Raw genomic sequence first — 57094 nt, forward strand, 5'->3', positions numbered from 1 at the left:
TGCTGGACGAGGCCGGCTTCGACCGCAAGCGGTATCACGAGGAAAGCTTCTCGTTCGAGACGCTGCTGGACGAGGCCGCGCCCGAGGTGGTCGAGACGCTCGTCGAGGAAGGCGTGCCGGTGCCAGACACCACGCACTACAGCGTCACGTTCGCCAGGAGCCACCGCGAGATCAGCTGCGGCACCGACCAGCACGTGCTCGACGCGGCGCGCCAGGCCGGCGTGCGGCTGCCCTCGTCGTGCTCGCAGGGGATGTGCGGCACCTGCAAGGTCAAGCTCGTGTCGGGGCAGGTGGAGATGAAGCACAACGGCGGCATCCGCCAGCGCGAGATCGACCAGGGCATGGTGCTGCTCTGCTGCAGCAAGCCGCTGTCGGACCTGGTGGTCGACAAGTGAAACAATCCGTGCCGGCGCGTCGTTTATGAGCAAGGACGTGTCGGAAAACGACGATACCGGGGAATTGTGGCTGTGGAACCTAGAGAGACCCCAAATGAGACATGCCTCGGCATGCCCACGACCACCCCAAGGAGATCGACCATGAAGTTCATCGGAAAGCTGGCCTGGTGCGGCGCGTTCGCCGCGCTGCTGACGGTCTGTGCCCCCGCTTCCGCCGACACCAAGCCGACGCTGAAGATCGGCTACGTGGAAGGCTGGGACGACAGCGTCGCGACCACCAACGTCGCCGCGCAGATCATCGAGAAGAAGTTCGGCTATCCGGTGCAGCTGGTGCCGGTGGCCGCAGGCGTGATGTGGCAGGGCGTGGCGCGCGGCGACCTCGACGCGACGCTGTCGGCCTGGCTGCCCGTCACGCACGGCGCGTACTGGGATCAGTTCAAGACCAAGGTGGTCGACCTCGGCGCGAACTACCCGGGCGCGAAGATCGGCCTGATCGTGCCGAGCTACGTGAAGGCCAGGAGCATCGCCGACCTGGAGGGCGAGAAGGCCGACTTCGCCGGGCGCATCGTCGGGATCGACGCGGGCGCGGGCGTGATGCGCAAGACCGACGACGCGATCAAGGCCTACGGCCTCAGCTACACGCTGCTGGCCAGCTCGGGCAGCGCGATGACGGCCGAGCTGTCGCGTGCCGAGAATGCCAAGAAGCCGATCATCGTGACCGGCTGGGTGCCGCACTGGATGTTCGCGAAGTGGGACCTGCGCTTCCTCGATGATCCGAAGAAGATCTACGGCGAGGCCGAGCACGTGGACAGCGTCGCGAACCCGGCGCTGGAAACCAAGGCCAAGCCGGTGGTGGCGTTCCTGAAGAAGTTCCAGTGGAAGCCGGGCGAGCTTGATTCGGTGATGCTCGCGATCCAGGGCGGCGCGAAGCCGGACGTGGCTGCTGGGCAGTGGATCGCGGCCCACGGCGACCGTGTGAAGGCCTGGACCGACGGCGCGCAGTAACCGCGAAACCGGTACGATTGCATTATTGCTGAGGAAGGCGAAGTAAAAAATGCCCGTCCGGTCATGGGTCGGACGGGCTTCTTTTTTTCCGAAAACCGCATTGTTGGCGGGCTTTTCCGTGAAAGCGTTGCTACACTACGCCCCTTGTGCGGACTCTTGCTGGGAGGTTCTGGATGAGTCAAGCCGGACTGCGCGCGCGCAGCACCCGCGAGGTCGATAAGACCATCTCACATGAAGAAAACGGCCGCACGCTGCACCGCGGCCTCAGCTGGAAGGATGCCTTCTGGGTGACGAGCGGCGTGCCGGCCGGCGTGCTGTTCACGATCGGCGGCGTGTGCGCCACCATCGGCCAGCCGGCGTGGGCCGTCTGGATCGGCGCGATCACGATGGGCCTGATCCAGAGCGCGACTTATGCGGAAATCTCGGGGCTGTTTCCGCATAAGTCGGGCGGCGCGTCGGTGTACGGCGCGATCGGCTGGGTGCGCTACGGCAAGCTGATCGCGCCGGTGTCGGTCTGGTGCAACTGGCTCGCCTGGTCTCCGATGCTCGCGCTCGGCTGCGGGCTCGCCGCGAGCTACGCGCTCACCTCGTTGTTCCCCGCCGACGCGGCGATCCAGCACTGGCAATGGACCCTCGCCAATCTCGGCTTCATCAAGCCCGGCCTCACGCTGCGCATCAACGCAACCTTCGTGATCGCCGCGGCACTGCTGCTGATCACGTTCCGGCTGCAGCACAGCGGCGCCTCGAAGGCGGCCCGCACGCAGCGCATCCTCGGCATCGCCTCGCTCACGCCGCTGCTGATCGTCGGCATCGTGCCGTTCGTGACCGGCGACGTGCCGATGTCCCATCTGCTGCCGCTGCTGCCGCTCGGCCACGATGCGCACGGCAACCTCACCGCCGAGCGCTTCGGCGCCTGGAACGGGCAGGGCGTGGTGATGGCGCTCGGCGCGATGTTCATGGCCGGCTGGGCCTCCTACGGCTTCGAGACGGCGGTCTGCTACACGCGTGAATTCCGCGATCCGCGCCGCGACACGGCCCGCGCGATCTTCTGGTCCGGCGCGCTGTGCCTGGTGGTGATGACGCTCGTGCCGATGGCGTTCCAGGGCGCGCTCGGCACCGGCGCGATGCTCGACCCGAGGATCGGCGACGGCACCGGCGTGGCCGCCGCGATGGCGCGCATGGTGGGCGGCGGCGCCTGGGTGGCCAACGCGATCGTGGTGATGCTGATGCTGTCGATCCTGCTGATCGTGATGACCTCGATGATGGGGTCGTCGCGCACGCTCTACCAGGCCTCGGTGGACGGCTGGCTGCCGAAGTACCTCTCGCACGTGAACGACCACGGCTCGCCGACGCGCGCGATGTGGACCGACCTCGGCTTCAACCTCGTGCTGCTGATGATGTCGGACTACATGACGGTGCTGTCGATCTCGAACGTCTGCTACATGATCTTCGTGTTCCTGAACCTGCAGTCGGGCTGGATCCACCGCATGGATCGCGGCGGCTGGGAGCGGCCGTTCCGCTGCCCGACCTGGCTGCTGGTGGCGGGCTCGGTGTGCGGCTACCTGAACCTCGTCTACGTCGGCGCGGGCGCGAACCTGCAGGGCGACGGCACGCTGCGCAACGGGCTGATCGCGATGCTGCTGATCGTGCCGGTGTTCCTCTACCGCCACTACTGGCAGGATCGCGGCCGGTTCCCGGAGCCGATGAGGCGCGACATGGCGCTGGACGTGCCGCGCCGGCACCGGCTCTACGACGCGGCGCCTTACGTGGCGCTGATCGCGGCGGCGCTGACGATCGCGGTTTCGTACCGCCTGGCCTGGGGTTGAGCCGGCCCCGGCGCGCGGCGCGTCGCGTCGGGTCAGGCCAGCGCGTGCCGCGTCGTGAGCACCTCGTCGATCAGGCCGTAGCGCCTCGCGTCCTCGGCCGACATGAAGTGGTCGCGGTCGGTGTCGCGCTCGATCCGCGCGATGCTCTGCCCGGTGCAGTCGGCCATCACGGCATTGAGCCGTTCGCGCAGGTACAGCACCTCGCGCGCCTGGATGCCGATGTCGGCGGCCGTGCCCTGGCTGCCGCCCGAGGGCTGGTGGATCATGATCCGTGCGTTCGGCAGCGCGTAGCGCTTGCCCTTGCGGCCGGCGGCCAGCAGCGAGGTGCCCATGCTGGCGGCCAGGCCGGTGCAGAGCGTCGAGACGGCCGGCTTGATGAACTGCATGGTGTCGTAGATCGCGAGCCCGTCGTAGACCGAGCCGCCCGGCGAATTGATGTAGAGCGAGATGTCCTTGTCGGGGTTCTCCGATTCGAGGAACAGCAGCTGGGCGACCACGAGGCTCGCCGACTGCTCGTTGACGGGGCCGACCAGGAACACGATCCGCTCGCGCAGCAGCCGGGAATAGATGTCGTAGGCGCGTTCGCCGCGCCCCGATTGTTCGATGACGGTCGGCACGAGCCCGAGACTCGACGACCACGGTTGAAGCGAGAGCGGCATGGCGCATCCTTTGGCGAAGAAATGACGGGGGGAGCGCACGATCGCCAGGGCCGGCGGCAGCGTCGTGCTCCATGCCCATGACGGGCCGGCCCGCGCGCGCGTGACGACAATTTTTTTCGCGCGGCCTGTCACGCCGGGCGGCCCTCGTCCGTCATACGCGCAACCCCCGGCGTTCCGGCAGACCGGAACCGCCGGCCCACCCCGGAAGGAGCCCCCGCATGACCGACTCTCGGCCCGATCTCCAGCTTGGTTCTCAGCCCGCCCCGCGCGCGGGCGCGTTCCCCGATTTCTTCGTGCTCCAGCGTCGGCGCCTGCTGTCGATCGCGTACCGGATGCTCGGCAGCCACGCGGAAGCCGAGGACGTCGTGCAGGACGCGTGGCTGCGCTGGCAGGCCAGCGCCACGGCCGAGCTGCGCGAACCGGCGGCATGGCTGACCACGGTGGTCTCGCGGCTGTCGATCGACCGGCTGCGGGCGCTGCGCACCGAACGCGAGGCGCGGCGGGACGGCTGGCTGCCCGAGCCGTGGCTCGAGCCGGCCGCGCCGTCCGTCGAGGATCTCGTGCTGGACGGCGCCCAGCTGTCCCATGGCCTGATGCTGCTGCTCGAACGGCTCTCGCCCGACGAGCGCGCGGCGTTCCTGCTGCGCGAGGCGTTCGACTGCGATTACGCCGCGATCGGCGCCGCGCTCGAACGCTCCGAGGCGCACTGCCGGCAACTCGTGCATCGCGCGCGCGGCCGGCTGGCTCGTGCCGGGCAGGCGCTGCAGCCGGCCGATCTCGCGCGGCGGCAGGAGGTCGAACGGCTGCGCGCCGCGATCGAGGCGCAGGATCAGGCGGCCGTGCTCGACGCGCTGGCCGGCGTGCGGCGCGTGGGCGACGCGAGCGAGCCGGTACACGCGAGCGCGCGCGGCGAGCCGGTGGCGCTGGGCGCCGACGCCGGTTTCGCCTGGATGGAGGACGGCGAGATCACGGCGCTGTGGGTGCCGTGCCTCGACGCGGACGGCCGCCCGACGCTGCGCGTCGTCACGCAGGCCGCCGCGCTGGCGGCCGCGAACCGGGCCGTCGGGCGGAAGGCGGTGGCCGCGCTGCTGGCCCGCCTGTTCCGTGGCGCGGCGCTTGCGAGTCCGGCCGTATCCGGCTGAGGCGGCGGCCGGGCGCCCGGCGCGCGCCGTTCACAAAAAGAAACCCGCTCGCATCGCCGCGCGCGGGCCTTCCAGGTTGGAGACGAGGAAACCACGTGAATCGCGTGCCGGCCGCCGGCACGCGATGCAAACGGAACGTGAGGAAGCGCGGGCCTTACTGCCCGAACACCACGGTGCGGTCGCCGTTCAGGAACACGCGGCGCTCGATGAACGCCTTCACGGCGCGCGCGAGCGTGATGGATTCGACGTCGCGGCCCACCGTCAGCAACTGCTCGGGCCGGTACGCGTGGTCGACGCGCTCCACCACCTGCTCGATGATCGGACCTTCGTCGAGATCGTCGGTCACGAAATGCGCGGTGGCGCCGATCAGCTTCACGCCGCGCGTATGCGCCTGGTGGTACGGCTTCGCGCCCTTGAAGCCGGGCAGGAACGAGTGGTGGATGTTGATCGCGCGGTTGGCGAGCCGCGCGCTGGTGCCGGGCGAGAGCACCTGCATGTAGCGCGCGAGGATCACCAGCTCGGCGCCGCTCGATTCGAACAGGTCGAGCCACTGTGCTTCCTGCTGCGCCTTGGTCTCGGGCGTGATCGGGAAATGGCGGAACGGCAGCCCGTGCTGGGCCGCGAGCGGTTCGAGATCGGGGTGGTTCGAGGCGATCGCGACGACGTCCATCTTCAGCTCGCCCATCTTCCAGCGGAACAGCAGGTCGGCGAGGCAATGCTCGAGCTTCGAGACGAGGATCATCACCTTCGGACGCACGCCGGCGTCGTGGATCGCCCACTGCATGTCGAAGCGCGCCGCGATCGGCGCGAACTCGGCGCGCAGCGCGTCGATGTCGGGCGCATCGCCCTCGGCGGACGGATGGAACGCGCAGCGCACGAAGAAGCGCCCGCTCAGGTCGTCGTCGAACACGGTCAGTTCGTCGACGTAGCACTGGTGGCGGTCGAGCACGCCGACCACGGCGGCCACCTGGCCGGCGGCGCTCGGGCACGACAGCGTCAGCAGGAATCGGGAGTTGCGTTCGGAGCCGGACATGCTTTCCTCGGATCACGGCGGCGCGGCGCGCCGCACGCGGCCGCACCGAAGCGGCCGGTGCCCAGTAGACCAGCTACGCCTCCCGGTGGATAGAATCGAAACGCCGAGATGCTGGTATCTGTGCGCCAGACCGCGGGCGCCGGATCCGGAAACCGGATCGACAGATGCAGACCCGGACATCGGCCCCGGGGAATGCCGTCGATAAATTCAGACCGCCCGCCGGAACCGGCGCGGCCCGGCCCGGCTCGCCGATTCAGGCCGCGAGCGGCGCGCGGCAGGTGTCGAACAGCCAGCGGCGAAAGCGGGCGACGGCGGGCGCCTCGGGGCGCGAGGGCGGGCGCACCACGAAGTAGCCGCGCTCGGTGACCACGGTGGAGTCGACGCAGCGCACCAGTTGCCCCGAGGCCACCAGTTCGTCGACGAGCGGCGCCCAGCCGAGCGCCACGCCCTGGTTCATCAGCGCCGCGTGGACCACCAGCGCGTAGCTGTTGAAGGTGAGCCCGTGCGGCTCGGGCGGCGCGATCAGGCCGTGCGCGCCGAACCAGCCGTGCCAGGCCAGCCAGCGCTCGGGCCGGGTGGCCTGCACGTGCAGCAGCGGCAGCGAAAGCAGGTCGGCCGGCCCGGCGATGCCCGGATGCGCCGCGAGGAAGGCCGGCGAGCAGACCGGCGTGACCGCTTCCTCGAACAGCCGCGTGGAGGTGCAGGACGGCCAGTCGCCGTCGCCGAACAGGATCGCGATGTCGGCGGGGTCGCGCAGCAGGTCGGCCTGCTGGGCCGTGACGACGCGCACGTCCACGTCGGGCATTTCCTGCTTCAGCTGCGCGAGGCGCGGCATCAGCCAGTAGGTGGCGAAGCCGACGTCGGTGACGAGCGTGAGCGCGCCGCGCGCGCGGCGCTCGCGGATGTCGGCCGTGGCGCAGCGCAGCGTGTCGAGGCTCCGGCGCACCGCCTCGAAGAGCCGCGCGCCGTCCTCGGTCAGCGTCACGCCGCGATGGCCGCGCTCGAACAGCGGCGCGCCGAGCGCTTCCTCCAGCTGCACCACGCGCTGGCTGACGGCCGGCTGCGTCGAGCCCAGCTCTCGCGCGGCGGCCGTGAAGCTCGCGTGGCGCGCCGCCGATTCGAACGCGGAGAGCGCCTGCATCGGCGGCAATCGGTCGGGTCTGTCCATAAGCACCTCTGATGGCTCATAAGCAATCGACGTCTTCCCCGCGCCGTTGCGGCCGGCGACAGTGACGACAGCCGCGACGCGCCCCGGGGGGCAGCCCGGGTTCCCCGGCGTTGCCGCGATCCCGTCGATTCTAATTCAGTCAATTCGCGATGCTTAACACGAAGCCGAATATCCTTATCTTGATGGCGGATCAACTGACGCCGTTCGCGCTCGCCTGCTACGGGCACCGCGGCGCGATCACGCCCACCATCGACCGCCTCGCCGCCGGCGGCGTGGTGTTCGAGTCCGCCTACTGCGCGAGCCCGCTGTGCGCGCCGTCGCGCTTCTCGTTCATGGCCGGCAAGCTGCCGGCCGCGATCGGCGCCTACGACAACGCCGCCGAGCTGCCCGCGCAGACGCTGACCTTCGCGCACTACCTGCGCGCGGCCGGCTATCGCACGGCGCTGGCCGGCAAGATGCATTTCTGCGGACCGGACCAGCTGCACGGCTTCGAGGAGCGGCTGACCACCGACATCTATCCGGCCGATTTCGGCTGGGTGCCCGACTGGACCCGCCCGGCCGAGCGGCCGAGCTGGTATCACAACATGGGCTCGGTACTCGACGCCGGCCCGTGCGTGCGTACCAACCAGCTCGATTTCGACGACGAGGTGACGTTCGCCACGCGCCAGAAACTCTACGATCTCGCGCGCGAGAAGGCGGCCGGCCGCGACACGCGGCCGTTCTGTCTCGTGATGTCGCTCACGCACCCGCACGATCCGTATGCGATCACGCGCGAGTACTGGGATCGCTATCGCGACGAGGACATCCCGATGCCGGCCGTCACGCTCGGCCTCGACGAGAGCGATCCGCATTCGCGGCGGCTGCGCGCCGTCAGCGAGACCGACCGCACGCCGCCGGGCGAGGCGCAGGTGCGTGCCGCGCGGCGCGCCTACTACGGCTCGACCTCGTATGCGGACGCGCAGTTCGGCGCCGTGATGAACGCGCTGGAGGCCTGCGGGTTCGCCGACGACACGATCGTGATCGTCACCGCCGACCATGGCGACATGCTCGGCGAGCGCGGGCTCTGGTACAAGATGACGTTCTTCGAGGGCGGCTGCCGCGTGCCGCTGATCGTCCACGCGCCGGGGCGCTTCGCGGCTTCGCGGGTGGCCGCCTCGGTCTCCCATGTGGACCTGCTGCCCACGCTGGTCGAGTTCGCCACCGGCGGCGCGCCCGACGAATGGCCGGACCCGGTGGACGGCCGCAGCCTGGTGCCGCATCTGCGCGGCGCGGGCGGCCACGACGAGGCGCTCGGCGAGTATCTGGCCGAAGGCGCGATCGCGCCGATCGTGATGATCCGGCGCGGCGACTGGAAGTTCATTCATTCGCCGGCCGACCCGGACCAGCTGTTCAACCTGCGCGACGACCCGCGCGAACTCGTCAATCTGGCCGCCGATCCGGCGTTCGGCACGTTGGTCGCCGAGTTTCGCGCCGAGGTGGCCGGGCGCTGGCGGCTCGACGCGATCCATGCCGACGTGCTCGCGAGCCAGCGGCGGCGGCGCTTCCATTTCGCGGCCACCACGCAGGGCCGCGTCGCCTCGTGGGACTGGCAGCCGTTCCAGGACGCGAGCCAGCGCTACATGCGCAATCATCTCGAACTCGACGCGCTCGAGGCGATGGCGCGCTACCCGCGCCCGCGGTGAATCCGGCCTTCTCCCCACCACAGGAATCCTCGATGAAACGACTCTTCCGAACCGCACGGCCGGCGCATCGCGAGCGCCGCGGCATGGTTTGCGCCGCTTTCGCATCGGCCGCGATGGCCGCGATGGCCGTATCGACCACGATGGGCTTGACGTTGACCGCGCCGGCCGCGTTGGCCGCCGGGCCGGCCGCCTGCAGCGAGGTGCGGATGGCCGCGCCGGGCTGGACCGACATCGACGCGACCAACGCGATGACCGGCGTGGTGCTCGGCGCGCTCGGCTACCGGCAGCACGTCTCGAACCTGTCGGTGCCGATCACGTTCCAGGGGCTCAGGAAAGGGCAGATCGACGTGTTCCTCGGCAACTGGATGCCGGCGCAGGGGCCGCTCGTGAAGCCGTTCGTCGACGACGGATCGGTCGAGGTGCTGCACGCGAACCTGAGCCACGCGAAGTTCACGCTGGCGGTGCCCGACTACGTGGCCGCCGCCGGCGTGCATTCGTTCGCCGATCTCGGCAAGGTCGCGGACCGCTTCGAAGGCCGCATCTACGGCATCGAGCCCGGCGCGCCGGCCAACCAGAACATCCGGCGCATGATCGCCGACAAGGCGCTCGGCAACGGCAGCTGGACGCTGGTGGAGTCGAGCGAGACCGGCATGCTCACGCAGGTCGAGCGCGCCGAGCGCGACCACAAGTGGATCGTGTTCCTGGCCTGGGAGCCGCACCTGATGAACACGAAGTTCCACCCGGTCTACCTGTCGGGCGGCGACGCGTGGTTCGGCCCGGACTACGGCGGCGCAACCGTCAACACCGTCGCGCGCAGCGGCTACGCGAGCCAGTGCCCGAACCTCGGGCGGCTGTTCCGGCAGGTCACGTTCAGCGTCGGTCTGGAAAACGCGATGATCGCCTCGATGCTGCTCGACAGGCAGTCCCCCGCCGACGCCGCGAAACGCGCGCTGCACGACCACCCGGAACTGCTGTCCGGCTGGCTCGACGGCGTGACCACCTCCAGCGGCGCGCCCGCGCTGCCGGCCGCGAAGGCCGCGCTCGGGCTGCACTGAGCGCCGCGTCGCTACGGATTGCAGAACGTCGCGTGCCGCCCGCGCGGTGGCGCGCATGACGCTGCCCGGTGTTTTCCAGGGCAGTCGCGCACAGACCATTTGAGGTCGTTCGCAGACGGGTGGGCGAAAAATTGGGTTTGTATTTTTGCTCGACGGGTGCCGATCGTGAACCGGATCGAAACGGCCCTGCCGGCGGTACCCGTTTCATGCAAGGCGTCGGGCTCGCGCGTCGCGTGGGTCATTCTTCCAACAACGATGCAGGTTTGGGGTTGCCACGATGAAAAAGAAAATCAGGCTCGCCGCGGCGGGCGCCGCGGCGCTGACGATGGCCGGCGCGGCGCCGGCCGCTCACGCGCAAGGCGGCGTGACGCTGTACGGCATCATCGATGCCGGTATCACCTACGCGAGCAATTCGGGCGGCGCGCACGTCTTCAAGTTCGACGACGGCGTGTCCTACGGCAACCGGATCGGCTTCAAGGGCACCGAGGAGCTCGGCGGCGGCCTGAAGGCCGTGTTCGCGCTGGAGACGGGTTTCCGGCTCGGCAACGGGCAGCTCGGGTTCGGCGGCGCGCTGTTCGGGCGCCAGGCTTATGTCGGACTGCAGAACGATTGGGGCACGCTGTCGTTCGGCGACCAGCTCGACATGACCGACGAGATGGTCTACCTGACCAACGTGTCGGCCTGGGCGAGCGGCTACGCGATCCACCAGGGCGACTTCGACCGCTTCAACGGCGACCGCCTGCCGAACTCGGTGAAGTTCCTCTCGAACACGTTCGGCGGCTTCAAGTTCGGCGGCATGTATTCGTTCGGCAACGTGGCCGGCAACTTCCATCGCAACAGCGCCTACAGCCTCGGCGCGAGCTACGCGCACGGCGATTTCTCGGCCGGCGCCGCCTACACGCAGCTGAACAACCCGAGCGGCATCTACGCGTTCGACCCCTACGCGATGATCGGCACCAGGACCTTCCTCGGCCAGCCCACCGTCAGCGTCGATCCGGCCACCGGCGCGCGCACCGACCTGTTCGCGAGCACGCCGATGGCCATCGACAAGCAGGGCACGTTCGGCGCCGGCGCGAGCTACGCGATCGGCAAGGTCACGCTGATCGGCAACTTCACCTACACCACCATCAAGGGCTTCGGGCAGTCCTCGCACATGCAGGTCTACGAAGGCGGCGCGACCTACCAGTTCACGCCGGCGCTGAGCCTGGTGGGCGGCTACCAGCACACGCGCTTCGAGGGCCATCACTGGAACCAGGGTTCGGCGGGCCTGCACTACCTGCTGTCCAAGCGCACCGACATCTACCTCTCGGGCGATTACCTGCGTGCCTCGAACGGCGTGGACGCCGTGATCGGCTACAGCTTCACGCCGTCCACCACGCCGACCCAGGCGGACGTGCGGATCGGCATGCGGCATTCGTTCTGATTCACGGGCAGGGGGCGGGGCGCGGCGCGTTTCGTCCGGCTCGACGGCATGGGCCTCGCGCCGGCCCGTGTCGTTTTTTCGACGGACCGCCGCCGCGCACCCTCCCACGCCGCCCGCTTCAGCGCACCGCGTGGCGATCGTTGCGTGGGCTTGCGCCGAAGCGCGCGCGGTAGCTGCGCGAGAAGTGCGACGGCGATTCGAAGCCGCAGGCCACGCAGATCGCGGTGATCGTCATGTCGGTCTGCTGCAGCAACTCGCGCGCGCGGTCGAGCCGCAGGTTCATGTAGAAGCGCGTGGGCGTGTCGTCGAGCGTCGCGCTGAACAGGCGCTCGAGCTGGCGCCGCGTGATGCCCACGTCCTGCGCGAGCGCGTCGGACGACAGCGGCGTTTCCGTATGGCGCTCCATCGCGCCGATCACCTGGATCAGCTTGCGGTTGTGGACGCCGTAGCGCGCGGCGATCTCGAGCCGCTGGCGGTCCGAATGCTGGCGGATGCGGCCCACCACGAACTGCTCGGAGATGCTCGCCGCCAGATCGGCGCCGTGGCGCCGGCCGATCAGGTCCAGCATCATGTCGATCGAGGCGGTGCCACCCGCGCAGGTGATGCGCCGCTCGCCGGTCTCGAACAGCTCCTGCGTGGCGGTGAGGCGCGGATAGCGCTCGCGGAACGCGGCCAGCGCTTCCCAGTGCAGCGTCAGCGTGTGGCCCGGATCGAACAGGCCCGCCTCGGCCAGCACGAAGCTGCCGGTGTCGATCGCGCCGATCGTGGCGCCGCCGTGATGCTGGCGGCGCAGCCAGTCGCCGAGCGTGCGCGTGTAGCAGGCGAGCGGCTCGAAGCCGGCGATCACGAACACCGTGCCGGTCGGCCCGACCTCGCCGAACGCGGCGTCGGCGTTCAGCGCGACGCCGTTGCTGGCCGTCACCGGCGCGCCGTCGATGCTGAGCAGCTGCCAGCGATAGAGTTCGGGGCGGAAGCGGTTGGCCACGCGCAGTGGCTCGATCGCCGACATGCAGCCGAGCGCGGAGAAGCCGGGGAGCAGCAGGAAGTGGAAGGTTTCCGGCATGGGCGGGCGAATCGAAGGGGGATGGGGCGCGCTCGATTATAGAGGCTGGCCGCCGTGGCGACGGCGGCGTCGATGCGGGGGCGAAGCGGCCGCGCGGCCGCGTGACGTCGGTCCCGCATGCGTCGGCCCCGTGTGCGCCGGGGCCGGTCCCGCCCGGGCGTCAGACGCCCTCGACCACGCGGAAGTCGCGGTCCGCGCCGTTGTCGAGCACTCTCAGTGCTTCCTGATAGGCCGGGCTCTGGCGCGCGGCGAGCGCCGCCTCGAGGCTGTCGAACTCGATGATGACGGCGCGCTCGCGCAGGCCGTTCTCGAACACTTCGGCCGGCGTGTTGCGGACCAGATAGCGGCCGCCCGCTTCGGCCACGGCCGGCGCGGCCAGCCTGGCGTAGGCCGCCATCTTGTCGGTGTCGGAGATGTTGCGGTAGATGCTGAGCCAGTATGCTTTTGCCATGGTGTTCGTCTCGCGAATTGAAAGGTAAGGGGAACGCGTCGTCGTCGCGGCGTTCCGCCATGGCGATGTTACGGGAAATCGGGGCGCGGGCACCGGGCGCGGGCACCGGGCGTGCCATTTCGATGCGATTTCCACGTCAATCCCCTCGCCAATCCCCACGTCGATCCCCACCTCGATCCCGACGCCATGCCCACGCCGCAGCGGGACAATCGCGCGGCGCCCGCGATCCGGCGCGGATCGCCGCCCCGCCTGCCGCGGCGCCGCCCCTCATGGTTTCCCCGCGGGGTCGCTGACAGTCAATAACACGTCGCGGCCGGTCGCCTCGCGGCGAATATGGCCCGTTATTTTGCTTGCACGGTGCAGGCCACGCCATCCCTCCTCACAACCGCCTGCCCGGAACCGCCGAACAGGGAGCCACCATGAAGTCGTGCAAGACCCTAGCGCTGGTCGCGGCGCTGGCCGCGGCCGCCGCGCTGCCGTCGCCGTCGTTTGCCCAGGATGCCGCCGCGTGCCGCGCGGTGCGGTTCGCCGATATCGGCTGGACCGACATCACGTCCACCACGGCGCTCGCGTCGATGCTGTTCGACGCGCTCGGCTACAAGCCCACCACGACCATCGCCTCGGTGCCGATTTCGTTCGCGGGCCTGAAGTCCAGGCAGATCGACGTCTCGCTCGGCTACTGGTGGCCGGTGCAGCAGAAGCAGATCCAGCCGTTTCTCGATTCGAAGTCGATCACGGTGCTGGAGCCGCCCAACCTGTCCGGCGCGAAGGCCACGCTCGCGGTGCCGGCCTATGCCTATCAGGCCGGACTCAAGAGCTTCGACGACATCGCCAGGCATCGCGCCGAACTTGACGGCAGGATCTACGGGATCGAGGCGGGCAGCAGCGCGAACGCGACGATCCAGAAGATGATCGACACCAACCAGTACGGCCTGGCCGGCTTCAAGCTCGTCGAGTCGAGCGAGGCGGGCATGCTGGTGACGGTGGAGCGCGCCGTGCGCGAGAAGAAATGGGTGGTGTTCCTCGGCTGGGAGCCGCACCCGATGAACATCCAGCTGCAGATGAACTACCTGTCGGGCGGCGACGCGTCGTTCGGCCCGAACTACGGCGAGGCGCGCGTCTACACGCTGACCGCGAACGGTTTCGCCGAGCGCTGCCCGAACGCGGGCCGGCTGGTGTCGAACCTGCGCTTCACGACCGACATGGAAAACCAGCTGATGCTCGCCGTGGTGAACAAGACGCGGCCCGCCGAGGCGGCGAAGGACTACGTCCGCAAGCATCCGCAGGTGCTCGACGGCTGGCTGGCCGGCGTGAAGAGCTACGACGGCAGGGACGGCCTCGCCACCGTGAAGGCCTCGCTCGGCCTGTGACGCGGGCCGGCGCTTTCCCTATCGAATCATCGAACCATCGAACGGACGCCGCGGCGTCCAGGTAATCCACGAGGCGAACACCATGAACCATGAAGTGATAGTGACCTGCGCGGTGACGGGTGCCGGCGACACGGTCGGCCGGCATCCGGCGATTCCGGTCACGCCGAGGCAGATCGCCGAGGCGGCGATCGAGGCGGCCAGGGCCGGCGCGACGGTCGCGCACTGCCACGTGCGCGATCCGCGAACCGGGCGCGGCAGCCGCGATCCGAACCTGTACCGCGAGGTGGTGGACCGGATCCGCTCGGCCGAGGTCGACGTGATCATCAACCTGACGGCCGGCATGGGCGGCGATCTCGAGATCGGCGCGGGCGAGGCGCCGATGCAGTTCGGGCAGGGCACCGATCTGGTGGGCGGCCTCACGCGGCTGGTCCACGTGGAGGAACTGCTGCCCGAGATCTGCACGCTCGACTGCGGCACGCTCAACTTCGGCGACGGCGACACGATCTACGTCTCGACGCCCGCACAGTTGCGCGCCGGCGCGAAGCGCATCCAGCAGCTCGGCGTGAAGCCGGAACTCGAGATCTTCGATACCGGCCATCTGTGGTTCGCCTCGCAGATGCTGAAGGAAGGGCTGCTCGACGCGCCGCCGCTGTTCCAGCTCTGCCTCGGCATTCCGTGGGGCGCGCCCGCCGACACCGGCACCATGAAGGCGATGGTCGACAACATGCCGCCCGGCGCGCACTGGGCCGGCTTCGGCATCGGCCGCATGCAGATGCCGATGGTGGCGCAGGCGATGCTGCTCGGCGGCCACGTGCGCGTGGGCCTGGAGGACAACCTCTGGCTCGACCGCGGCGTGCCGGCCTCGAACGGCTCGCTGGTGCAGCGCGCGCGAGAGATCGTCGAGCGGCTCGGCGGCCGCGTGCTGACGCCGGCCGAGGGGCGCGTGAAGCTGGGCCTGCCGCCGCGCGGCGAGCGCGCGCTCGAACGGCGCGCGATTGCCGACTACGCATGAGGTTCACGATCATCATCAGGATACCGAAGGACAAACCATGACCTTGATTACCGACATCAGGACCTTCGCCGCGATCGGCACCGGCGTGATCGGCAGCGGCTGGGTGGCGCGCGCGCTCGCGAACGGGCTCGACGTGGTGGTGTGGGACCCGGCCCCGGGCGCCGAGCAGCAACTGCGCGCCAACGTGGCGAACGCGTGGCCCGCGCTCGAGCGCGTCGGTCTGAAGCCCGGCGCCTCGCGCGAGCGGCTGCGCTTCGTGGCGACCATCGAAGCCTGCGTGGCCGACGCCGATTTCATCCAGGAGAGCGCGCCCGAGCGCGAGGCGCTCAAGCTGGAGCTGCACGAGCAGATCAGCCGCGCCGCGAAGCCGGGGGCGATCATCGCGTCGTCCACCTCGGGCCTGCTGCCCAGCGATTTCTATGCGCGCGCGACGCATCCCGAGCGCTGCGTGGTGGGCCATCCGTTCAATCCGGTCTATCTGCTGCCGCTCGTCGAGGTGCTCGGCGGCGAACGCACCTCGGCCGAGACGGTGGACGCGGCGATCGCGATCTACGCCGCGCTCGGCATGCGGCCGCTGAAGGTGCGCAAGGAAGTGCCGGGCTTCATCGCCGACCGCCTGCTCGAGGCGCTGTGGCGCGAGGCGCTGCATCTGGTCAACGAGGGCGTGGCGACCACCGGCGAGATCGACGACGCGATCCGCTTCGGCGCCGGCATCCGCTGGTCGTTCATGGGCACGTTCCTGACCTACACGCTCGCGGGCGGCGAGGCCGGCATGCGCCACTTCATGAAGCAGTTCGGGCCGGCGCTGGAGCTGCCGTGGACCAGGCTGGTCGCGCCGACGCTGACCGACGCGCTGATCGACCGCGTGGTGGACGGCACCGCCGAGCAGCAGGGCGAGCGCAGCATCAAGGCGCTCGAACGCTATCGCGACGACTGCATCACCGAGGTGATCGCCGCGATCGCGCGCGTGAAGGCGCGCCACGGCATGCGCTACGAGGACTGACGATGGCCACCGGCACCCCCGACACGCCCGATATCCCTGGTATCGGCCTGACGATCCATCGCGACGCCGTGCGCGACGAATGGGTCGACTACAACGGGCACCTGCGCGACGCGTTCTATCTGCTGATCTTCAGCTTCGCGACCGATGCGCTGATCGAGCGGATCGGCCTGGACGAGGCGGCGCGGCTCGCGCGGCGGCGCTCCGTCTACACGCTGGAGGCACACGTGAACTACCTGCGCGAGATCCGGCTCGGCACGGCCGTGCGCGTCGACGCGAGGGTGCTGGCGGTGGATGCGAAGCGCGTGCATCTGTATCTGGAGATGTTCGCGGACGGCGTCGACGGCGCCGTCGCCGCGAGCGAGCAGATGCTGATGCACATCGACACGAGCGTGTCGCGCGGCGCGCCGTTCGATGCCGACGTGGCCGCGCGTCTGGCCGACCTCGTCGCCGCGCAGCGGGATGCGCCGGCGCCCGCCCATGCGGGCCGCGTGATCGGCCTGCCGCCGCCGCGCGCGGCGCGCTGAGCGCGGCGATGGCGCTCGAGGCGCAGATCGCCGGCTTCGTGGCGCGCGTGGCCGCCGAGGGCGGCGACGGGGGCGATCCGCGCGCGCTGTCGATCGCGGCGCTGCGCGACGGCTACGAGCGCTTCGCCGCGCGTTGGACGCCGCCCGACCTGCCGGCGGGCGTGGGCGTGGCGAGCGAGGACGCCGCGTTCGTCGCGCCGGCCGGCCACCGCATCGCGCTGCGCCGCTATCGGCTCGCGCGGGCCGGCGCCGCGCCGCGCGGCACGGTGCTGTTCCTGCACGGCGGCGGCTTCGCGCTCGGCTCGCTCGCGAGCCATGCCTCGATCGCGGCGCGGCTCGCGGCCGACACCGGCCTCGACGTGATCGCCGTCGATTACCGGCTGGCCCCCGAACATCGCGCGCCGGCCGCGCATGACGACGCGCGCGACGTGACGCGCGCCGCGCTCGACGGCACGCTGCCGTTCGGCGCCGTCGCGCTGCCGCTCGCGCTGGCCGGCGACAGCGCCGGCGGCACGCTGGCCGCGAGTACCGCGGCCGCGTTCGGCACGCGGCTCGCGGCCGTCGCGCTGGTCTATCCGATGCTCGGCCTCGAACCGCAGGCGCCGGCGGCCGTGACCGAGGCACGGGCGCCGATGCTGACGCTCGACGAGGTGCGCGTCTATCGCCGCCTCTATTGGGGCGATCGCGACGACGCGCCGCCGCCCGGCACGGTCCCGCTGGCCGCCGCGCGGTTCGACGGCCTGCCGCCGCTGCTGGCCGTGGGCGCCGAGCACGATCCGCTGCGCGACGACGCGCGCGTCTACGTCGAGCGGATCCGCGCGGCCGGCGGCGACGCGCGCTTCCTGCTGGCGGCGGGCCTCGTGCATGGCTGCTGGCGCGCGCTCGACGTCAGCCCCGGCGCCGCGCGCCTGCACGCCGAGGTGTGCCGGTTCCTGCGCGAGCGGCTGGCGCGATGACGCGCGGGGCAAGGGGACGAGGCTGGCAGGCGAGGGCCCGTCAGTCGGCCTCGGCGCGCCGATCGTAGGCCTCGCGCGCGCGCTCCACGTCGGGCAGGTGTTCGAGCGTCCAGGCATAGAGTGCCTGGAACGGCTTGTCGAGCGTGCGGCCGAGCCGCGTGACTTCATACTCGACCGAGATCGGCGACGCGGTGATGACGCGCCGCGCGAGGATGCCGTTGCGTTCGAGCCGGCGCAGGCTCTGCGTCAGCGCCTTCTGCGTGATGCCTTCGAGCCGCCGCTTGATCGCGTTGAAGCGCAGCGGCCCGTCGTGCAGCGCCGCGATGATCAGCACCGACCACTTGTCGGCGATCTGGTCCAGCAGGAGCCGGCTCGGACAATCGGCGGCGGACAGCACGTCCTCGGCAGGGCGACATGACTTCATGGTGGTTTCCTTGATGCTACCTGGTTGCTTCGTGGTGCCTGATTGACATCAAGTATAAAAGATATACCATCGGCTTGCCCTAAAAACGAAGAGGATTGCGCCGATGATGTCGTCTCGTACCGACGTGCTGTTCCAGCCGTTCCAACTGAAGCAACTGAGCCTGAAAAACCGGATCGTGATGGCGCCGATGACGCGCTCGTTCTCGCCGGAAGGCATTCCTGGCGAGGCCGTGGCCAGCTATTACGCGCGCCGCGCGCAGGCCGGCGTCGGCCTGATCATTTCCGAGGGCACGGCGATCGACCGCCCGGCCTCGCGCAACGATCCCGGCATTCCGTTCTTCCATGGCGACGCCGCGCTGCAGGGCTGGCAGCGCGTGATCGACAGCGTCCACGCGGCGGGCGGCCGGATGGCGCCGCAGCTCTGGCACGTCGGCTCGGTGAAGAGCTTCCTGACCGAGTGGACCCCGGGCGACGGCATCGAGAGCCCGTCGGGTCTCGCCGCGCCCGGCACGCCGCGCGGCAGGACGATGAGCGACGCGGACATCGCCGACACCATCGCCGCGTTCGGCAAGGCCGCGGCCGATGCGAAGCGGCTCGGCTTCGACACCGTGGAGATCCACGGCGCCCACGGCTATCTGCTCGACCAGTTCTTCTGGAGCGGCACCAACACGCGCACCGATGCGTTCGGCGGCGCGTCGATCCGCGAGCGCTCGCGCTTCGCGGTGGAAGTGGTGAAGGCGGTACGCGCGGCGGTGGGCGCCGATACGCCGGTGATCCTGCGGCTCAGCCAGTGGAAGCAGCAGGACTACGCGGCGCGGCTCGCCACCACGCCCGACGAGATGACGGCATGGCTCGCGCCGCTCGTCGAGGCGGGCGCGGACGTGCTGCATTGCTCGCAGCGGCGCTTCTGGGAAGCCGAGTTTCCCGAGATCGACGGCGAGCACGGCCTCAATTTCGCGGGCTGGGCGAAGAAGCTCACGGGCGCGACCACCATCAGCGTGGGCTCGGTGGGCCTGTCGGGCGACGTGCTCAGCACCTTCAACGGCGAAAGTTCGGCGCCCGCGAGCCTCGCGAACCTGGTCGAGCGCATGGAGCGCGACGAGTTCGACCTGATCGCGGTGGGCCGCGCGATCCTCAGCGACGCGCTGTGGGTCGAGAAGATCCGCTCGGGCGACACGGCCGGCCTGCGCGACTTCGATCCGGCCACGCTGAAGCAGCTGGCCTGACGCGGCTTCCCTTTCGAATCACACACGGGGCCGCGCGGGCAGGCGGCTCCGGGCCGCGCTCATTCGCATGAAAATCCGAATAATCGAGTCCGATATCGCCAATTGGAGCAAATGCGTCCGGTATTGAATATCACAAAGAAGTTTGCGTGCCGGCGCGGCAATGGCCGATTACGCATTGTCCGAATTGCCGTTACCGGCATGCCAATAAAAAAACGGCGCAGCCTGACGAGAGGCTGCGCCGTTTTTTTGCAATCCCGTGGCTGGATTCATATCCACGGCATTAGCGCGTTGCGTGAAACACTGCGTTGCAACGCTCGCGATTCATCGGCCCGTTTCGATCGTGACATCCACTGTTCCGGCTTGCGCCTGGATCGAAAAAGGCCCGGGCGCCAGGCGCCCGGGCTAAGCCGTCCCTGACGGGGCGGCGGAGGTTTGGGGCCTGCAAACGGCGCGCGAGCCCGCGAGGGCCCGGCGCCTGACGGGGCTGCCGCCGGGGCAGCCTCGCCGATCAATGACCGTAGTAGATCGAATCGTGGGCGACCGGCGCCGGGGCGCCCGGGCTGCCCGAACGGACCGTCGGGGCTGCCTGCGGACCGTAGCCGCTGGTGTCGCGGCCGGCCACGCGGGCTTCGGCTGCCTGGATGTCGTCCGGATAGTACGGGCTGGCGACGCCCGGGTGGTAACCGGCCTTCTCGAGCTGGACCAGTTCCGCGCGAACCTGGGCGCGGGTCACCGGCTGGTTCGTTTGCGCGAATGCGGCGAACGAAGCGGTCAGGGCGGTTGCGGCAACGACTGCGGTAATGAGTGACTTCATGATGACCTCCGTATCTTGTCTGGTTTGTCGCTGCGACTCTTTGTCGTCAGCGGTTGATATGAATCGTAGGCGCCTGATGACCTAGGGTAAATACTAGTTTTGATCATAGATCGTTGCTTAAATCGATAAAATCGCGGCGCAGCAATGATCGGAAGAATGCGCTTTGCGCAACACTGAGATTCGAAACGCGGAAGGAGCGGAAACAACCGACGCGGTGCGCCAGTGGCATGGCGCCGCTTGGGCGGGGCGGTCGAAGGAAACGGGCGGGGCGGGATATCCGCCGGCGCGCACGCGATGGCGAGGCCGTAATGGCTGACGATGCGCCAGGCCAGCGTGTCCGGCAGTCCGATGTCCGGACTGCCCACGGCACGCCCCGGCCGGGCTCGAACGGCCGGGGGCAAGGCATTCGCGGCGGCACCGCCGCGCTCGCGCGCGGGCGCCGCGCGGGCGGCGCGTGCAACGAAAAACGCCGCGAATCCTCGCGGCGTTGTCGTGGGGCCTACTTGCCGACCTGCAGGCCGAGCACCTGCGCGGCGGAGATCATCGCGCTGGCGTTGGCCGGGGCCGGGCGCTCGGCGGGGCGAAACACCTCCTCGCCGCGCTGGATCACCTGGCGCGACAGCGCACAGGTGCCGGTGCGTTGCGCGAAGCGCCGGCGCCAGCGTTGCTCGCCGTAGTGGCAGCGGCCGGGTTCGACCCAGCGGACAACGAGCAACGTGTCGGAGCGCTCGAGGATTTCGACGTGAACATCGTCGGAGTCGAGCGCAGGCATTGATTTGGAGGACTTCATTTGCCGTTTCCCAAAGCTCGTGCGGTATCGGCCTAGGCAGTATTTGCAACTGCGTTTTGTCGATTCCGTAGCGGTTTCCAATAAGAATCTGGGGCTAAATGTAAGCGCCCACGGCAAGAAAAAACATCCTGTCTGGATCGAATTACATTTTGTCGATTCAGAAACAATCGAGGCGTTTCGCGCGGCCGCGCAAAGAAAAAACCCCGGAGGGGATCCGGGGTTGAAAAGGAGCGAGCCGCACGGCAGACGCCTTACTCGCATAGGCATCTGGGGTGAGGACCGTGTTTGAAGTCGCTCGCCCTTGGAGACGGTCGGTGCAGGTCTTGCCTCGCGTGGCCGACGGGCGGGAGCGGATTCGGTCGACTCCGCTCGCCTGCCTCGGCCGCCCGGCGAGGTCATGCACCTGTCCGGCATGCAGCGCGCCGTGACGGATCCGCTCGTCATGGCCGGCAGCTGCAACGGTGGCCCGCGGGCGGCGGACGTGAGGCCCGCTTCGCACCGCCGGCCGAACTGCTCCGGACAGGCGCCATGATGCAATGCGCAAGCCGATAGGAGCGTGACGCGCAGATGGCAGTTTCGTCAGGAAGCGGCGCCGGCGCGAGCGGATGCCTGGCTGCCGATTCCGCGGCGCGTGTTGTCGGGGGAGGGGGCCGGCTTCGCCTTGGGCGAGCGCGGCATGTTCCTCGTGAAGCGAGCCTGCCCGAATCAAACGACAGGAAAGCTGAAGACCGGGTTGCCGGCCGCGCCAATATCGGCACGACCGGAAAACGTCATGAGAGCGACGCGCTCAGCGCTCGAAGCGGCGCGCGTCGAACGGCGCGAGATCGATGTCGGGACGTTCGCCGCAGATCGCCTGCGCGAGCAGCCGGCCCGTGATCGGGCCGAGCGTCAGGCCGTGGTGATTGTGGCCGAACGCGAACCACATGCCCGGGTGTCGCGGCGCGGCGCCGAGTACCGGGCGCATGTCGGGCGTGCAGGGCCGCATGCCGAACCACGGCGCCGGGTCGAGCCGCTCGCCCAAGCCGAAGATGGGCCGCGCGATGCGCTCGGCGCGCGCGAGCTGGATGCCGGTGGGCGGCAGCGAGCGCGCGGCGAGTTCGACGCCGGTGGTCAGCCGCAGGCCGCGCTGCATCGGCGCGATCGCGTAGCCTTCCTCGACGTCGATGACGGGCGCCGAAAGGCCCGGCTCGCTGGACGGCGGCGCGTAGTGCATGTGATAGCCGCGCTTGTCGCGCAGCGGAATGCGATAGCCGAAGCGGGCAAACACGGCGTCGGACCACGGGCCGAGTGCAATCACGACGTCGCGGGCGCTCACCTCGCCGTGGTCGGTCCGCACGCGCCAGCCGCCGTTGCCGCCGCTGTCCCGGGGGGCGCCGGTCGGGGCGAGCGTGGTCGCGTCGCCGGTCAGCAGCGTGCCGCCCAGTTGCGTACACAACGAAGCGTAGGCGCCGACCAGCGCGCCCGGGTTCGACACCGCCTTCGGATCGAGCCAGTGGATGCCGCCCGCGAAGCCGTCGCGCAGCGAGGGCTGCTGCGTGCGCAGGGCGCTGGCGTCGAGCGCCGTGTAGCGCAGGCCGTGCGAGCGGGCCAGCGCGGCCGCCTGCGCCGCGCCGCGCTCAAACGCGCGCGGCGAGCGGAACGCCTCGATCCAGCCGCTCGCCTGCACCAGGGCGGCGGCCTCGGCGCTGCGTGCCGTCAGCGCGTCGTGCTCGATCACGCTGCGCTCGATCAGCGGACGCATGTCGCGCGCCGCCGCGGCGTGGCGCGCCGGCGCCGATTCGTGCCAGAAGCGCAGCAGCCACGGCGCGAACGACGGCAGCGAGGGCGGATGCCAGTACAGCGCGGTGGCCTGGTTCGCCGCGTAGCGCAGCAGCGCGCCCGGGCTGCGCGGGAATGCGTAGGGCATCACCGATGAACGCTCGATCAGCCCCGCGTTGCCGAAGCTCGTGCCGAGGCCGGGCGCCTGGCGATCGACGAGCGCGACGCGCCGGCCGCGATCCTGGAGATGCACTGCAACGCTGACGCCGACGATGCCGGCGCCGAGGACGATGACGTCGAAATCCATGGGCGTGAGGGGAGCGCGCGTGATGAGGAAAAGAAGGTGACCGGTGCGTCGATTGTCGCCGATTCGCACGCTTGCGGCCAGGCGCATCGGGGCCGGCCCGCTAGCGCGAAAACGCCTCCATCCCCTCGTACTCGATCACGAGATCCGATTCCGCCACCGCCACGCAAGGCAGGATCCACCCCTCGCGCTTCTCCTGCGCGCTCACGCCGGGCCATTCGATCCGATACCGCACGCTCCCCTCGCGCAGCCGGCACAGGCAGGTGCGGCAGGTGCCGTTGCGGCACGAGCGCGGCAGCGACACGCCCTCGAAGCCGGCGGCCTCGAGCAGCGACAGCGAATCGGGCGCGTCGAAGCTCGCGCCGAGCGGCTCGACGCGGACGCGGTAGGTGCGTTCGGATGCTTCTGCGGTCATCGGCGGCGCAGCGGACGGTGCCGGGCAGGGCGGCGGGACCGCCAGCATACCCGAAGCGCGCGCGTCGTTCCCGGGACTCAGGCCTCGCCGCGCCGCCGCCGCAGGTGCCGGTAGATGGTGTTGCGCGCAAGCCCCAGTTCGCGCGCGGCGGCCGACACGTTGCCGTGATGGCGCGCGAGCGCGCTGTCGATCAGCGAGGCCTGGTGCGCGTCGAGCGTGGTGGCGGTGGGCGACGTGGAGGCGGCGGGCGAGGCGCAAGCGGCGGCATGCACCACGGCGCCGGTTTCGCCGGCGCGTCCGCCGGGGCAGTCGAGCCAGAAGTCGTCGGGCAAATGCTCGACATCGATCTCGGGCGCATCGTCGGCCAGCATGCCGGCGGTGCGCAGCACGTTCGCCATCTGCCGCAGATTGCCGGGCCAGCGGCAGCGCGCGAACGCCTCGTGGACGGCGTCGGACACGCGCGTCGGCAGCATCTCGCTGCGCGCGAGCCGGGCCAGCATGCGCCGCACCAGCTCGGCCTGGTCGCTGCGCTGCGCGAGCGCCGGCAGCGTGACGGCGAGCCCGTTGATGCGGTAGTAGAGATCCTCGCGAAACGTCTGTTCGGCAATCATCGCGCGCAGGTCGCGGTGCGTGGCGCAGACTACCCGGATGTCCACCGGCAACGCGCGGCCGCCGCCGAGCGGCACCACGGCGCGCTCCTGCAGCACCCGCATCAGCCGCACCTGCTGCGCGAGCGGCATGTCGCCGATCTCGTCGAGGAACAGCGTGCCGCCGTCGGCCTGCACGATCCGGCCCGGGTTGCCGCGCCGCCGCGCGCCGGTGAACGCGCCGTCCTCGTAGCCGAACAGCTCGGCCTCGATCAGCGAATCGGGCAGCGCGGCGCAGTTGACGGCCACGAACGGGCCGTCGCGGCGCGGCGAGGCATGATGCAGCGCCCGCGCGAGCCATTCCTTGCCGGTGCCGGTCTCGCCGAGGATCAGCACCGGCAGGTCGCGTCCGCGAATCTTGCCGACCCGCTGCAGGATCGCGGCCAGCCGCGCGTCGCCGGTGTCGAGCGTGGCGAACGTGATCGCCTCGGGGTGGCCGTGGGCATCGGGCGGGGTGGGCGCGGTGTCGGCCGGGCGTGCCGCGGGCGGCGGGGCGGGCGGCCGCGCGGTGCCGCCGTGGCGGGGCGCGTCGGTGCGGGATGCGTCGGCATACTCGCAGCGCGCGAACACGCGCACGCCGGTGGCGAGCGTGAGCGGCAGCGTCGAGCCGGCGTCGCGCGCGGCGTGGTCGGCGAGCCGCGCGAACGGCACGCCGAACAGCGCGTTGCAGCCTTGATCCTGCAGCGCGTCGAGCGTCGCGCCGAACTGGAACTGCGCGCTGCGGTTCGCCGCCAGCAGCGTGCCGTCGGGCTGGAACGCCACGAGCCCGCCGAACAGCGAATCGACGAACTCGGCGTGCGTGTGGAAACGGACGCGCAGGGCGGCGTCGCAGGCGTTCGCGAACAGGTGGTTCTCGATCAACTGCGCCGACATTCTGACGAGCGCGAGCGTGTGCGGGCCGAAGCCGCGCGGGTCGCCGCTCACGTCGAGCGCGCCGAGCAGGCGGCCGAACGGGTCGGCGATCGGCGCGCACGAACACGACAGCACGTGGTTCGCGCGCAGGAAATGCTCGTCGCCATGCACGGTGACGGCCTGGTTCGCGACCAGCGCGGTGCCGATCGCATTGGTGCCGCGCGCGCCCTCGGCCCACGACGCGCCGGGACGCAGCGCGACGCGGTTCGCCTTCTCGACGAAATCGGCGTCGCCGATGCTGTGCAGGATCATGCCGTCGTGATCGGTCAGGAGTACCAGACTCTGGGTATCGGCGATCTGCGCGTGCAGCGCTTCCATCACGGGCCGCGCGTGCGTGTAGAGCGAGCGGCTGCCGTCGATCAGCTCGCGCATCGCGCGCGGCGAGAGCGGGGCGTAGTCGGGGCGGTCGGAGGCGCGCAGGCCGCCCGATGCCGAACGCGCATGGGCCTGCGCGAGCACGTCGAGACGGTTGTCGGCGGCGGGCAGCACGGTGGATTGCGGCATGTCTGTCTCCAGGGGAGCCGTGGGCGGCACTCCGATTGTGGCTCGACGCGGGAGCGCCCGCGTCGGCACGCGTCATGATACAAGCGCGCGGCGCCGCGCGCGACCGCAATTGCGCGAGGGATCGCATCGGCGGGGCCGCCGCGCGTGGCTCGTGTGGCTCACGGCGCCCGCCGTGGTGCGATCGTCGGCATCGTCGTTCGCGGCGTTGGGCAACGCGTCTTGCGCATCGCAACATGCCGGCGTCGCGCGTCGCGCGTCGCGCGTCTCTCTCGGCGCGCGGCGCGCGAGCCGCCATTTCATGGGGGGCGTGCAGAAAACCCGATGCTTGCACGGCACCGCCGGCGGCGCGGCGGTTCATTTTTTTTCGCACCTTGCGCGCGTGGCGAAAGCGTCTACAGTGAAGACAACCGGCGCCGCCGGCCGCGCGATCAGGCCCGCGCGCGCCGCCCGCCGGCCGTCCCGCGCACACCGGGCCGACCAGGCCGCCAGCGGTGTGCGTGGCCGTTTGCATTCTCGTTACGGCAAAGGCGGCACCCATGCAGATCCACTTCCCGAACGAAGCTCCCGCCTATTCGGGGCGTGAGCTGACGCTGGCCTTCACGGCGCTGGTCGATGGCGAACGGGTGCAGTGCCAGATCACGGCCGAGGCGCTCGAATCGCATTTCGGCGCGGCCTCGCCGCGCTTCGAGGACATGGTGGGGGCGTTCTCGACACACCGGCCGCGCATCGAGGCCGCCGCCCGGCGGCTGCTTGCCGACACGCGGGCGCGCTGCGTGACGCTGCGCAGCGGCTACGTGAGGTTCTACGAGGCGAATCTGGATTGACGGCGGCTCGACGGCGCCGGGCCGGGCCGGCGCGGGCGGTCTACTTCGCGGCTTGCTTGGTGGCTTACTGCGCGCGCGAACGCGAGATCGCCGCGCGCCGGTCGTCCGGGTCCGCGTCGGAGGCGGCGGGCGCGTCGGGTACGTTCAGCACGGCGGGCCGCAGGTTCTTGTCGAACTCCTCGGCGCGCAGCCGGATCTTCTGCGCATAGGCCTGCGAGCCGCCGTAGCGGCGCATCGCGGTATCGAGGTCGCCGTTGGCGGCCTGCATGTAGCCGTAGAGGATCGCGGAGCCCGCGTTGATGTTGGCGGTGGGCTCGGTCAAATCCTTCACGTTGCGCAGCAGCCCGCGATGCACGGACGGCACGACCTGCATGAGCCCGGTGGCGCCGTTCGCGCCCTTCGCCTTCTCGCGAAAGCGCGACTCGATCGAGATGATCGCGAGCAGCACGGCGGGCGGCAGCGAATACTTCGCGGCGGCCAGCGAGACGGCGTCGGAGATCTGCTCGGCCTTCTGCTTCGCGACGCCGAACTTGCGGATCAGGTAGATGGATACCGGCCCCCTGGCCGGCGCGCCGGCCTGCGCGAGCGGCGCGGATGCGATCGCTTCCGGGGCGGCGGCCGATGCCGCGACGGCGGGCACGGGCGCGGCGGCATCCGCCGCCGCCGCGAATGCCACGGGCGCCGCGCAAACGCAGACGAGCAGGAGAACGATCGAACAGGGGACGCGCCGCATGGGTCTCGGGAAACGCAACCGGGGGGCACAGTATAGCCACCCCGGCGCCGGCATGGACGACGAACGCGGCACCGGCTCGGCGCGGTCCGGACCGGCGGCGGGGCTCAATCGGCGCCCAGGTAGAAGTAGCGGAACAGGAACACGATCGCGATGATCCACACCACCCCCTTCACTTCCTTCAGGCGGCCCGTCAGCAGCTTGAGCCCGGCATAGGCGATGAAGCCGAACGCCACGCCGTTGGCGATCGAGTAGGTGAACGGCATCAGCAGCGCGGTCAGCGCGGCGGGCACGGCCTCGGTGGCGTCGTCCCACGGCACGTCCACCATGTCGCGCAGCATCAGGCACGACACGTAGAGCAGTGCCGGCGCGGTGGCGTAGGCGGGCACCACGCCCGCCAGCGGCGCGATGAACAGGCAGGCGAGAAACAGCACGGCCACGGTCACCGCGGTCATGCCGGTGCGGCCGCCCGCCTGCACGCCCGAGGCGCTTTCGATGTAAGCGGTGGTCGAGGAGGTGCCGAGCACCGAGCCCGCCACGATCGCGGTGCTGTCGGCCAGCAGCGCGCGGTTCAGGCGATGCATCTTGCCGTCCACCAGCAGGCCCGCGCGGTTGGCCACGCCCATCAGCGTGCCGGTGGCATCGAACAGCTCGACCAGGAAGAACACCAGGATCACGTTGATCACGCCGGTGGCGAGCGCGGCGTGGATGTCGAGCTGGAACAGCGTGGGCGAGATCGACGGCGGCGCCGAGACGATGCCGTGGAACTGGTTGCCGCCGAAGAAGAACGACAGCACGGTCACCGCGACGATGCCGATCAGGATCGCGCCGCGCACGCGCAGCGCGTCGAGCGTGACGATCGTGAGGAAGCCGATGATGGCGAGGATCGTGGTGGGCGCGTGCAGGTTGCCGAGCGTGACGAGCGTGGCCGGGCTGCCGACGATCACGCCGGCCGTCTTCAGCGAGATGATGCCGAGGAACAGGCCGATGCCGGCCGTGATCGCCACGCGCAGCGTCTTCGGGATGCCGTTGATGATCGCCTCGCGCACGCGGAACAGCGTGACCACCAGGAACAGGCAGCCCGAGATGAACACGGCGCCGAGCGCGGCCTGCCACGTGAAGCCCATGCCCTTGACCACCGCGTAGGCGAAGTAGGCATTCAGGCCCATGCCGGGCGCGCAGGCCACCGGGTAGTTCGCGTAGAGGCCCATGATCAGCGAGGCGAGCGCGGCCACCAGGCAGGTCGCGACGAACACGGACTCCTTCGGCATGCCCGCGTCGCCGAGGATCGCCGGGTTCACGAAGATGATGTAGGCCATCGTCAGGAACGTGGTGACGCCCGCGAGCAGCTCCGTGCGCAGGTCGGTGCCGGCCTCGGCGAAGCCGAAATACCGTTTGATCGAGTCCATGAAGGGCATTCTCCGGTCGGTGGTCGTGGTGCGCGACGGTCGTTCGTGTGTGGTACGCGGCCACCTGCTTCGGGTACGGCCTCGGGTACGAAGCAGGGCGGTGGCGCGGCTGGATTGCGCGGCTGGATTGTAAACGCAGCGCGATCGCGCGCCTATCGGTTGCGCTGCCACGCGCCGCGCCCGCCGCCGCGTTCCCTTGATGCGGCGCACGCCGGCGCCGCCCGGCACGCCGCTACCGGCGCGCCACCCGAACCGCTACGATAGCGCTGCGGGCTGCGGTTGCGCGCGGCCTGCCAGCCGAGCAGGCATTCAGCTACGATAAATCGCCAAAAAAGCCGCGAGATCATGCCGAACCCATCCGACCCGGTCGCCGTGCCGACCTCCGCGATATCAATATCAATCCGCCGCTCGTTGCGCATGCATCGATCGCGCGCGGCCGGCGCGAGGCGCGCCGCATGACGCCGCTCGCGCCGTGGATGCCGGTCGCGTTCGCGGAGGCCGGCGTCGCGCGCGGCGGCCCCGGCCACAGCAATCCGCGCATCGTCGAATACCACGGCGCGACCCGCATGGCCGGCTACGACGACAAGGTCGCGTGGTGTTCGTCGTTCGTCAACTGGTGCCTGGCACAGGCCGGGTTCGTCGGCACCGGCTCGGCGCTGGCGCGTTCATGGCTCGACTGGGGCCGGCCGCTCGACGCGCCGGTTCACGGCTGCATCGTCGTGCTGACGCGCGGCGCGCCGGACGGCTGGCAAGGCCACGTCGGCTTCTATCTGCGCCATGAGGGCGACGCCATCGTGCTGTTCGGCGGCAATCAGCTCGACACGGTGCGCGAGCTGGCCTACGACGCCTCGCAGTGGCTCGGCTACCGCTGGCCGGCCACGCAGGCGTTGCGCCCGGGCTCGTGAACGCCGGGCCGCGAGCCTTGCACGAAGCTTGCACCGCGCTTGTGCAACGCAGCGGCGGCGCGCCTGGCATGCTTCCTGCCACCTCCTTCATGTCGGTGCCACGTCCGGCAGCCCCGCCCGAGCTCGCGCAGCGCCGCCCCACGAGGCGTTGCGGGCCGGGCGGCGATCCGTTCGCCAAGCCGACGCCCGGAAAAAATCGGGTTCCGGATGTAAAAGATTGCAAGGTGCTGTCGCCGAAACGAGATCGGGACTCTACGATGGAAACGTGGGCCGAACCATTCCATGGCCCGGGCACGAGACAGCGCGCAGCTTTCAAAACCGTAATTCGCCGGACCCGCGCGGTCCGGCATCGCATTCCGATTCATCGGTCGATACGGAGGTCAGCATGTTGAACTGGATCAGTCGTTGGGCACTGCGGCAAGCCCCCACTCCCGAGAAAGCCGCCGCCTCGATGCTCGTTACGGCCCGCATGGAGCTGTTCGCCGCCGAGCAGCGCGTGATCGACGCGAAGCTGCAGTCCGATTACTGGCGCACGCGCGTCTCGTTCCTGGAAGAAGTGCAGGAGCGGGGCATCGAGCCGTGGGTGGCCGCAACGTCGGTGGTGCCGGCGGCGCCCGCCGCCGCGCCGTCCTCGCGCGGCCAGAACGGCCCGCGTCTCGCCACCAGCACCTGAGTGCCGCCGCGCGACGAGCCTGCCGCGGCGCGCGTCCGATAGCGCACGCGTCGCGCAGGCAGGTGCGGCCTGGCATTCATCAAGGAGGCCGTGCCGGCCCGCATCGCGCGTGCCTTGCCGTTCGCTTCCCTCGCGTCCTCAGCCGCGTCCCGCCGCCGTTTCCCGCTCGCGCCACGCGGCCGGGCTCAGTCCGCTCCAGCCGCGAAACGCGCGGTAGAACGCGCTCGGTTCCGCGAAGCCGGCGGCCGTCGCCACGTCGGCCACGGTCAGCGCCGGATCGGCCAGCGCCTCGCAGGCGATCTCGTAGCGCAACGCATCCTTGATGTCCTGATACGACGCTCCCTCGTGGCGCAGCTTGCGCCGCAGGGTCGCCTCGGCCACGTGCAGCCGCGCGGCCAGCCCCGCCGCGTCGGGCCAGTCGCCGGGCGGCAGCGCGCGCAGCATCGCGCGCACGCGGCTCGCCAGCGAATCGGGATTGCGGTATTTGACGATGAAGTTGCCCGGTGCGTTGCGCAGGAACGTCTTCAGCGAGGCGGGTGTCTGCACCACCGGCAGCGTCGCGAAGGCCGGATCGAAATCGACGTGCGAGTGGGCCTCGCCGAAGCGCAGGTCGTCACAGAAGATCTGCCGATAGTCGCGCGGGACTTCGGGCGCTGCGCTGCGCAGGCACGCGCTCAGCACCGGGATGCGGCGCCCGGTCAGCCAGCAGGTGAGCCCGTAGACGAGGATGAAATAGGTGGCGTAGGTGAACGCGGGCGGCGCCGCGGCGGTGTCGCGATGCACGAAGCGCAGGCGCACGCGCGTGGCGTCGGCGTCGAGTTCGGCGTGCAGGTCGTCGAGCACGCCGCGCATCACGCCGATCGCGCGCGCCAGCGCGCCGAGCCCGGTGCGCGAGCCGAGCGCCGCCTGGCTCATCGCGACGAACGTGCCGCTGCGCATCGGGTGTGAATCCTGGCCGAAGAATTCGTCGTCGAGCGTGCGTGCGATCGCATTCCATAGCGCGCCGTACTGGCGCGCGCTCACGTGCGCATCGGGCGCCGCGAGCCCCGCCGCTGCGATGCCGGCCTGCGCGAGCAGCCGGTCGCGATCGGCGCCGCGCCGGTGCGCCAGCGCGAGGCTCGTCTCGACGAGGCGGGCGGAAACGGTTCCCTTGTCGGTGGCTTTCATGCGGGGCTCGGCGTGGCGGTGCGCGATCGCGGACGCGAGCGCGGTATGGCAAAAACGATCATTGTAATTGAGTGCGGCGAGCATCGATACGGCACGCGCGCTTGCCTACACTGACGGGACTGCAGCACCGCGCACCCGCGCCACGAACGATCAGGCCGCGCCGCCCCAAAACGGCGGCGCCGGGCCGCCGACAGGAGACACGCCCGCCATGGATGCGCTCTACACCGAAGACCAGCGGATGATTCGCGATACGGTCCGGGATTTTTCCACCGAAGTGCTGGCGCCGAACGCGGCGCGATGGGACCAGGACGGCGCGCTGCCCGACGGCGTGGTCGCGCAGCTCGGCGAACTCGGCCTGCTCGGCATGGTGGTGCCCTCCGAGTGGGAAGGCTCCTATACCGACTACATCGCCTATGCGCTCGCGGTGGAGGAAATCGCGGCCGGCTGCGCCTCGTGCGCGACGCTGATGAGCGTGCAGAACTCGGTCTGCTGCGGCCCGATCCTCAGCTACGGCACCGACGCGCAGCGCGATCGCTGGCTGCGCGGGCTGGCCTCGGGCCGCATGATCGGCTCGTTCTGCCTGACCGAGCCGCAGGCCGGCTCGGAGGCCAACAACCTGCGCACGCGCGCGGTGTTGAAGGACGGCCGCTGGGTGCTCGACGGCAGCAAGCAGTTCATCTCGAACGCGTCGCGCGCCGCGGTGGCGATCGTTTTTGCCATGACCGATCCCGAGCAGGGCAAGCGCGGCCTGTCGGCCTTCATCGTGCCCACCGACACGCCGGGCTTCCAGGTCGGCAAGCCCGAGAAGAAGCTGGGCATCCGTGCCTCGGACACCTGCCCGATCACGCTCGAACACTGCGAGATCCCCGAGGAGAACCTGCTCGGCGCGCGCGGCGAGGGCCTCAAGATCGCGTTGTCGAATCTCGAGGGCGGGCGCATCGGCATCGCAGCGCAGGCGGTGGGCATCGCGCGCGCGGCGTTCGACAAGGCGCGCCGCTACGCGGCCGAGCGCACCCAGTTCGGCAAGCCGATCGCCGAGCATCAGGCGATCGCCGAAAAGCTCGCCGACATGGCCACCGAGCTGAACGCGGCGCGCCTGCTCGTGCATCACGCCGCGCGGCTGCGCACGGCGGGCCTGCCGTGCCTGTCGGAAGCCTCGCAGGCCAAGCTGTTCGCCTCCGAGATGTCGGAGAGGGTCTGCACCGCCGCGATCCAGATCCACGGCGGTTACGGCTACCTGGCCGACTACGAGGTGGAGCGCCATTACCGCGACGCGCGCATCACGCAGATCTACGAAGGCACGAGCGAAGTGCAGCGCATGGTGATCGCGCGGCAGCTGCTGGCATGAGGTGCCGCGGCGCCGCGCGCGGCCGCCCGGCGTTATGATCACCCCCACACGACGCACGATCACACGCTGCGCGAGATGGAAGGAGACGAGACGATGACGGCGCAGGCTTTCCTCGATGCCCGCGATTTCCTGTTGCGGCACCGGACCGACTACGACACGGCGTACCGCGAGTTCCGCTGGCCGCAACTGGACGCGTTCAACTGGGCGCTCGACCATTTCGACGTGATGGCGCGCGGCAACGCGAGCCCCGCGCTGTGGATCGTCGACGCCATCACCGGCGAGGGCGAGCCGGTGTCGTTCGCGCGCATGTCGGAGCAGTCCTCGCGGATCGCGAACCATCTGCGCGCGCTCGGCGTGGGCCGCGGCGACCGCATCCTGCTGATGCTGCCGAACCGCGTCGAGCTGTGGGAAACCATGCTCGCCGCGATGAAGCTCGGCGCCGTGGTGCTGCCGGCCACCACGCAGCTGTCGGCCGACGACATCCGCGATCGCGTGATGGTCGGCGAGGCGCGCTTCGCCGTGGTCGACGCGGCGGAGGCCGAGAAGTTCGACCAGGCCGGCGTCGATCTCGCGCGCCTGATCGTGGGCGGCGACCGCGCCGGCTGGCTGCGCTACGAGGACGGCTACACGGCCGACGCCGCGTTCACGCCCGACGCGCCCACCCACGTCCACGACACGCTGCTGCTCTACTTCACGTCGGGCACCACCTCGAAGCCGAAGCTCGTCGAGCATACCCACTTCACCTATCCGGTGGGCAGCCTCTCGACGATGTACTGGATCGGGTTGCAGCCCGGCGATACCCACTGGAACATCAGCTCGCCGGGCTGGGCCAAGCACGCCTGGAGCTGCTTGTTCGCGCCCTGGAACGCCGGCGCCTGCGTGTTCGCGTTCAACTACTCGCGCTTCGATCCGCAGCAGGCGCTCGAGGCGCTGGTGCGCTACGGCGTGACCACGCTGTGCGCGCCGCCCACGGTCTGGCGCATGCTGGTGCAGCAGCCGCTCGCGTCCTACGCGGTCAAGCTGCGCGAGATCATCGGCGCGGGCGAGCCGCTGAACCCCGAGATCATCGAGCGCGTGCGGCGCGCCTGGGGCGTCACGATCCGCGACGGCTACGGCCAGACCGAAACCACCTGCCTGATCGGCAACTCGCCGGGCCAGCCGGTGGTGGCCGGCTCGATGGGGCGGCCGATGCCGGGCTACCGGATCGCGCTGCTCGATCCCGACGGCGCGCCGGTGGAGGAGGGCGAGATCGCGCTGCCGCTCGACGGCGAGCGCCCCGGCGGGCTGATGACGCGCTACGCGAACCACGCCGACGCCACCGCCTGGGCGATGCGCGACGGCCATTACCGCACCTCCGACATCGCACTGCGCCGCGACGACGGCTACTACCTCTACATCGGCCGCGCCGACGACGTGTTCAAGTCGTCCGACTATCGCCTGAGCCCGTTCGAACTCGAGAGCGTGCTGATCGAGCACGAGGCGATCGCCGAGGCGGCCGTGGTGCCGAGTCCCGATCCGCTGCGGCTCGCGGTGCCGAAGACCTTCATCACGCTGCGCGCCGGCTTCGAGCCGGGCGAGGCGCTCGCGCGCGACATCTTCCGCTTCTCGCGCGAGAAGCTCGCGCCGTACAAGCGCATTCGCCGCCTGCAGTTCGCGGAGCTTCCGAAGACGATCTCGGGAAAGATCCGCCGCGTGGAGCTGCGGCGCCGCGAGATCGAGCGCGACGCCGATCCGGCCGCGCGCATGCCCGACGAGTACTGGGAAGAGGATTTCCCGAGCCAGTCGTAATCGATCGCCGTGCGCCGCGGCGCGCGGTTCCGAGTCACCGGCCGGCCGCGCGCGACGCGGCGGCCTTCAAGGAGAGCCGAACCATGAATGCAACGCCGATGCCCCGAGCCGCGCAAGCCGTGCCGACCGTCCCGCTGCTGATCGACGGCGAGTTCGTCGAATCGGGCACGAGCGAGTGGCGTGACATCGTCAATCCCGCCACGCAGGAAGTGCTCGCGCGCGTGCCGTTCGCCACCGTCGACGAGGTCGACGCGGCCGCCCGCGCCGCGCACGCGGCGTTCGCGAAGTGGAAGACCACCCCGATCGGCGCGCGCATGCGCATCATGCTCAAGTACCAGGAGCTGATCCGCGCGAACCAGACGCGCATCGCCGCCGTGCTGACCGCCGAACAGGGCAAGACGCTGCCCGACGCCGAGGGCGACATCTTCCGCGGGCTCGAAGTCGTCGAGCACGCCTGCTCGATCGGCACGCTGCAGCTCGGCGAGTTCGCCGAGAACGTGGCCGGCAGCGTCGACACCTACACGCTGCGCCAGCCGCTGGGCGTGTGCGCCGGCATCACGCCGTTCAACTTCCCCGCCATGATCCCGCTCTGGATGTTCCCGATGGCGCTGGTCTGCGGCAACACCTTCGTGCTGAAGCCTTCCGAGCAGGATCCGCTCTCCACCATGGAACTGGTCAAGCTCGCGATCGAGGCCGGCGTGCCGAAGGGCGTGCTCAACGTGGTCCACGGCGGCAAGCAGGTGGTGGACGCGATCTGCACGCATCCGCTCGTCAAGGCGATCTCGTTCGTCGGCTCGACCGCCGTGGGCACCCACGTGTACCGGCTCGGCAGCGAGCACGGCAAGCGCGTGCAGTCGATGATGGGCGCGAAGAACCACGCGGTGGTGCTGCCCGACGCGAACCGCGAGCAGACGCTCAACGCGCTGGCCGGCGCCGGCTTCGGCGCGGCCGGCCAGCGCTGCATGGCCACCTCGGCGGTGGTGCTGGTGGGCGCCGCCCGCGAGTGGCTGCCGGACCTGGTGGCCAAGGCCAGGACGCTGAAGGTGAACGCGGGCGTGGAGGCCGGCACCGACGTCGGCCCGCTGGTCTCGAAGGCGGCCAGGGCGCGCGTGCTGTCGTTGATCGAGGAAGGCATCGCGGCCGGCGCCACGCTCGCGCTCGACGGGCGCGAGGTGACGGTGCCGGGCTACGAGCACGGCAACTTCGTGGGCCCGACCATCTTCAGCGACGTCACCACCGACATGTCGATCTACACGCAGGAGATCTTCGGACCGGTGCTGGTGGTGCTGACGGCGGCCACGCTCGACGAGGCGATCGCGCTGGTGAACGCGAACCCGTTCGGCAACGGCGTGGGCCTGTTCACGCAGAGCGGCGCGGCGGCGCGCAGGTTCCAGAGCGAGATCGACATCGGCCAGGTGGGGATCAACATCCCGATCCCGGTGCCGGCGCCGTATTTCAGCTTCACCGGCTCGCGCGGCTCGAAGCTCGGCGACCTCGGCCCCTACGGCAAGCAGGTGGTGCAGTTCTACACCCAGACCAAGACCGTGACGGCACGCTGGTTCGACGACGACGCGACGGCCGGCGCGGTCAACACCACGATCCGGCTCGGCTGACGGCGCGCGCCGCGAGCCTCCCGACCAACCAACCCGGAGACGCACGATGAAGATCGGATTTATCGGCCTCGGCCACATGGGGGCGCCGATGGCGCTGAACCTCGTGAAGGCCGGCCACGAGGTACACGCGTTCGACCTGAACGCCGACGCGCTGCGGCTGGTGGCCGACGGCGGCGCCGCGCTGGCGCGCACGGCGCGCGAGGCGGCCGCCGATGCCGCGTTCGTGATCACCATGCTGCCGGCGGCGGCCCACGTGCGCGCCGCGCTGACGGCCGCCGACGGCGTGCTGGCCGGCCTCGCGCCCGGCGCGACCGTGATCGATTCGAGCACCATCGATCCGGCCAGCGCGCAGGCGTTCGGCGAGCTGGTGCGCGCGCGCGGCGGCGCGTTCGTGGACGCGCCGGTGTCGGGCGGCACCGGCGGCGCGGCGGCCGGCACGCTGACCTTCATGGTGGGCGGCCCCGCGGCCGATTTCGAGCGGGTCGGCCCGGTGCTGCGCGCGATGGGCAAGAACCTCGTGCATTGCGGCGCGGTGGGGATGGGGCAGGTCGCGAAGATCTGCAACAACCTCGTGCTCGGCGTCTCGATGGCGGGCGTGGCCGAATCGATGGCGCTCGGCGCCGCGCTCGGCATCGACCCGAAGGTGCTGGGCGGCATCCTCAGCACCTCCACCGGCCGCTGCTGGAGTGCCGACACCTACAACCCCTATCCGGGCGTGATCGAGACCGCGCCGGCCTCGCGCGGCTACACCGGCGGCTTCGGCACCGACCTGATGCTGAAGGACCTGGGCCTGGCCGGCGACGCCGCGAAACAGGCGCGCCAGCCCGTCTATCTCGGTGCGCTCGCGCAGCAGCTCTACCAGACGCTGAGCAGCCGCGGCGACGGCAAGCTCGACTTCTCGGCGGTGATCCGCCTCTACCAGCAACCCGCCAACGAGACCCCGCGATGATCGAACTGAGCGAACACGACGACGGCGCGATCGCGCTCGTCACCCTGTCCCGGCCGCCCGCCAACGCATTCAGCGCCGACGGCCTCGCCGCGCTCGAGCGCACGGTGGCGCAGCTCGACGCCGCGCCGCGCGTGCGCGCGCTGGTGGTGACCGGCGCCGGGCCGAAATTCTTCAGCGGCGGCGCCGATCTCGACACCTTCGCGAGCGGCGACCGCGCCGTGGCGCGCGAGATGGCGGCGCGCTTCGGCGCCGCGTTCGCGAAGCTGCGCGCCGCGCGCTGCGTGACGATCGCCGCGATCAACGGCTATGCGATGGGCGGCGGGCTCGAATGCGCGCTGGCCTGTGACATGCGGATCGCCGAGCGGCACGCGCAGATGGCGCTGCCCGAGCCGTCGATCGGCCTGCTGCCGTGCGGGCTCGGCACCCAGACGCTGCCGGCGCTGGTCGGCGAGGGCTGGGCCAAGCGCATCGTGCTGGCCGGCGAGCGCGTGAACGCCGAGACCGCGCTGCGCATCGGCCTCGTCGAGGACGTGGTGGAGACGGGCGGCGCACTGGAGGCGGCGCTCGCGCTGGCGCGCCGCGTGGCCGGACTCGCGCCGCACGCGGTGGAATCGAGCAAGCGGCTGATCGGACTGGCGCGCAACGGCGTGCCGTTCGACGCGGCGGTGGCGATCGAGCGCGAGCGCTTCGTCGACCTGTTCGAGACCGGCGAGCCGCGCGAGGGCGTGGCCGCGTTCTTCGGCAAGCGGCGCCCGGACTGGAACGCCGGCGGCCAGGGAGAGACGCGATGAGCACGCTGCCGAGGGCATCGGCCGACGCCGACGCGCCGCCGTCGAACCCGGGCGCGGGCCAGGGCGCCGCGCATGCCGGGGCGCCGTCCGGCCCCGACGTGACGATGCGCGTGGTCAACCGCGTCGCCGTGATCACGCTCGATCGGCCGGCCGCGCTGAACGCGCTCTCGCACGCGATGGTGCGCGAGCTGGCGGTGCTGGTGGAGCGCTGCCGCGACGACGACGAGATCGTCGCCGTGGTGCTGCGCGGCGCCGGCGGCAAGGGCTTCTGCGCGGGCGGCGACGTGCGCGCGCTCTATCACGGCGCGAAGGCCGGCTCGCGCGACTGGCTCGGCTTCTTCGTCGACGAGTACCGGCTCGACTACGCGCTGCACACGTTCGCCAAGCCGCTCGTCGCGCTGATGGACGGCATCACGATGGGCGGCGGCATGGGGCTCGCGCAGGGTGCCGCGCTGCGCGTGGCGACCGAGCGCAGCAAGATCGCGATGCCGGAGACGCGCATCGGCTTCGTGCCCGACGTGGGCGCCACCCATTTCCTGTCGGCGCTGCCCATCGAGCTCGCGCTCTACATCGGGCTGACCGGCGTCACGCTGTCGGGCGCCGACGCGCTGGTCGCGCGGCTCGCCGACCTGTGCGTGCCGGCCTCGTGGCTCGATACCTTCGAGCAGCGGCTCGAGCGCATCGACTGGGCGGCGGGCGACGCGTCCGGCGGATTGCGCGCGGTGTTCGAGCCGCCCTGCAACATCGTCCCGCACGCGGTGCTGGACGGCCAGCTGCCGTGGATCGTGCGCCACTTCGACCGGCGCTCCGGGATGGAGCGCATCGTCGCCACGCTGCGCCACGATCTGGCCCGCGAGGACATCAGCCGCGAATACCGGCAATGGCTGCAGGCCACGCTCGACGCGCTGCTCGGTCATTCGCCGACGATGCTGGTGGTCACGCGCGACGCGCTGCTGCGCGGCCGGCAGATGACGCTCGCCGAGTCGTTCCGGATGGAGCTGGCGATCGGCACGCGCGCGATCGAGGACGGCGATTTCGTCGAGGGCGTGCGCGCGCATCTGGTGGACAAGGATCGCCGGCCGCGCTGGGCGCCCGCCTCGCTCGCCGAGGTGCGCAGCGAACGCGTGCGGCACTTCCTGTCCTCGCCGTGGAAACTCGACGCGCATCCGCTCGCCGATCTGGGGCAGGACTGAAGCGGCGGCAAACGAGGCGGCCGGACCGCGCCGGCCGGCGTGGTACCGGTGCCGGGCAAACCGGCGGCGAGTTTCGTGTCGGCCCGGCCGGTTTTTCGTGAACCGGCCGCCGAACGAAACGTCGTGCGCAAACGCGAATGGTATCGAAGCAGAGTGCAGCGTTTTATCGGCATTACCCCGGCGAAAGCGAAACTTTCCGCCGGCGCATGCGAGCGGTGACAAGTCAAACCGCGCGGGAATGCATCGTGCAACCCGTTTGAATCAGGCAACACCTGTTCGGGTCAGTCAGTGCCACCCGAATTTTCGCCGCCCCATTCACGGCGGCCGTCGCGCGATCGATGCCGGCCCAGTATGGGCCGGGAGGGCGCAACCTGGTTATACCCTCGATTTTCCCTTTCCATTCCTCGCGTAATCCGGCATCCCGAAACGCCGTTTTAACCGGCCGTTTGCCGTTGGCCGATTCGCCCGCATCGTGATTCGCGGTATTTGATGCCGGCAATTCACGATCGCGAAAACTCGACGTTCAGAATTTTGTAAAGTTTCGTTTTGTTTCAATCCGCGGATCATTTGCTGTCACGCGTGATACATAACGGTATGATTCAAACAGGATTCTTTTCATCGCAACGTCGGTGTCATCGAAAATCCAGTACATTCGCAATGCCGGAGTCCTGATACCGACGGGCTCGGTACAGGTCGAGCCGTCCCGGGCCCGGTGGACGGACGGCGTGGCCTGGATGCTTGCCGGCGCGTAGCGGGCCGCCCGCAGCGGAACCATGAAGCGAAACGGGCTTCGGGTTTCGCGCCGACGTTTCGGGTGCCGCGGTTGTGGCGGCGTGGCGAGGCTGGCTACCCTGAGGCGGCCTGCCTTTTTTCTGGCCGGGGGTTTTGAGAGGAACCACCGGAAGGAGCGCCGAACCGGCCGCCGCGACGAGCGGCCGGGCGGTCTCCCGGCGCGTCTCGTGAGAGCGGGGCGCCCGGCAGGGACGTGACGGGCCGTTGCAAGCCGGCCTGGCGCGTCCCGCATCGATTGCCGCGTGGGTCCGGACCGTTTGCCGTGCGGTCCGGCCGGTCAGCGCGGCAGGCAGCAGCAGTAGCCGGCGCCGGGCGCAAGCCGTGGAGATCGTGGCCACGATCGCCGCGGCCGGTGCCGGGCGCCGGCGTGAAACGGTCTTCGCCGCGGTTGGAGCGATGGCCGGCTGTTTCTCGCATGGGCTCAACAACAACACATTCCGAGGAAAATGACGTGGTCGAGATATTTGGCAAGCTTGGAAAAATCATATCCAGCACCGGTACTGAGCGCTTTACCTCGGATCTGCACGCATTGCTCGTCGGATCCGTGAACGTAGAGTCGACCAGAATCACCGCCTGGTCCGTCAACGAGGTGAAGGGCGAGATCGTCGGCGTCCATCTGCTGGGCGCGTTCGCGTCCCACGATCAGGACATCCGCCCCAATCAGGCGCCGCGTCCGGCCGTCCTGAAGGACGAGCTCTACCGCGGCATGGCCGAGGATCCGCTGTCGAAGCGCATCCTGGCCGCGTCCGACACGCAACTGATCCACATGAACACGTCGCGCCCCGCCGAGGGCGCCTTCGACGCGATCCAGCCGAGCCGCCTCGGCTTCCAGTGCCATCTGGTGTCGCGCAAGGCGAACCGCCGCTACGTGATCTCGCTGTACCGTCCCGATCAGGCCTACGACTTCACGCTTCAGGAGATGACGTTCCTCAAGAGTTGCGCGGAGATGCTGATGCCGCTGGTCGAAATGCACGCCTCGCACCGCCGCTACGCGGTGCCGGGCCGTCCGGCCGCCTCGGCGGACAGCGCGGGCGATTCGACCACGCGTCACGAATCGCTGCGCCGCGAGTTCGAGCGCCGGCTGACGAGCGCCTCCGTGGTGCTGTCCGAGCGCGAGATCGAGGTGTGCGTCGGCCTGCTGACCGGCAGCACGTTCCGCGAGATGGCGGACGCGCTCGGCGTCAAGCACAGCACGATCGAGACGTACATCAAGCGCGCGGCGGCCAAGCTCGGCTTCAAGGGGCGTCACGGCCTCGTGAAGTGGGTGCTCGACGAATCGTGAACGCGGCGGGCAGGCGCGGGCCGCCGCGCTTGCCCTACGGCACGGATGGGGGTGGCTGAGTGGCGTGACGCGGTGTGCCCGGTGTCGGCCTGCGCGGGCTGGCGTTTCCGCCCGGCAGTCGCTGCCTCGGCCGATCGTGCCGGCGGACCGCTTCGCGCCGCTGCCGCGTGCTGCCCGGATTACCGTGCGGTATTCACGACACGACGCATCGCCGCCCCCCCCGATCACGCCCGGCTCGCTCGCGGCCCGGGCGCGCAGCATCCCCATCATCGGAAATCAGGAACGGGACCCGGAGAGCAGGGCCATGGATCAGCAGGACAGGCCGGAGGTGCGCTTGCGCGAGGCGCGCGACATCGTCGCGATGCTCTGGCATCGCGCGGCCCCGGCGGGCGGCCTGGCGCATCGCGGCGGCGTGGTTCGCACCGAGGCCGTGACGGCGCGCGACGTGGCCGCGCCGTGTACCGCGCCGTGTGCCACGATTCCCGCCGCGCTTTCGGCGACGCCTCCCACCCTGCGGGAGGCGGCCGGCGGCCAGGAACTGGCCGGCGTGCTCGACTCATCGGCCTGACGCCGGCCCGCCCGCCGCCCGGCGGGTGGATCGCGCGCCATGGTGGTGGCCGTGACGGTGGTCGTGACGGCTGCGGCGCCGGCGTGGGACGATAGCGGCATGAACGCGATGACGCGCGACCGGCTCCGGCCGGCGCGCCGCCGCGCGTTCGCGACGCCCCGATCCCCACTCGCGCGTTCCCCGGCCCGCAGTCGCGCGGGCCGCGCGCACCGTCAACGGAAATCATCATGCTCCTGCACCTGTCCACCTGGGCCGAAATCGAGGGCTACCTGAAGCGCCGCCGCATCGTGGTCGTGCCGATCGGCTCGAACGAGCAGCACGGCCCCACCGGCCTGCTCGGCACCGACTGGCTCTGCCCCGAGATCATCGCGCACGAGGCGCAGCAATCGGCCGACATGCTGGTGGCGCCCACCTTCAACATCGGCATGGCGCAACACCACCTCGGCTTTCCCGGCACCATCTCGCTGCGCCCGAGTACCTTCATCGCCGCGATCGGCGACTGGGTCCACTCGCTGGCCGGGCACGGCTTCGAGAAGATCCTGTTCCTGAACGGGCACGGCGGCAACGTCGCCTCGATCGAGGCCGCGTTCTCGGAGATCTACGCGCAGGCCAGTTTCGCGCGGCGCCGCTGCGGCTTCGCGCTGAAGCTGCGCAACTGGTGGGACCTGGAAGGCGTGACCGATCTCGCGCAGCGGCAGTTCCCGAGCGGCCATGGCGTTCACGCCACGCCGTCGGAGATCGCGATCACGCAATGGGCGCTGCCGCACGCGATCAAGCAGGCCGACTACGCGCCCGAGATCGCGCCGATGGGGCCGATCCGCGAGGCGCTCGAGTTTCGTGCGCGCTTTCCCGACGGCCGGATGGGTTCGAATCCGAAGCTGGCTTCGCCGGAGAAGGGCGGCGAGCTGGTGCGGCAGGCCGTGAAGGGGCTGGTGGCCGAGGTCGAGGCGTTCGCGGCCGAGGTCGTGCCGGACTGAGTAACCGTGTCTCGAGTCAAGCGAGATGAAGCGAATCGTCCCAGGGGGTGTTGGATTTGACCATGGCATTGAGCATGGTCAGGAGCTTGCGCATGCAGGCAACCAGCGCGACCTTGGGCAGTTTGCCGGCTGCTTTGAGACGTTGATGGAAGGCCTTGATAGCCGGGTTGTGGCGGGTTGCAGTGAGCGTCGCCATGTACAGCACGCGGCGAATTTCAAAGCGCCCGCCCTGCACACGTCGTCGTCCTTGGCGCGAGCCCGAATCGCAAGCGACAGGGGCAACGCCCACGAGTGCCGCAATCTGGCGACGATTGAGCTTGCCCAGTTCCGGCAGTTGAGCAATCAGGCAGGCACTGGATACCGGGCCGATGCCGCGAGTCGATTGCAGCAATCGGTCGAGTTCAGCAAAGTGTTCGCGAACGTGGCCGACCATTTGAGCATCGATGTCGTCGAGCTGGGCCTGAATGGCGGCGATGATGGCCTGCAAACTGGGATGCAAACGCTCGGGCGTGATTTGCAGCCGCTGCCGCTCGGATAAGAGCATGGTGATCAACTGGCGCCTGCGCGTCAGCAGAGCAGCAAGCCACTGCTGGCGCTCGTCGGAGACGGGGCGCAGCAAGCGGGACAGATCTTCACGACGCACCAGCACCGAGGCCATTTCGGCGAGCATGCGGGCGTCGATGGAATCGGTCTTGGCGAGCTTGCCCATGGCACGCGCGAAGTCACGAGCCTGGCGGGGATTGACGACGGCCACCGGCAAGCCAGCACCTTGCAGAGCGCAGGCCAATTCGGCTTCATAGCCACCGGTCGCTTCCATGACGACCAGATCGATGCCCAATGGCTGTAATGCCGTGGCCAGCGCCGTATGGCCGTCGGCGTCATTGTTGAAGCGTTGAGCGTCCAGACGGGCGCCCAGCAAGGCGACATCGACGTGGGCTTTGGCCACATCGATGCCAACCGTGACGAAGGAAGGAGCAGACATGATCTTCGGATCCCATGCTTGTACATGCGCACTCGGCGGTGCCGGGGCGCGTAACCGTTCGGGTTTCGGGAAGACCAGCACGGCGACCGTGCGCTCTTTACTCAGTCACGGGCTCGAACGCCCAAGCGGCGGACAAACTGCACGGTCTTGTCTGGCTACCGTCAGACTTTACCGTACTGGTCTGGTTTAAACATACAAGCGGCGGCACGCGGGCCGGGCGGGACCGCTGCGGCGGCTGTCCCGCCTTGGGTCCCGCCCGTTGCCGTGGTTTGCGCCTCGTCCTGCTTCAGGCCTCGTCGTGCAGGGCTTCGCGCGTGCAGCCGAGCCGCACGCCGATCCGCGCCACTTCATGCGCGCGTCGCGGCGCGAATTGCCCGCACTGCTGGCGCACCCAGGCGCGAAACGCGCCGACCGACGGCGCGCCGTCGCTACGGCGCACCATCCAGTAGCGCGCGGGCGAGCGCACGGCCACCGGCACGATCGGCACCAGCCGGCCGTCGCACAGCTCGTCGAGCAGCATCGACACGCGGCCGATCGCGACGCCCTGATGATTGAGCGCGGCGTTGAACGCCATGCTGCCGAGGTTGAAGCGCGGCCCGTCGATGCGCGGCAGCCACTCGGGCTTGACCGCTTCCAGCCAGGCCCGCCACTCGGCCGAATCCGACGCGCCCGTCCATGCGGCCGCGTCGTGCAGGAACGCCACCTTGCGGTCGAGCTTGCCCGCGGCCAGCTGAGGATGCCGTTCCAGATAGGCGGGCGTCGCCACCGGCAGCAGCCATTCGTCGAGCAGCGCGTCGGTGTTGTCGACCTCGTCGAGCGCGTCGGCCGAATAGCGGATCGCCACGTCCACGCCGGTGGTGTCGTGATCGGGCAGGCCGAGCGCCGTGAATTCGGCCTTCAGTTGCACCGGGTTGCGCGAATACTGCAGGTGGAAATCGGACAGGCGCGGCACCAGCCAGTGCATCGCGAACGACGGGCAGCAGCCGACCCGCACCGGATCGTCGGCGCTCGCGATCCGCGTCAGCGTGGTCTCGATCTCGTCGAAGCCGCGCCGCACGCCCTCGAGCAGCATGGCTCCCTCGCGCGTCAGCGACAGGCGCCGGTGCTCGCGCACGAACAGCGCGTAGCCGAGCCGGTTTTCCAGCTGGCGGATCTGCTGGCTGACGGCGCTCTGCGTGAGGCTCAGCACGTCGGCCGCGCGCGTGAAGCTCAGCAGCTGGCCGGCGCTGGCGAAGCAGCGCAGCGCGCCGAGCAGCGAGGAATCGAGGATCTTTTGCATCAGCGTGGCTAAGGACGGGATAAGGCGGCGCCGGTTCGCCGGGTGCCGCAAACCGGGGGAAACGCGAGGGAATTGGCGCGATTCTAGCAAACCGGCGCCGCGCTCCGGCGCATTGTCGGCGTGAACGGGGATTAGCCTTGCTAAGCCTGAGGCCCGGTGGGCCGCCACCTGCCTGCGCGCCCGCGGCCCGGGCCGGCCGTCGTTCGGCGCGCAGCCGTTGCGCAACTCGTTCACGCATGCGGCACTGCCGGATTGCACGCCGCGTGATTGAGCGTTAATCGAATGTTCCGTGAATATTCTCGGTATTTATTCGAATCTGGTGAATGCCATGGTCATCGGCTATAGTCGAGCGCGGCGCCGGAACCGAGCCGCGCCGCGCTCGGGGAAAGCGCGCGGCCGGCATGCACGGCCGTGCGCCGCGATCAGCGGGCGTGCCGGTTCGGGCGGAAAAATCGAATGAAAATGGTGCCCCGTGATATCGACCGTCATTGCCGAGACCGCGGTAAGAAACCCAGAGGAACCCCTATGTCGGAACGTCTCCAATTCGGTTGCGCCTGCTGCAGCCCGCATCTGCTGCCGGCCTACCGCCACGATCACCGCCAATGGCAGGCCGCGCTAGAGGGCGCCGCGCCGCGGCTGGCCGCGCGGGGGCCGTCGCAGTCCGTGATCTTCCATGGCGGCAACATCCATCCGGACCCCGAGCATCCCGAGCAGTGCGTCGAGGCGCTCGGCATCGCGGACGGCCGGGTGATCGAGAGCGGCGATCTGCTTGACGTGCGCCGCGCGATGGCCGAATACGCGCCGGTCGATCGGCCGCTCGCGGCCGACGAGACGCTGCTGCCCGGCATGATCGATCCGCATGCGCATCTGGTGTCGAGCGCGCTGATGACGACCTGGGCCGACCTGTCGCCGTTCGACGAGCAGAAGCTGAACACGCGGTACGACCGGCAGGTGATCGCGACGCGGCTCCAGAATGCCGTCGCGGTGGCGCGCGCGGCGACGCCGCCGCGCAAGTGGGTGACGGGCTACGGCGTCGATCCGTCGTTGATGACGGTCTGGGAAGACATCAACGCCGGTTTCCTCGACGACATCAGCACGGAAGTCATGATCTTCCTGCTCAACGCGTCCGGTCACATCAGCTATGCCAACACGCCCGCGCTGAAGGCGGCCGGCCTCGACGGCAGCCATCCGGACGGCGTGCTGACCGAGCAGCAGTCGGCGGCGGTGCTGGCCGCCATGCCGCCCGTCACCTCGCAGCAGATCTTCGCGGGCCTCGCGACCGTGTTCCAGCAGGCCAGCCAGCGCGGCATCACCACGCTGTTCGACGCGAGCGTCGGGCTGATCGCGGGGCCGGACGAAGTCACCATGATGAAGGGGCTGGCGAAGACGCCGTCGATGACGGTGCGGGTGGGCGGCGCGCTGTACGGCAACGGCAACGACCTGATGACCTGGCTGCGCGGCTACAAGCCGGAGCTGCAGAGCGACGCGAACTCGCTGTTCACGCTGCGCGCGATCAAGCTGATCGCCGACGGCTCGAACCAGGGGCTGACCGGCTTCCAGAGCCGCCCGTACCTGTGCTGCGACGATCACAAGGTGCCCGGCGTCGGCGCCTATGGCCTGTTCAACTTCGATCCGGTGCGCAAGCTGGCCGACGTGATGGCGATGGTGGCCGACGCCGGCTGGCCGATCCTCACGCACGCCAACGGCGACGAAGGCATCACCAACGTGCTGGCGGCGTACCAGACCGCGCTCAGCACGGTGCCGCCCCCGCCGCCGCCGAAGCAGCCGTACCCGAGCGAGCCGGCCTGGGCCGGGCAGCGGCATCGCATCGAGCACGCCTCGCTGCTGCACGACGACGCGATCGGCCTGATGCGGCGCATGGCGATCTCGCCGAGCTTCCTGATCGGCCACGTGGGCTACTGGGGCGCCGCGTTCAAGAACACGATTCTCGGCGCCGATCGCGCGCAGCTGCTCGACCGCTGCGCCTCGGCGCTGAAGGCGGGCCTGAAGATCAGCCTGCACAGCGACCACTTCGTGACGCCGCTCGGCCAGCTGCGCAGCATGGAACAGTCGATCGGGCGCGTGATGGAAGCGCTCGAGGACGCGCCCGACGTGAGCGAGGCCGACAAGGTGCTCAACTCGCGCGAGCGCCTCGACGTCTACCAGGCGCTGCGCGCCGTGACCATCGATGCGGCCTGGCAGTGCCATCTCGATCACCAGATCGGTTCGCTGCTGCCGGGCAAGCAGGCCGACCTCGTGATCCTGGCGAAGAACCCGCTGCAATGGACGGCACCGAACGCCGCCGGCATGCGCGACATCGGCGTGCTGGAAACCTGGGTGAACGGCAGCAAGGTATACGCGGCCGGGCAGTAAGGGCGTGCCGCGCCGGCCGGCAGCGGCTGGTTCGGCCGCGCCGGCCGGCGCGCGCCGATACGGCATACTGGCGGCCGTTTCATGGCAACGACGGATCGACAGCAGGATGACAACCGAACCCAACGCGCTCGCGCTGACCGACGGCGACTATCGCGCCGTCTGTCGCGAGCGCACGCGGCATGCCGCGACGGCACACGGATACGGCGCGGTGTTTCCCGAGGCACGGATGGTGGTCAAGGACGGCTGGGCCACCTTCAGCCGCGACGGCGAGGTGCTGTGGGACTGCAGCGCGCGCCATGCGGCCGCGCACTTCGAGATCGGGCCGGCCGGGCCCGATTCGGCCGTCGCGCGATCCGACGCGACCTGACGCGCGCTCGGGCGCCGGGTCGGTACCCTCGACTCGCTCCCCTCGACGCGCTCCGGTTTTCCTTCATTTCCCATCGATGATGGCCGCGTGCCTCGGCGCGCGTCGCCGTGCCGACCCGCGCCCGCGCGATTCAGAAGCCGCGCGTATGACTGGCCGTGCGCCATGAAAAAGCGGCGCGTCACGCCGTGTCCAAATCGTGGAAACTGAATTCGCCGGCCTTGCGGCGTCGCGTGTTCCGGTATTCACGTAACGAAATCGGCAAGCGGAACGATTCGACGGATTCGCGAAAGAAACGCCCTGAACGTTACGCACTGCGAATGAATCGGATCGACGAAATGAAACACCGGCCGCTGCCTGCCGGCGTTGGTCCCGCCGTGCGGGCAGGACCCGGAAGTCACGCATGCGGCGGGCGGCGTCATCGCATGCGGGCGGCGCATGCCGCCGCCCGCGTCTCGTTCCCACTCTCAGGAAACCATCATGACATCGACACTGATCAAAGGTCTGGCCGCGGCGCTCGCCGGCGCGGCGTTCGCGGCATCGGCCGTGGCCGCACCGGCCGGCCTCGTCTACAGCCCGTATTTCTACTCGGGCGACTTCGGCGGCACGCAGCTCAACACCACCGTGACGGGCAGCTCGAAGACGCTGCTGAGCGTGATGCCGGCGAAGCTGCAGGCGGTGACCTGGGCGTTCGCCACCGGCAACTGCGGCAGCGAGGACTGGAGCGGCGTGTCGGCCGCGTCGTTCGCGAAGGCGAACGTGCAGAGCTTCGTTGCGGCCGGCAAGAAGTACATCGTGTCCACCGGCGGCGCGGGCGCGAGCTTCCTTTGCACGTCCGACGCGAATTTCCAGAAGTTCATCCAGACGTACTACAGCGCGAACCTGATCGGCATCGACTTCGACATCGAGAACGGCCAGACCCAGAGCGACATCAACAACCTGGTGGCGCGCGTGGCGAACGCGCAGGCCGCCTATCCGAACCTGCGCTACAGCTTCACGATCGCGACGGAGGGCGGCAACCAGAGCCAGAACCTCGGCGACATCGGCGTGAAGGTGATGACGGCGATCCAGAACTACGGGCTGAAGAACTACACGATCAACCTGATGACGATGGACTTCGCGGATTCGGGCGGCGAGGACGCGTCGCTCTGCACGTTGAACGGCAGCGGCAAGTGCGACATGGGCAAGTCGACCGTCGCCGCGGCCGAGAGCCTGCACAGCTACTGGAAGGTGCCGTACAGCCAGATCGAGGTGACGCCGATGATCGGCGGCAACGACAGCATCGACGAGACGTTCACGCTGGCCGATGCCGTCACGGTGTCGAACTACGCGGTGTCGAAGCAGCTCGGCGGCGTGCATTTCTGGGCGTTCTCGCGCGACCGCGACTGTGCGCCGGCCACCTCCGACAACGACTCGTCCGACACCTGCAACAACTACGGCAAGGCCGGCACGCTCGGCTACACGAACCAGTTCCTCGGCTCGCTGGGATTCTGACGGGACCTGCCGGCCGGCGGGACGGCCGGCGCGCTCACGACACGTTCGACAGCACCACGCCGCGGCTCGACAGCAGCATCGCCGAGTCGCGGAACACGTAGAGGTAGAGATCGTCGTCGAGCGATTCGCCGTCGGGGATCACGATGTCGTAGTCGATCCGCGCGGGCTCGGGCGGGATCGTGTCCTCGAAGCGCACGGAAAACGCGTTGGCGCCCACCGCGAACGTGCCGGAAGGATCCGGCTCGCGCGAGCGCAGCACTGTGACGAAGTCGGGCACGCCCGTCGCGGCGTTCATCGGGCGTGCGGACGTGCCGACCCGCGTGTCGTTCACGTAGTAGGTCGCGGCCGAGGCGCTGATGTTGGCGATATGGAATTTGCCCGTCATTCGATTCCCCGCTTGCATGTGGATGCCATCGCTGTTGCCCGGCCCCGCAGCTCGCGACGCGATGGCCGCGGGCGCATGGCCTGTCGTTGCGCGCCGTCCGGCCCGGCATGCAGGTTCCGGTCCGCACGCGCCGCCGGCCGCCGTGCCTGCCACGCAGGCGGTCGCGCCGGCCACGATGACCCGCGCGATGGGATGGGGCGGGGGGCCGGCACAAGGCGTGACGCCGCCGCGAGATTCCGGTGGGAACGTCGCGGCACGGCATGCAGGGAAACCCCGGATCGGCCTTGGCGCTTATCGATTTTCCGTCGTGGAAAATGCGTTTGCCGGGATCATAGGTTAAACGCCTCGCGGCGACAATCCCGATTCGGAAAATTTCGCCATGGGGTAATCCGGCGCGAATGGCGCGCCGATTACCGTGGCGTGAGTTCGGCGTGAAGCGGCGCGCGCGCGTTCGCGGTCCGATGCCCGCCGAGGCGGGCTGGGCGGGCCGCGGGCGAAGAAATGGATAGGCTCGAATGAATCGCGGCGGATGAATCGCCGGCGTGCCGCGGCGAGTGCGGCCGATATTCGTCCGGAGTCGCCAGGCCGAATGAAGCGGCGTCGCGGCGAGGGGTTTTCGTTATGAAAATGTGATCGCGCGGCGTTGAATCAAAATGCCGGGTTTCATGAAAGCGCGGTGAAATATTTCGGCGTTCGCGAACCGTGGCGAAGCGCGCCCGAGCACGCTTCGCCACGTCGTGACGTGACGCGGCTTGCTCGGTCCCGCTCACGCGCGCCACGAAGCAGCACGCCCGGCGTCCTTGCCGTAGCGTTCGCGCGCCGCGCGCACCACGTCCTCGCCGATTTCGCCCTGCTGCGCCAGCGCATGCAGCGCCGCCACCACGATCGAGGCGCGGTCCACCTCGAAGAACTCGCGCAGCGCGCGGCGCGTGTCGCTGCGCCCGAAGCCGTCGGTGCCGAGCGTCACGTAGGGCGCCGGCACGTAGGCGCGGATCAATTCCGGCAGCGCCCGCGCGTAGTCGGTGGCCGCGATCACCGGGCCGCGCGCGCCGCGCAGCGCGGTGCCGACCACCGTCTCGCGCGCCTCGCCGCCGAGCCGCGCCGCGCGCTCGGCCTCGATCGCATCGCGCTGCAGTTCGGTGAAGCTCGTCACGCTCCAGACTTGCGAGTCGATGCCCCAGTCGTCGCGCAGCAGGCTCGCGGCGGCCAGCACCTCGGTCATGATCGCGCCGGCGCCGAGCAGCTGCACGCGCGCCGTGCCGTGGCGGCCCGGATCGAGCGAATAGAGGCCGCGCAGGATGCCCTCGCGCGCGCCCTCGGGCAGCGACGGCTGCGCGTAGTTCTCGTTGGTGACGGTCAGGTAATAGAACACGTCGCGCTGCTGCTCGCCCATCTCGCGCATGCCGTGCTCGACGATCACGGCCGCCTCGCAGGCGAAGGCCGGGTCCCAGGCGCGGCAGTTCGGGATCATCGCGGCGGCCAGGTGGCTCGTGCCGTCCTGGTGCTGCAGCCCCTCGCCGCCGAGCGTGGTCTTGCCCGAGGTCGCGCCGATCAGGAAGCCGCGCGCGCGCTGGTCGGCGGCGGCCCAGATCAGGTCGCCCACGCGCTGGAAGCCGAACATCGAGTAGTAGGTGTAGAACGGCAGCATCGGCAGGTCATGCACGCTGTAGGCGGTGGCCGCGGCGATCCACGACGAGATCGCGCCGGCCTCCGAGATGCCTTCCTCGAGGATCTGCCCGGTGGTGGACTCGCGGTAGTAGAGCATCGAGCCGAGATCCTCGGGCTCGTAGCGCTGGCCGAGCGGCGAGTAGATGCCGACCTGCCGGAACAGGTTCGCCATGCCGAAGGTGCGGGCCTCGTCGGCCACCACCGGCACCACGCGCTCGCCGATGCCGGGCGCCTTCAGCAGCCCGCCCAGCATGCGCACCAGCGCGGTGGTGGTCGACATTTCCTTGCCGTCGGCCTCCAGCGCGAACTGCCCCCACACGCTGACGGGCGGCACCGCCAGCGCGCGGCTCGCCTCGCGGCGGCGGCGCGGCAGGTAGCCGCCCAGCGCCTGCCGCCGCGCGTGCAGGTAGCGCATCTCGGGGCTGTCGTCGGCGGGACGGTAGAACTTCACCTCGGCCACCTCGTCGTCCGAGAGCGGCAGCGCGAAGCGGTCGCGGAACGCCTTCAGGTCGTCGAGGCCGAGCTTCTTCTGCTGGTGCGTGGTCATGCGGCCCTGGCCGATCGCGCCCATGCCGTAGCCCTTCATGGTCTTGGCGAGGATCACGGTGGGCTGGCCGCGATGCGCGAGCGCCTGCGCGTAGGCCGCGTGCAGCTTGCGCACGTCGTGGCCGCCGCGGCGCAGCCGGTCGATGTCGTCGTTGCTCAGGTGCGCGGCCAGCGCCGCCAGCTGCGGGTTCCGGCTGAAGAAGTGCTCGCGGTTGTAGGCGCCGTCGTTGGCCGAGAAGGTCTGGAACTGGCCGTCCACGGTGTCGGCGAACGCGCGCAGCAACGCGCCGTCGCGATCGCGCGCGAACAGGGCATCCCAGTCCGAGCCCCACAGCACCTTGATCACGTTCCAGCCGGCGCCGGCGAACAGCGCCTCGAGTTCGTCGATCACGCGGCCGTTGCCGCGTACCGGGCCGTCGAGCCGCTGCAGGTTGCAGTTGATCACGAACACCAGGTTGTCGAGCTGCTCGCGCGCGGCCAGCGAGAGCGCGCCGATCGCCTCGGGCTCGTCCATCTCGCCGTCGCCGAAGAAGCCCCAGACGGTGCGCCCGGCCGTGTCCAGCAGCTGGCGGTGCGCGAGGTAGCGCATGAAGCGCGCCTGGTAGATCGCGTTGATCGGCCCGATCCCCATCGAGCCGGTGGGGAACTGCCAGAAGTCCGGCATCAGCCACGGATGCGGATACGAGCAGAGGCCCGGGCCGTCGATCTCGCGGCGATAGTGGTCGAGCTGCGATTCGTTCAGGAATCCTTCCAGATAGGCGCGCGCGTAGACGCCCGGCGCCGAGTGCGGCTGGAAATAGACGAGATCGGCGTCGTGCCCGGCGCCGGCCGCGCGGAAGAAATGGTTGAAGCCCACCTCGAACAGGTCGGCGGCCGATGCGTAGCTGGCGATGTGGCCGCCCAGCTCGCCGTAGGCGCGGTTGGCGCGCACCACCATCGCCAGCGCGTTCCAGCGCAGCGCCGCGGCGAGCCGCGCCTCGATCTCGAGGTCGCCGGGGTAGGGCGGCTGCGTGTCGAGCGCGATCGTGTTCGCGTAGGGCGTGGCGCGTCCGCGCCCGGCCGCGAGCCCCCGGGTGGCGGCGTGGCTGGCGAGCCGTTCGAGCAGGTAGCGCGCTCGCTCGGGGCCGGCATGCGCGACCACGCCGTCGAGCGCGGCGAGCCATTCGCCGGTTTCCGCGGGATCGTCGTCGATCGGATTGAGGGGCTGGGCAAGTATCGACGGGACGCCGTTCGACAGGTCGGTCATGATCCGGTTCCGGAAAGGGGGGAGCGGGGCGCCGCGATCGTGGGCGCAGCGGTCCGACAAGCGTACTGGCGCGGTTCCGGAACGTGTGTCTGTTTTGTATTGCGTTGCGATGGCGATTCAGTATAAATATTCCGGCAATCGCGCCATTTCCGGAATTGTTACATTCATGCCCGCCGACCCGACCCGCCTCGACCGCACCGACATCGCGATCCTGAACCAGCTCCAGCAGAACGCGCGCATCACCAACGCCGAACTCGCACGCGCCGTGAACCTGTCGCCCACGCCGTGCTTCAACCGCGTCAAGGCGCTCGAGAAGCTCGGGCTGATCCGGCGGCAGGTCACGCTGCTCGATCCCGAGCCGCTCGGCCTGAAGATCAACGTGTTCATCCAGGTCAGCCTGGAGAAGCAGCAGGAGGACGCGCTGCGCCGCTTCGAGGCGGCCATCGACAAGCGGCCCGAGGTGATGGAGTGCTACCTGATGTCGGGCGACGCCGACTACCTGCTGCGCGTGCTGGTGCCGAGCATGCACGGGCTGGAGCGCTTCATCGTCGATCAGCTGACGACGATCCCGGGCGTGTCGAACATCCGCTCGAGCTTCGCGCTGAAGCAGGTGCGCTACCGCACGGCGCTGCCGTTGCCGGCCGGCGGGCTGACGCTGAGCCGCGAGGAGGAGGACGCGCGCGACGGCGAGTGAGCGCGCGCCGGCTTCGCATCGCAGTAATTGCGCTAATGCTGCGGGTAGAAATGCTCGTTTGCCGGCGCCGCGCCGCGCGCCCAGAATGTGTCGCCATGACCGGAGCCGGCGCACCGTCCGCGCCGGCGGCACAGAGGAAGGAGAAGCACCGATGTCGACGATGGAACTCCATGGCGTCCGTTTTCCGCGCTTCGCGCTGCTCGACGCGATCCCGCCGATCCAGCGGCTCGCGCGGCTGGAGGCGGCGCTCGGCGAGCGCGCCAACGGCGTGCGGCTGCACGTGAAGCGCGACGATCACTTCGCGCTCGGCGGCGGCGGCAACAAGCTGCGCAAGCTCGAACTGCACCTCGGCCAGGCACTCGCGGACGGCGTCGACACGGTGATCACGGTGGGCGGCCTGCAATCGAACCATGCGCGGCTCACGGCGGCCGCGGCGGCGCTGGCCGGCCTGCGCTGCGAACTGGTGCTGTCGCGCGCAGTGCCGCGCGACGACGACGACTACGAACACAACGGCAACCTGCTGCTCGATGCGCTGTTCGGCGCCACGGTGCGGATCGCGCCGGACGGCACGCCGGCGATCGATGCCGCGCAGGCGCGCGCCGACGCGCTGCGCGCGGCCGGCCGCAAGGTGCGGGTGATCCCGACCGGCGGCTCGACGGGGCTCGGCTCGCTCGGCTACGCGGCGTGCGCGGCCGAGATCGTCGCGCAGGAGCGCGCGCTCGGCATCGAGTTCGCCGGCATCGTCTGCCCGAACGGCAGCGGCGGCACGCAGGCCGGGCTGGTGGCGGGCCTGCACGCGCTGGACCGGCGGCCCGAGCGCGTGCTTGCGCACGGCGTGCTGGCGCCGGCGCCGGCCGCGGCGGCGGTCACGGTGGAGCTGGTCGAGGCGGCCTGCGCGCTGCTCGAACTGGCGCCGCCGCCCGCGAGCGCGGTTCGCGTGGACGGCGCGCAGCGCGGCGACGGCTATGGCGTGCCGACCGACGGCATGCTGGCGGCCGTGCGGCTGATGGCGCGCACGCAGGGGCTGCTGCTCGATCCCGTTTACAGCGGCAAGGCGTTCGCGGGTCTGCTGGCCGACGTGGAGGCGGGCAAGTACTGTCCCGGCGATGACGTGCTGTTCCTGATGACGGGCGGCCAGCCCGGGCTTTACGCCTATCGCGCGGCGTTCGAGGCGGAGGGCGGCGCGGCCTGAGCCGCGCGTCGGCCGACCCGATCCGGGCCGCTCCCGGCTCGTGTTTCCCGACGCATCCTGCCCGGCGCGCGGACCTCGCGCGCCATCGCGCGGCCGCGTACCCGCCATCTCCGCGCCGCGCCGCGCGTGAGCGGCGCGCCGTCGCCGGCCCGATCGGCCCGTTCCGAACGCTGCCCGATCCCGCCGGCGCCGTGATTCGCGATCCTCGTCGCGCGCGGCCTCCGGTCATTACGGATTCCTCACGATGGATCCGGCTTGCGCGTCGGATCTCGACTCGCGCCTCGCCGGTGCGCCCGTCCGTGCGACTCGCGGACACGGTGCCCTTGCGCCGCCGCTTCCCACCCGCATCTGCCTTCGCATTTGCACTCGTTCCGGTTCGTTTTCCCTATGTTCCTGCGCAAGTCCGATACCCCTCATCTACCGCCCTCCGAACCCGCCGGCCAGCCCGAGCCCTCCGGCGGCGGGCGCCCGCCGCGCCGTCGCGGCGTCTGGCGCGTGCTCGGCACGATCGCGGTCTGCCTCGTCTGCGCCGGCCTCGTCGCGGGCGGCGCCACGGCGGCCTATATCGCGTTCGTCGTCTACCCGGCGTTGCCGCCCGTGACCGCGCTCGGCGACTACCAGCCGGCCGAGCCGCTGCGCATCTATTCGTCGGACGGCCACCAGCTGGCCGAATACGGCATCGAGCGGCGCATCCCGCTCGACCTCGACGCGATCCCCGCGCGCATGAGGCTGGCGCTGCTGGCGGCCGAGGACGCCGGCTTCTACCAGCATCGCGGCATCGACGCGGGCGGCCTGCTGCGCGCCGTGCTGGTCGATGCCGTGCGCGGCGGCAAGGCGCAGGGCGGCAGCACCATCACGATGCAGCTCGCGCGCAACTTCTTCCTGTCGCGCCACAAGACCTTCACGCGCAAGCTCGTCGAGGTGCTGCTCGCGATCAAGATCGAACGCAGCCTGCCGAAGGACCGGATCCTGCAGCTCTACATGAACCAGATCTATCTCGGCGAGCGTTCGTATGGTTTCGGCGCGGCGGCGCGCACCTACTACGGCCGCCACCTCGATGAACTGACGCTCGGCCAGGCCGCGATGCTGGCCGGGCTGCCGAAGGCGCCGTCCGCGTTCAACCCCGTCAGCGATCCGGTGCGTGCGCTGGCGCGCCAGCGCTACGTGCTCGCGCGCATGCGCGAGGTCGGCTTCATCACGCCGGAGCAATATCGCGCCGCGCTGGACGAGCCGCCCTACGCGCGGCCCGTCGCGCGCCGCGACTCGGTGCCGGCCGGCTCGGTCAGCGAGCTGGTGCGGCAGATGATGGTCGAGCGCTACGGCGAGGCCGCCTACGAGAGCGGCTTCAAGGTCACCACCACGGTGGCGCTCGACGATCAGGCCGCCGCGTTCGAGTCGGTGCGCCACGGCGTGCTGGCCTACCAGCGCCGGCATGCCTACGCGGGACCGGAAGCCGCGGTGGCGCCGCCGGTGCCGGCGGCGGGCCGGCTCCCGGACACCCTGGTCGAGGCCATGCGGCAGCGGCCCGAGGTGGCGGGGCTGCCGTGCGCGGTGGTGGTGGCGAGCCGCGCCGCGCGCGTGGACGCGCGGCTCGCCGACGGCACGCACGTCGTGCTCGCGGGGCATGGCCTCGACCGGCTGCGCGCCGCGGGCCGCCGCGCGGCGACGCGGCTGGCGCCGGGCGCGATCGTGCGCGTCACGCGCGACGACGGCGGCCATTGGGCGCTCGGCGAGCTGCCCGCGGTGCAGGCCGCGCTGGTCGCGATCGCGCCCGACGACGGCGCGATCCGCGCGCTGGTGGGCGGCAACGGCATGACGGCGACCCAGCTGAATCGCGTGACGCAGGCGTGGCGGCAGCCCGGTTCGAGCTTCAAGCCGTTCCTCTATTCGGCGGCGCTGGCCCGCGGTTTCGGCCCGACCACCGTGGTCGACGACCTGCCCGTCGACATCCCCGCCGGCTATCCCGGCGGCCCGGTCTGGCGCCCGCACGAGGACGGCGTGCCGCTTGGCCCGATCACGCTGCGCGAGGGCGTGGCGCGCTCGAAGAACTTCGTCGCGATCCGCACGCTGCGCGCGATCGATCCCGCCTATGCGAAGCGCTTCATCGTCGGCGCGTTCGGCCTGCGCGACGACCTGATCGTGCCGAACCTGCCGATGGCGCTCGGCGCGGGCGCGGTCACGCCGCTGCAGATGGCGGTGGCCTATGCGGTGTTCGCGAACGGCGGCTTTCGCGTGCAGCCGTACCTGATCGCCCGCATCGAGGACGGCACGGGCCGCGTGGCGTTCGAGGCCGCGCCGGCCC

General features: G+C 70.1%; 51 protein-coding genes (2 of these 51 cut by a window edge). 32 read left to right on the plus strand and 19 right to left on the minus strand.

Going from position 1 to position 57094, the window contains the following annotated elements; translation table 11 throughout:
- The 3 genes from bpln_RS22075 to bpln_RS22085 form a co-directional block, all read left to right on the plus strand.
- Positions 1-395: the 3' portion of an FAD-binding oxidoreductase gene (locus bpln_RS22075; protein ID WP_042627421.1), read on the plus strand. Its footprint begins 751 nt before the window's first position; only the last 395 of its 1146 coding nucleotides appear in the window; its start codon lies off the left edge, out of view; it ends in the stop codon at positions 393-395.
- A gap of 141 nt (positions 396-536) precedes the next feature.
- A complete protein-coding gene (locus bpln_RS22080) occupies positions 537-1400 on the plus strand; it encodes a glycine betaine ABC transporter substrate-binding protein (protein WP_055140008.1) in 864 nt (287 codons plus the stop codon).
- 173 nt (positions 1401-1573) lie between these two features.
- Entirely contained in the window at positions 1574-3226 is a 1653-nt protein-coding gene (locus bpln_RS22085) for a trimethylamine N-oxide permease (protein ID WP_042627423.1), read from the plus strand.
- 32 nt (positions 3227-3258) lie between these two features.
- On the opposite strand, the gene clpP is transcribed toward bpln_RS22085, so the two are convergent.
- Positions 3259-3885, minus strand: coding sequence for an ATP-dependent Clp endopeptidase proteolytic subunit ClpP (gene clpP / locus bpln_RS22090; protein ID WP_042627424.1), 627 nt, complete (start codon positions 3883-3885; stop codon positions 3259-3261).
- A 218-nt stretch (positions 3886-4103) separates the two neighbouring features.
- Between clpP and bpln_RS22095 the strand changes: the two genes are divergently transcribed.
- Positions 4104-5027, plus strand: a complete 924-nt coding sequence (locus bpln_RS22095; protein WP_082465393.1) for a sigma-70 family RNA polymerase sigma factor — start codon at positions 4104-4106, stop codon at positions 5025-5027.
- Positions 5028-5181: 154 nt separating this feature from the next.
- Here bpln_RS22095 and purU read toward each other — a convergent pair whose 3' ends face one another.
- Both purU and bpln_RS22105 read right to left on the minus strand, forming a co-directional pair.
- Positions 5182-6060, minus strand: coding sequence for a formyltetrahydrofolate deformylase (purU, locus tag bpln_RS22100; protein WP_042627426.1), 879 nt, complete (start codon positions 6058-6060; stop codon positions 5182-5184).
- Between the two features lie 253 nt (positions 6061-6313).
- Positions 6314-7201, minus strand: a complete 888-nt coding sequence (locus tag bpln_RS22105; protein WP_042627427.1) for a choline sulfate utilization transcriptional regulator — start codon at positions 7199-7201, stop codon at positions 6314-6316.
- A gap of 176 nt (positions 7202-7377) precedes the next feature.
- Here bpln_RS22105 and betC point away from each other — a divergent pair, with 176 nt between their 5' ends.
- From betC to bpln_RS22120, 3 genes are all read left to right on the plus strand, one after another.
- Positions 7378-8910, plus strand: a complete 1533-nt coding sequence (gene betC / locus bpln_RS22110) for a choline-sulfatase (protein ID WP_055140010.1) — start codon at positions 7378-7380, stop codon at positions 8908-8910.
- 32 nt (positions 8911-8942) lie between these two features.
- Complete coding sequence (choX, locus tag bpln_RS22115) at positions 8943-9965, plus strand: choline ABC transporter substrate-binding protein (protein WP_082465394.1); 1023 nt, start codon at positions 8943-8945, stop codon at positions 9963-9965.
- A 277-nt stretch (positions 9966-10242) separates the two neighbouring features.
- Positions 10243-11388, plus strand: a complete 1146-nt coding sequence (locus tag bpln_RS22120; RefSeq protein ID WP_055140012.1) for a porin — start codon at positions 10243-10245, stop codon at positions 11386-11388.
- A gap of 118 nt (positions 11389-11506) precedes the next feature.
- On the opposite strand, the gene bpln_RS22125 is transcribed toward bpln_RS22120, so the two are convergent.
- The gene (locus tag bpln_RS22125) at positions 11507-12451 is read right to left on the minus strand and encodes a GlxA family transcriptional regulator (RefSeq protein ID WP_042627431.1); all 945 of its coding nucleotides are present in this window, start codon (positions 12449-12451) and stop codon (positions 11507-11509) included.
- A gap of 160 nt (positions 12452-12611) precedes the next feature.
- The gene (locus bpln_RS22130) at positions 12612-12902 is read right to left on the minus strand and encodes a DUF1330 domain-containing protein (protein ID WP_042627432.1); all 291 of its coding nucleotides are present in this window, start codon (positions 12900-12902) and stop codon (positions 12612-12614) included.
- A 419-nt stretch (positions 12903-13321) separates the two neighbouring features.
- Between bpln_RS22130 and bpln_RS22135 the strand changes: the two genes are divergently transcribed.
- The 5 genes from bpln_RS22135 (at position 13322) to bpln_RS22155 (ending at position 17767) form a co-directional block, all read left to right on the plus strand.
- A complete protein-coding gene (locus bpln_RS22135) occupies positions 13322-14272 on the plus strand; it encodes a choline ABC transporter substrate-binding protein (RefSeq protein WP_055140013.1) in 951 nt (316 codons plus the stop codon).
- Positions 14273-14354: 82 nt separating this feature from the next.
- Entirely contained in the window at positions 14355-15284 is a 930-nt protein-coding gene (cdhC, locus tag bpln_RS22140; RefSeq protein WP_042627434.1) for a 3-dehydrocarnitine:acetyl-CoA trimethylamine transferase CdhC, read from the plus strand.
- A gap of 37 nt (positions 15285-15321) precedes the next feature.
- Entirely contained in the window at positions 15322-16287 is a 966-nt protein-coding gene (locus bpln_RS22145) for an L-carnitine dehydrogenase (RefSeq protein WP_055140014.1), read from the plus strand.
- Between the two features lie 2 nt (positions 16288-16289).
- Complete coding sequence (locus tag bpln_RS22150) at positions 16290-16811, plus strand: thioesterase family protein (RefSeq protein ID WP_055140015.1); 522 nt, start codon at positions 16290-16292, stop codon at positions 16809-16811.
- Positions 16812-16819: 8 nt separating this feature from the next.
- On the plus strand, positions 16820-17767 hold the full coding sequence (locus tag bpln_RS22155; RefSeq protein WP_055140016.1) for an alpha/beta hydrolase: 948 nt from the start codon (positions 16820-16822) through the stop codon (positions 17765-17767).
- A 40-nt stretch (positions 17768-17807) separates the two neighbouring features.
- Here the strand turns inward: bpln_RS22155 and bpln_RS22160 are convergent, their stop codons facing one another.
- The gene (locus bpln_RS22160) at positions 17808-18191 is read right to left on the minus strand and encodes a winged helix-turn-helix transcriptional regulator (protein ID WP_042627438.1); all 384 of its coding nucleotides are present in this window, start codon (positions 18189-18191) and stop codon (positions 17808-17810) included.
- A 103-nt stretch (positions 18192-18294) separates the two neighbouring features.
- Between bpln_RS22160 and bpln_RS22165 the strand changes: the two genes are divergently transcribed.
- Positions 18295-19416, plus strand: coding sequence for an NADH:flavin oxidoreductase (locus bpln_RS22165; RefSeq protein WP_042627439.1), 1122 nt, complete (start codon positions 18295-18297; stop codon positions 19414-19416).
- A 508-nt stretch (positions 19417-19924) separates the two neighbouring features.
- Here bpln_RS22165 and bpln_RS22170 read toward each other — a convergent pair.
- The 5 genes from bpln_RS22170 to bpln_RS22190 form a co-directional block, all read right to left on the minus strand.
- Positions 19925-20230, minus strand: coding sequence for a DUF4148 domain-containing protein (locus tag bpln_RS22170; RefSeq protein WP_042627440.1), 306 nt, complete (start codon positions 20228-20230; stop codon positions 19925-19927).
- 499 nt (positions 20231-20729) lie between these two features.
- Complete coding sequence (locus tag bpln_RS22175; protein WP_042627441.1) at positions 20730-21020, minus strand: DUF3331 domain-containing protein; 291 nt, start codon at positions 21018-21020, stop codon at positions 20730-20732.
- A 787-nt stretch (positions 21021-21807) separates the two neighbouring features.
- Complete coding sequence (locus tag bpln_RS22180) at positions 21808-23085, minus strand: NAD(P)/FAD-dependent oxidoreductase (protein ID WP_055140017.1); 1278 nt, start codon at positions 23083-23085, stop codon at positions 21808-21810.
- A 100-nt stretch (positions 23086-23185) separates the two neighbouring features.
- Positions 23186-23497: a 2Fe-2S iron-sulfur cluster-binding protein gene (locus bpln_RS22185; RefSeq protein WP_042629320.1), complete on the minus strand. Its 312-nt coding sequence runs from the start codon at positions 23495-23497 to the stop codon at positions 23186-23188.
- Positions 23498-23574: 77 nt separating this feature from the next.
- The gene (locus tag bpln_RS22190) at positions 23575-25560 is read right to left on the minus strand and encodes a sigma-54-dependent Fis family transcriptional regulator (RefSeq protein ID WP_055140018.1); all 1986 of its coding nucleotides are present in this window, start codon (positions 25558-25560) and stop codon (positions 23575-23577) included.
- Positions 25561-26096: 536 nt separating this feature from the next.
- On the opposite strand from bpln_RS22190, the gene bpln_RS22195 reads away from it, so the two are divergent.
- Positions 26097-26384, plus strand: a complete 288-nt coding sequence (locus bpln_RS22195) for a DUF1488 family protein (protein WP_042627444.1) — start codon at positions 26097-26099, stop codon at positions 26382-26384.
- A gap of 64 nt (positions 26385-26448) precedes the next feature.
- Here the strand turns inward: bpln_RS22195 and bpln_RS22200 are convergent, their stop codons facing one another.
- From bpln_RS22200 to bpln_RS35935, 3 genes are all read right to left on the minus strand, one after another.
- Positions 26449-27117 (minus strand): transglycosylase SLT domain-containing protein, encoded by a 669-nt coding sequence (locus bpln_RS22200; protein ID WP_055140019.1) that lies wholly within the window; start codon positions 27115-27117, stop codon positions 26449-26451.
- A 104-nt stretch (positions 27118-27221) separates the two neighbouring features.
- Positions 27222-28523: an NCS2 family permease gene (locus bpln_RS22205; RefSeq protein WP_042629321.1), complete on the minus strand. Its 1302-nt coding sequence runs from the start codon at positions 28521-28523 to the stop codon at positions 27222-27224.
- A gap of 152 nt (positions 28524-28675) precedes the next feature.
- Positions 28676-28942, minus strand: coding sequence for a hypothetical protein (locus bpln_RS35935; RefSeq protein ID WP_148654127.1), 267 nt, complete (start codon positions 28940-28942; stop codon positions 28676-28678).
- A 36-nt stretch (positions 28943-28978) separates the two neighbouring features.
- Between bpln_RS35935 and bpln_RS22210 the strand changes: the two genes are divergently transcribed.
- A complete protein-coding gene (locus bpln_RS22210) occupies positions 28979-29428 on the plus strand; it encodes a TIGR02594 family protein (protein WP_055140020.1) in 450 nt (149 codons plus the stop codon).
- A 385-nt stretch (positions 29429-29813) separates the two neighbouring features.
- Positions 29814-30101: a hypothetical protein gene (locus bpln_RS22215; RefSeq protein WP_042627447.1), complete on the plus strand. Its 288-nt coding sequence runs from the start codon at positions 29814-29816 to the stop codon at positions 30099-30101.
- A 138-nt stretch (positions 30102-30239) separates the two neighbouring features.
- Here the strand turns inward: bpln_RS22215 and bpln_RS22220 are convergent, their stop codons facing one another.
- Positions 30240-31352 (minus strand): AraC family transcriptional regulator, encoded by a 1113-nt coding sequence (locus bpln_RS22220; RefSeq protein ID WP_171907284.1) that lies wholly within the window; start codon positions 31350-31352, stop codon positions 30240-30242.
- Between the two features lie 124 nt (positions 31353-31476).
- Between bpln_RS22220 and bpln_RS22225 the strand changes: the two genes are divergently transcribed.
- The 9 genes from bpln_RS22225 (at position 31477) to bpln_RS22265 (ending at position 42569) form a co-directional block, all read left to right on the plus strand.
- Complete coding sequence (locus tag bpln_RS22225) at positions 31477-32616, plus strand: acyl-CoA dehydrogenase family protein (RefSeq protein WP_042627448.1); 1140 nt, start codon at positions 31477-31479, stop codon at positions 32614-32616.
- Between the two features lie 93 nt (positions 32617-32709).
- Positions 32710-34404: an AMP-binding protein gene (locus tag bpln_RS22230; protein ID WP_055141174.1), complete on the plus strand. Its 1695-nt coding sequence runs from the start codon at positions 32710-32712 to the stop codon at positions 34402-34404.
- Between the two features lie 83 nt (positions 34405-34487).
- Positions 34488-36017 carry a CoA-acylating methylmalonate-semialdehyde dehydrogenase gene (locus tag bpln_RS22235; RefSeq protein WP_055140021.1) on the plus strand — a complete coding sequence of 510 codons (1530 nt, stop codon included), beginning with the start codon at positions 34488-34490 and terminating at the stop codon, positions 36015-36017.
- Between the two features lie 46 nt (positions 36018-36063).
- A complete protein-coding gene (gene mmsB, locus bpln_RS22240; RefSeq protein WP_042627450.1) occupies positions 36064-36966 on the plus strand; it encodes a 3-hydroxyisobutyrate dehydrogenase in 903 nt (300 codons plus the stop codon).
- Entirely contained in the window at positions 36963-37757 is a 795-nt protein-coding gene (locus bpln_RS22245) for an enoyl-CoA hydratase (RefSeq protein WP_042627451.1), read from the plus strand. The genes mmsB and bpln_RS22245 overlap by 4 nt, the downstream gene beginning before the upstream one ends.
- Before the next feature lie 104 nt (positions 37758-37861).
- Positions 37862-38950, plus strand: a complete 1089-nt coding sequence (locus bpln_RS22250; RefSeq protein WP_082465523.1) for an enoyl-CoA hydratase/isomerase family protein — start codon at positions 37862-37864, stop codon at positions 38948-38950.
- 1243 nt (positions 38951-40193) lie between these two features.
- Entirely contained in the window at positions 40194-41024 is an 831-nt protein-coding gene (locus bpln_RS22255; protein WP_042627453.1) for a helix-turn-helix transcriptional regulator, read from the plus strand.
- Between the two features lie 304 nt (positions 41025-41328).
- The gene (locus tag bpln_RS22260; protein WP_055140023.1) at positions 41329-41592 is read left to right on the plus strand and encodes a hypothetical protein; all 264 of its coding nucleotides are present in this window, start codon (positions 41329-41331) and stop codon (positions 41590-41592) included.
- A 227-nt stretch (positions 41593-41819) separates the two neighbouring features.
- On the plus strand, positions 41820-42569 hold the full coding sequence (locus bpln_RS22265; protein WP_055140024.1) for a creatininase family protein: 750 nt from the start codon (positions 41820-41822) through the stop codon (positions 42567-42569).
- A 16-nt stretch (positions 42570-42585) separates the two neighbouring features.
- On the opposite strand, the gene bpln_RS22270 is transcribed toward bpln_RS22265, so the two are convergent.
- Together bpln_RS22270 and bpln_RS22275 are read right to left on the minus strand one after the other, a co-directional pair.
- Positions 42586-43551, minus strand: coding sequence for an IS110 family RNA-guided transposase (locus bpln_RS22270; protein ID WP_042624403.1), 966 nt, complete (start codon positions 43549-43551; stop codon positions 42586-42588).
- 286 nt (positions 43552-43837) lie between these two features.
- Entirely contained in the window at positions 43838-44830 is a 993-nt protein-coding gene (locus bpln_RS22275) for a LysR family transcriptional regulator (protein WP_055140025.1), read from the minus strand.
- A 289-nt stretch (positions 44831-45119) separates the two neighbouring features.
- On the opposite strand from bpln_RS22275, the gene bpln_RS36805 reads away from it, so the two are divergent.
- The 4 genes from bpln_RS36805 to bpln_RS22290 all read left to right on the plus strand — a co-directional run bounded on the left by bpln_RS36805 (position 45120) and on the right by bpln_RS22290 (position 49061).
- Positions 45120-45290: a hypothetical protein gene (locus tag bpln_RS36805; RefSeq protein ID WP_158336085.1), complete on the plus strand. Its 171-nt coding sequence runs from the start codon at positions 45120-45122 to the stop codon at positions 45288-45290.
- A 65-nt stretch (positions 45291-45355) separates the two neighbouring features.
- A complete protein-coding gene (locus tag bpln_RS22280) occupies positions 45356-47203 on the plus strand; it encodes an amidohydrolase (RefSeq protein ID WP_055140026.1) in 1848 nt (615 codons plus the stop codon).
- A 106-nt stretch (positions 47204-47309) separates the two neighbouring features.
- On the plus strand, positions 47310-47570 hold the full coding sequence (locus tag bpln_RS22285; RefSeq protein ID WP_055140027.1) for a hypothetical protein: 261 nt from the start codon (positions 47310-47312) through the stop codon (positions 47568-47570).
- Positions 47571-48047: 477 nt separating this feature from the next.
- The gene (locus bpln_RS22290) at positions 48048-49061 is read left to right on the plus strand and encodes a glycosyl hydrolase family 18 protein (protein WP_042627459.1); all 1014 of its coding nucleotides are present in this window, start codon (positions 48048-48050) and stop codon (positions 49059-49061) included.
- A gap of 34 nt (positions 49062-49095) precedes the next feature.
- Here the strand turns inward: bpln_RS22290 and bpln_RS22295 are convergent, their stop codons facing one another.
- Both bpln_RS22295 and mdeB read right to left on the minus strand, forming a co-directional pair.
- The gene (locus bpln_RS22295; protein WP_042627460.1) at positions 49096-49446 is read right to left on the minus strand and encodes a hypothetical protein; all 351 of its coding nucleotides are present in this window, start codon (positions 49444-49446) and stop codon (positions 49096-49098) included.
- Positions 49447-50212: 766 nt separating this feature from the next.
- Positions 50213-52906, minus strand: coding sequence for an alpha-ketoglutarate dehydrogenase (gene mdeB / locus bpln_RS22300; protein WP_055140028.1), 2694 nt, complete (start codon positions 52904-52906; stop codon positions 50213-50215).
- Positions 52907-53072: 166 nt separating this feature from the next.
- Between mdeB and bpln_RS22305 the strand changes: the two genes are divergently transcribed.
- The 3 genes from bpln_RS22305 to bpln_RS22315 form a co-directional block, all read left to right on the plus strand.
- Complete coding sequence (locus bpln_RS22305) at positions 53073-53600, plus strand: Lrp/AsnC family transcriptional regulator (RefSeq protein WP_055140029.1); 528 nt, start codon at positions 53073-53075, stop codon at positions 53598-53600.
- A gap of 151 nt (positions 53601-53751) precedes the next feature.
- On the plus strand, positions 53752-54792 hold the full coding sequence (locus bpln_RS22310) for a D-cysteine desulfhydrase family protein (protein ID WP_055140030.1): 1041 nt from the start codon (positions 53752-53754) through the stop codon (positions 54790-54792).
- A 495-nt stretch (positions 54793-55287) separates the two neighbouring features.
- On the plus strand, positions 55288-57094 hold the 5' portion of the coding sequence (locus bpln_RS22315) for a penicillin-binding protein 1A (RefSeq protein ID WP_244132129.1). Its footprint extends 584 nt past the window's final position; only the first 1807 of its 2391 coding nucleotides appear in the window; the start codon lies at positions 55288-55290; its stop codon lies off the right edge, out of view.

Origin of the sequence: Burkholderia plantarii, from assembly GCF_001411805.1 — a bacterium.
GTDB classification, from domain to species: domain Bacteria; phylum Pseudomonadota; class Gammaproteobacteria; order Burkholderiales; family Burkholderiaceae; genus Burkholderia; species Burkholderia plantarii.

Coding starts and splice junctions, on each gene's coding strand:
- bpln_RS22080 (WP_055140008.1), top strand. CDS start 537: ATGAAGTTCATCGGAAAGCTGGCCTGGTGCGGCGCGTTCGCCGCGCTG.
- bpln_RS22085 (WP_042627423.1), top strand. CDS start 1,574: ATGAGTCAAGCCGGACTGCGCGCGCGCAGCACCCGCGAGGTCGATAAG.
- clpP (WP_042627424.1), bottom strand. CDS start 3,885: ATGCCGCTCTCGCTTCAACCGTGGTCGTCGAGTCTCGGGCTCGTGCCG.
- bpln_RS22095 (WP_082465393.1), top strand. CDS start 4,104: ATGACCGACTCTCGGCCCGATCTCCAGCTTGGTTCTCAGCCCGCCCCG.
- purU (WP_042627426.1), bottom strand. CDS start 6,060: ATGTCCGGCTCCGAACGCAACTCCCGATTCCTGCTGACGCTGTCGTGC.
- bpln_RS22105 (WP_042627427.1), bottom strand. CDS start 7,201: ATGCAGGCGCTCTCCGCGTTCGAATCGGCGGCGCGCCACGCGAGCTTC.
- betC (WP_055140010.1), top strand. CDS start 7,378: ATGCTTAACACGAAGCCGAATATCCTTATCTTGATGGCGGATCAACTG.
- choX (WP_082465394.1), top strand. CDS start 8,943: ATGAAACGACTCTTCCGAACCGCACGGCCGGCGCATCGCGAGCGCCGC.
- bpln_RS22120 (WP_055140012.1), top strand. CDS start 10,243: ATGAAAAAGAAAATCAGGCTCGCCGCGGCGGGCGCCGCGGCGCTGACG.
- bpln_RS22125 (WP_042627431.1), bottom strand. CDS start 12,451: ATGCCGGAAACCTTCCACTTCCTGCTGCTCCCCGGCTTCTCCGCGCTC.
- bpln_RS22130 (WP_042627432.1), bottom strand. CDS start 12,902: ATGGCAAAAGCATACTGGCTCAGCATCTACCGCAACATCTCCGACACC.
- bpln_RS22135 (WP_055140013.1), top strand. CDS start 13,322: ATGAAGTCGTGCAAGACCCTAGCGCTGGTCGCGGCGCTGGCCGCGGCC.
- cdhC (WP_042627434.1), top strand. CDS start 14,355: ATGAACCATGAAGTGATAGTGACCTGCGCGGTGACGGGTGCCGGCGAC.
- bpln_RS22145 (WP_055140014.1), top strand. CDS start 15,322: ATGACCTTGATTACCGACATCAGGACCTTCGCCGCGATCGGCACCGGC.
- bpln_RS22150 (WP_055140015.1), top strand. CDS start 16,290: ATGGCCACCGGCACCCCCGACACGCCCGATATCCCTGGTATCGGCCTG.
- bpln_RS22155 (WP_055140016.1), top strand. CDS start 16,820: ATGGCGCTCGAGGCGCAGATCGCCGGCTTCGTGGCGCGCGTGGCCGCC.
- bpln_RS22160 (WP_042627438.1), bottom strand. CDS start 18,191: ATGAAGTCATGTCGCCCTGCCGAGGACGTGCTGTCCGCCGCCGATTGT.
- bpln_RS22165 (WP_042627439.1), top strand. CDS start 18,295: ATGATGTCGTCTCGTACCGACGTGCTGTTCCAGCCGTTCCAACTGAAG.
- bpln_RS22170 (WP_042627440.1), bottom strand. CDS start 20,230: ATGAAGTCACTCATTACCGCAGTCGTTGCCGCAACCGCCCTGACCGCT.
- bpln_RS22175 (WP_042627441.1), bottom strand. CDS start 21,020: ATGAAGTCCTCCAAATCAATGCCTGCGCTCGACTCCGACGATGTTCAC.
- bpln_RS22180 (WP_055140017.1), bottom strand. CDS start 23,085: ATGGATTTCGACGTCATCGTCCTCGGCGCCGGCATCGTCGGCGTCAGC.
- bpln_RS22185 (WP_042629320.1), bottom strand. CDS start 23,497: ATGACCGCAGAAGCATCCGAACGCACCTACCGCGTCCGCGTCGAGCCG.
- bpln_RS22190 (WP_055140018.1), bottom strand. CDS start 25,560: ATGCCGCAATCCACCGTGCTGCCCGCCGCCGACAACCGTCTCGACGTG.
- bpln_RS22195 (WP_042627444.1), top strand. CDS start 26,097: ATGCAGATCCACTTCCCGAACGAAGCTCCCGCCTATTCGGGGCGTGAG.
- bpln_RS22200 (WP_055140019.1), bottom strand. CDS start 27,117: ATGCGGCGCGTCCCCTGTTCGATCGTTCTCCTGCTCGTCTGCGTTTGC.
- bpln_RS22205 (WP_042629321.1), bottom strand. CDS start 28,523: ATGGACTCGATCAAACGGTATTTCGGCTTCGCCGAGGCCGGCACCGAC.
- bpln_RS35935 (WP_148654127.1), bottom strand. CDS start 28,942: ATGCGCAACGAGCGGCGGATTGATATTGATATCGCGGAGGTCGGCACG.
- bpln_RS22210 (WP_055140020.1), top strand. CDS start 28,979: ATGACGCCGCTCGCGCCGTGGATGCCGGTCGCGTTCGCGGAGGCCGGC.
- bpln_RS22215 (WP_042627447.1), top strand. CDS start 29,814: ATGTTGAACTGGATCAGTCGTTGGGCACTGCGGCAAGCCCCCACTCCC.
- bpln_RS22220 (WP_171907284.1), bottom strand. CDS start 31,352: ATGCTCGCCGCACTCAATTACAATGATCGTTTTTGCCATACCGCGCTC.
- bpln_RS22225 (WP_042627448.1), top strand. CDS start 31,477: ATGGATGCGCTCTACACCGAAGACCAGCGGATGATTCGCGATACGGTC.
- bpln_RS22230 (WP_055141174.1), top strand. CDS start 32,710: ATGACGGCGCAGGCTTTCCTCGATGCCCGCGATTTCCTGTTGCGGCAC.
- bpln_RS22235 (WP_055140021.1), top strand. CDS start 34,488: ATGAATGCAACGCCGATGCCCCGAGCCGCGCAAGCCGTGCCGACCGTC.
- mmsB (WP_042627450.1), top strand. CDS start 36,064: ATGAAGATCGGATTTATCGGCCTCGGCCACATGGGGGCGCCGATGGCG.
- bpln_RS22245 (WP_042627451.1), top strand. CDS start 36,963: ATGATCGAACTGAGCGAACACGACGACGGCGCGATCGCGCTCGTCACC.
- bpln_RS22250 (WP_082465523.1), top strand. CDS start 37,862: ATGCGCGTGGTCAACCGCGTCGCCGTGATCACGCTCGATCGGCCGGCC.
- bpln_RS22260 (WP_055140023.1), top strand. CDS start 41,329: ATGGATCAGCAGGACAGGCCGGAGGTGCGCTTGCGCGAGGCGCGCGAC.
- bpln_RS22265 (WP_055140024.1), top strand. CDS start 41,820: ATGCTCCTGCACCTGTCCACCTGGGCCGAAATCGAGGGCTACCTGAAG.
- bpln_RS22270 (WP_042624403.1), bottom strand. CDS start 43,551: ATGTCTGCTCCTTCCTTCGTCACGGTTGGCATCGATGTGGCCAAAGCC.
- bpln_RS22275 (WP_055140025.1), bottom strand. CDS start 44,830: ATGCAAAAGATCCTCGATTCCTCGCTGCTCGGCGCGCTGCGCTGCTTC.
- bpln_RS22280 (WP_055140026.1), top strand. CDS start 45,356: ATGTCGGAACGTCTCCAATTCGGTTGCGCCTGCTGCAGCCCGCATCTG.
- bpln_RS22285 (WP_055140027.1), top strand. CDS start 47,310: ATGACAACCGAACCCAACGCGCTCGCGCTGACCGACGGCGACTATCGC.
- bpln_RS22290 (WP_042627459.1), top strand. CDS start 48,048: ATGACATCGACACTGATCAAAGGTCTGGCCGCGGCGCTCGCCGGCGCG.
- bpln_RS22295 (WP_042627460.1), bottom strand. CDS start 49,446: ATGACGGGCAAATTCCATATCGCCAACATCAGCGCCTCGGCCGCGACC.
- mdeB (WP_055140028.1), bottom strand. CDS start 52,906: ATGACCGACCTGTCGAACGGCGTCCCGTCGATACTTGCCCAGCCCCTC.
- bpln_RS22305 (WP_055140029.1), top strand. CDS start 53,073: ATGCCCGCCGACCCGACCCGCCTCGACCGCACCGACATCGCGATCCTG.
- bpln_RS22310 (WP_055140030.1), top strand. CDS start 53,752: ATGTCGACGATGGAACTCCATGGCGTCCGTTTTCCGCGCTTCGCGCTG.